A 57,671-nucleotide genomic window follows, 5' to 3' on the forward strand; every position below is an offset into this window, starting at 1 on the left:
ACTATGCAAATAGCACAAAAACTTTATGAGGGTGTTGATATAGGTAAGGAAACTATAGGGCTTATTACTTATATGAGAACCGACGGCGTTACATTATCAAATGATGCAATAGCAGATATACGTAGGTTAATCGATAAAAGTTACGGCGATAAATATTTACCGACTAGCCCTAGAATTTATAAATCCAAAGTAAAAAATGCTCAAGAAGCTCATGAAGCAATAAGACCCACAAATATTACTTATACTCCTGATAGCTTAAAAGAAAAGCTAGACAAGGATTATTATAAGCTTTATGAGTTGATTTGGAAAAGAACTATAGCCTGCCAAATGGAAAATGTTATAATGGATTTGGTAGTTGCAAATTTAGCTTCGGAAAATAAAGAATATTTGGCAAAAGCAAACGGATCGACTATAGCCTTTGACGGATTTTATAAGGTTTATCGTGAAAGTATGGACGATGAAGCTGAAGAAGAAAATAAAATGCTGCCGCCTTTAAAAGAACAAGAGCTGCTGAAAACTAAAGAAGTTATTCCAAATCAACATTTTACCGAACCGCCTCCAAGATATTCAGAAGCAAGTTTAGTGAAAAAACTTGAAGAGCTTGGGATCGGTCGTCCTTCGACCTATGCTAGTATTTTATCGGTTTTACAAGATCGAAAATATGTTGCTCTTGAGAAAAAACGATTTATACCTGAAGAGCTTGGACGTTTGGTAACGGTATTTTTAGTCGGTTTCTTCAAAAAATACGTTGAATATGATTTTACTGCAGGACTTGAAAACGAATTAGACGCAATAGCAGCCGGCAAACTTGAATGGAAAGCTGCCTTAAATAATTTTTGGAGCGGTTTTAACCATAATATTGAATCAGTAAACGAGCAGAAAATAACCGAGATTATTAGCTATGTACAAAAAGCCCTTGATTATCACCTGTTCGGTGAGAATAAAGAATCTAAAATTTGTCCTTCATGTAACACGGGCGAGCTTAGCTTAAAGCTTGGTAAGTTCGGAGCGTTTTTAGCATGTAGTAATTACCCTGAATGTACTTTTAGAAAATCTATTGTTAGCGGTAACGATAACAACGAGAATGAAGGCGAGCCTGCCGCTATGCCTAATGAGAATAAAGTTTTAGGTACGGATAAAGACGGAGTAGAAATATATCTGAAAAAAGGACCTTACGGACCTTATATTCAACTTGGCAAACAAGAAGGCAAAGTAAAGCCGAAACGTAGCCCCGTGCCTGCTAGTTTGAACCAAAATGATATTACACTTGATATAGCATTAAAGCTTCTAAGCTTACCGCTAAAAATAGGTATTCATAAAGATAGCGACGAGGAAATTATGATAGGATACGGTAAATTCGGTCCTTACATAAAATATATGGATCAATTTATTTCGGTGCAAAAAAAATATGATTTTCTAAATTTAAGCTTAGATGATGCGATGAAGCTAATTGAAGAGAATAAAGCGAAATTAGAGAAGAAACAGGCGTAAATGGTTTAGTGTCACCCCGTGACTTGATCACGGGGTCTCAGGACACAGGCTGTGATACAAGATCCCGTGGTCAAGCCACGGGATGACAATTAATAAAATTACTTATTTATGACAAAAGTTATAACACGATTTGCTCCGTCACCGACCGGTATGTTACATGTCGGGAATATCAGGGCAGCATTGCTTAACTGGCTATATGCAAAGAAGCATAACGGACAGTTTATTTTAAGATTTGACGATACGGATTTAGAGCGTAGTAAACAGGAATATAAAGACGCTATCGAGGAAGATCTAAAATTTTTAAATATTAATTGGGATCAGACATTTAATCAATTAAGTCGTTTAAGTAGATATGATGCAATCAAAAATCTATTACTAGAAAAAAAAAGATTATATGCCTGCTATGAGACTCCTGAAGAGCTAGAATTAAAGCGTAAATTTCAATTATCTAAAGGTTTACCACCGATTTATGATCGAGCTAGCTTAAATCTAACTGAAGAGCAAGCAAAGAAATATATAGAACAAGGAAGAAAACCGCATTATAGATTTTTGGTAAATCATGAACCGATTAGCTGGCATGATATGATCAAAGGCGAAGTTAAATATGACGGCAAGGCTTTAAGCGACCCAATAGTGATAAGAGCAGACGGTAGTATGACCTATATGTTATGCTCAGCTATTGATGATATTGATTATGATATTACTCATATTATTAGGGGTGAAGATCACGTTAGCAATACCGCCATTCAAATGCAAATGTTTGAGGCTTTAAATACTACTCCTCCGACTTTTGGGCATTTAAGTTTAATAATCAATAAAGATGAGAAAATTTCTAAAAGAGTTGGAGGGTTTGAGATCGCAACTCTTAGAAAAGAAATCGGAATCGAAGCTATGGCAATCGCTAGCTTTTTTAGTTTACTTGGTTCATCAGCACAAATCTTGCCTTATAAATCAATGGAGAAGCTAGCAAATCAATTTGAGATAAGTAGTTTCTCTAAAAGTCCAACGATCTATCAGCCGGAAGATTTAGAAAGATTAAATCATAAATTACTTATAAGTTTAGATTTTGATACAGTAAAAGAACGCCTTAAAGAAATAGATGCCGAGTATATTGATGAAAATTTTTGGTTATCGGTAAGCCCTAACTTGCAAAAATTACGTGATGTAAAAGATTGGTGGGAAATTTGCCATCAAACTCCGAATGTAGAAAATCTAAATTTAGATAAGGAATATTTAAAGCAAGCAGCAGAATTATTACCGAAAGGTGAAATCACTAAAGATAGCTGGAGCATTTGGACTAAAGAAATAACAAATAGAACAGGCAGGAAAGGTAAGGAGTTATTTTTACCTCTTCGCCTTGCTTTAACCGCCAGAGAATCAGGACCGGAAATCGCAAGCGTTTTACCTTTGATTGATAGAGAAGAGATAATAAAGCGTTTAACTAGTGCGTGACTCTCTATGTCATTCCCGCGAAAGCGGGGATCCAGTAAAAATAATCTTATTGGTACAAAAATTGTATATTTGGTAAAATAAACATATAAAAACAAGTTTTTATATGTTTTACTAGATTCCTGCTTTCGCGGGAATGACATAGAAACCATGCAACTCCTCGCAATGACAATTGAGTATGACAATATTTTAATTATAGTACTCTATCATGTGAGTATTAATAGCACCGGCAAGCTTTGCGGTATCACCGTAAATATTATCGGCAATAAGAGAAACTATACCTGCTGTTCCTGCTACTAAACCTTCCCACAGTTTCATAAGCTACATATCCTGCAGTTAGTCCTGCTTTTACTGTATTTTTTAATCGGACGGCGAAATTAAAATTGCTCCTAATGTAAAAGCACCGATAAAAACTGGAGGATTGTAATAAGCAAAAGTTGCAAGGCTTGCTACAGTTGCTTGAGCAAATGTAGATACAACAGAATAATTAGAGTTGTTCACATCAGAAACATAACCCTGAACGGAACATACAGTTTTTGCACCGTTTTCTATCACATTAATATCATGTTCCGTTGCTAAGGTAGCACATACGTTGTGAAATCTGTCGCAACTTTGGTAGCATTTTGAAAATGAATTGTAGCACTATCAAAGTAACTAGATGTTTTTTGTGCAGTTTTTACAATCATTATTATTGTAATTGACGTTTCCGCTATTTATTTGTGGCCCCGTATAGTTTTTTGTCATGATTTTTCCCCTTAAAATTAAATCGTGACGCAATTATAACTTAAATGTTGTTGTGTCAATGGATATTATTAATAAAAAATTAATAATACTTTAAGACAAAAAGAAGTTTTAGCTGTTAAAAAACTTTTTGATTTTTAGCTTATCTTCTTTAGACAAAGTAGGCTTGAACCCGTATATATCTTTTTTATTAGCACTTTCAGGTCTAAATTGAAACTCGCCTTTAATTGTGTTGCTTGTAACTATCTGATCAGGAGAACCCCATTTAGGAAAATCATATTTTATAACTATGTCCCTGTTTCTAAGTCCAGATTTATAAGCGTTACTATTTTCGTCAATATCTTTTATTGTATAATTATTTATTAAAGCATCTCTATCAAAACCACGATCATATGCCCACATTGTTATTTTCTCGATCGGCAGCACTTTAGCAACATTAGCTAAATCTATAGTTTTACCTTGTTCTATATATTCGTTTATCTCTTTATCTATGCCCTTTGGAACATAATTTTTAACTATTGTTTTAAAATAATCGCTTGAAAATTCTTGGTTCTTTTGAGGTTTTAAATAAATCAAGCATAACATTATCCAGCGATTTACTCTTATTATTCTCTCTAATGAAATTGTCCAAATAAAGTGCTAAAACAAATCCACGATAATATGGCAATCTTTGTACTGCATAATCTTGCCAATAATCTGTTTCGATTAAATTATTAGGTTCATTTATAACAGGTGATAAATAATAATTCTCAAAGAATTTATTAAATTCTTCTACAAATTCCTCAAGCGTTATAACACTAGAACGTAAGGCTAAAACCCTGCTATAATAATCGGTAAATCCCTCACTCCACCAATAATTTAATCGTTCTAAGTTATTACGTATTTTCTTCCCTGTCCAATTATGTAGATGTTCATGAGCAAGTAACGTTATATAATCCTGTTTGTCCAAACCTTGAGGAATAAATGCAGTAAAACTATGAGTTAAGCCCGTTCTGCCTATATGTCTAGGTTGATTCCCCTCGATTAAGCTTAGTAGATAATAAGGAAAATCATTATCATAGAAAAATGTTCTTTGTCCCTTGATAATTTTATTTATATAAGCAGCTATTTCTTAATCTTTAAAATCAAATTGACCATGTAACGAAAGATATACAGGATTTTTTTGATCGACAATTTTGTAAACACGTAAATCACCCGCTGCATAAACTGCACTATATAATTCAATCGGCATAGCTTTAAATTTCACGCTTTTACCAAGACCATAATCTGATATTGTTTCCCAACTATCAGGAATATTATTCCATTCAATGTTAAACGCTACTATATCATTTCCATTTAGATCACCGGGAGTAGCAAAAAGCCCATAACCCGGTGAATGAATTAAATTTTGTCTAATTATTGCTTCGTGGATATCACAAGGATTACCGGTTTTTTGATATATTGCGTAGCTTAAACGAATAATATTGATTTTTCCCGTATTTAAAATAGCTTTATTCGAGTCTTGATTTCTAAACTGTAATTTTCCAATAGGATATTCTAGCTTAACATTTTTGATTTGCTTGTAATATGTAGGCATTTGCCCATGCATAGGGTAAATCTAAAACAACCTCACCACTCATATTGCCGATTATTTCCGTCTCAACTTTGATAGCTGAAACAGACGTATTAGACAAAGGTATTATTTTGTAATGTATCTGCCTATAAGTATTTGCGGATACTAGATTTGAAATTAGAATTCTGATTTACAGAATTTTTATTATTTTTTATGGATTGCCACACCGCCTATATGGCTGCTCGCAATGACGATATCTATGTATGCATGTATTCTATTTAATTATTACTTCCTGACCATTAGCCCATAAGCTTCTATGTCTTCAAAGCCATTTAGCGTTTTCTATTAAATATGATTCTTAAAATTCGGCAAGTGTAGGATCAGGTTCGCCTGTTAAATTTTTAAGCCCGTCAAATAAAATGTCTAAAAAACCTATTTTATTCTTTTTACAATAATCTCCTACATCTTCACTATGCTTCGCACGATCATCAACAAATACAATAAACTAGCATTTAGCTCTTCAGAAAATTTTGATAAAGTACCACTTTTTGAGTGATTACCGGTTATAAATATACCTTTATAAAAAATAGCATCATCCTTTTGTCCTGAATTATAAATTGCTAATTTTTCATTATCTGAAAATTCGATACCCAGCTCTTTTAGTTCTTTATATCGCCAATCTTGCATAGAAGGAATATTGCCGAATGCTCCCGTATTCATTTGTGTAAGACCATAAACCGAAAACTTTTCCTTGAGCTTGTTTATAACTTCTACCCACTCTTCATCAATTAATATTACTTTTCACTGCAAACGCCAATGACTGATAATTTCCTCATAATTGTCATAACTACTTTTATTTTCCTTAATTCTATCAATTATTTGATTATAAGGCGGCTGCTTAAAAGTTTTTGATTTAGGAGTTATAAGCGTATCGTCAACATCAATGAATATAGATGCACGAGTAGGAGCATTTTTTATTATTAAATCATAAACTTTTTCGGCACTATCGGCAGTTTCAAAATCTTTCATATATACTCCGAAGTAAAATGAAGAGTAGTGATACGAAGTTTAACTTGGAAAAGAGTAACCGGTCTTACAAAGACATTGTTGCTAATTTTTCAAGTGGGGCGAGTATCAAATTTAATATTAAGTTCTTCAGTTAAAATAGCCATTAATTCAAGCCCTGCGCTATTTGTCCATTCGCCTTGTTCATAAAAAAAATGATAAGGACCGCTAACCGGCGACGACAACCAAATTTCTTTGGCGGCACTTTGTTTATTTATTACATATACCCCTTTATCAGTATCAAGGTTTAATATATCGCCTTGTAAATCTACATCTATACTTGCTTCTTTATCCTGCTCTTCTATCTTTTCTGCTATATATGCAATTGTTGTCTCGGCTATTTTACTAAATTCACTATTATTCATGATAACATCCCTTAAGTAGATAAAAATATACGCAAATCAACTTCAAAAAGAGTAAGGAGTCTATAAGGCAAGGAGCGGAGCGTATACTTAATACATAAGCACCACAGCTCTTATAAGACGACGCAGCCAATTTTGAAGTTCATCGAGTAGATGGTTTTTCAGGATCAATTGCCAGCTCAGGTACTTTAATCAAACTTTTTCGATAAGTTTCAACAAATCTATTATGATCATTAAGATTGTTAGAAAAATTATGCCCGCCTTTACCGTCAACTACAAAAAATAATGCATCCGTTTTAGCAGATTTTACCACTGCTTCTAAAGATTTTAACGACGGACAAGAAATCGGACCGGGTGGTAAACCTTTTATATAATAAGTATTATAGGGTAGTTCTTGCAATAAATCTTTTTTTGTTAAAGCTCTTGCTAATTTAAATTTTCCTTCAGTCAAAGCATATATAGTAGTCGAATCGGCTTGTAGCTTCATATTTTTCTTTAAACGATTAATGAATACTGCTGCTATAATAGGCTTTTCTGCATTTGAGCCGGCTTCTTTTTCAATTATCGAAGCTAGCGTTAATACCTCAAGTCTAGTTTTTAATGGAGAATCCGGTGCAAGATTTTGCATTACTTTATCTAAATTAGCAGACATTAAATTTCTCATGTGATCAATTATCTGCTCTTTTTGATCACCGTAAGAAAAAAAATACGTGGAAGGCATTAAAAAACCTTCAGGTATTATCCCTTTTATTTCTCCAAGTAATCGACTTTCTTTATTAATTTTCTTTATAACCTCACTAACTACCGTACCTTCCGGGACAATTATCTTGTGTATTATAGATTTACCGCTTGCTAATATTCTTAAAGTTTGCAGAGGCGATATATTACGAGTAAACACATATTCACCACTTTTAAGAGGTCTTTTTATAGCATAAATTTTAGCAATTACCTTAAAAATTCTTGGATATTTGATTACTTCATTAGAATAAAGTTTTGTAACTATTTGATTTACGGATAATTTAGGTTCAATAATTATCGTTTTATTTTGAGTAAGATCACCCGGCACAAAAATATAAAATATACTAAAATTTAGCAAAGTAATAAATATAGTTAGAGATACTATAACTAAAAAAAGTTTAGTTTTTAATAGGTTGTTTAACATAATAACTATTATTTTTATAAGGCTTAGAAATATTGATAAAAATAATTACCATGAAATGTGGTTTTTTTCTTGACATTTGAAATAACATATAGTAAAACTAACTTTTTGCTAAATTTAAATTATATAGTTTGTGCTAAATCAATCAATAGTTTTAATATTTGGTAATTAAAATGAGATAACTAATAAGCAACACATTAATAACGCAAACCAATTTACTATAACAAGAGTATAATCCTGTAAAATGAAAAGTTAGAATTTTTATTACAAACAAAAAATATACATCTTTATTCATAGTGCATATTACTATACCGGCGTTAATACTGATCTTATAATGGGCATTATATATTATGATACAAGATCACAATACCGATCTAAAACACGAAGAACAGACTGAAAGGTTAAAAGCTTTACAAAATAAGTTAGGAAACTTATCCGGTTTCTTGACAACAATGCGTTCTGATAACAATGAAGAATACAAAAAAATTTCCAATGATTTAAAAATTTTAATGAAACAAATTAATACTATAAGAAAAAACATGGAAATATATTTTGTTATTATATTAATATTAATGTTTATTATAATTCAGAAAATGTTGTGGACCACCGGTTTCAAGTACTAATCTTTCTCTTTTAACAACTTTATTTTAGGTTCTAAGAACTCCTGTTTAATAATTGCTGCAGCTATATAAGAAGGTACAGCGTCATCTCGATCACTTGATACAAGCGAATTTTCCAAGCTAAACCTGTGTTCACGTACTTTTGTACACCTAGCTAGCTTGCCTTTAAATTCATCGTGTCTAAAACTTTCTGAATTTAGCTGTAATCGGTTTGATTTAAATCCTAATTGCTGCAAAATTTTTTGGCTTTCTATTACCTGATCATAAGCTTTCTTAGAATTAAATAATAACTCTTGAAGCTTATTACTAATAAGATTAGCTCGGCAATTAAATTGGATAAATTCCGGAATTATTTCTTTATCGGCTATAATATTTATCAACGTAACATATTTTATTTTTATCAATAGCCTGATAATAAAAAAGCTTATAAGATTAACTTTATAAGCCACAATCATAGGAGTACCGGAAGCTGCTATCTCTAAAGTATTAGTACCGGATTTTGCTAAAGCTACATCCGCAACAGCATAAGTTTTAAGTCTCTCACTTGAAAATAAATAATTAAACTTAACATCTTCTAGAAACGGTTTTATTATTGCCTCATGAGCAGGATTTGCAAGAGTAAATATAACTTTAAGATTATTACAACTCTTGAATATTTCTTCAATAGAAGAAACAAAAACCGATAAATGCCTTAGAATCTCACCCTTCCTACTACCAAGAGTAACACACAAAACTCTCTCATTCTCATCTATTTTAAACTCTTCACGTAAAGCTATTTTATCACTATAAAACTCTTGCTCCATAATCGGATGACCTATATATCTACAATCAAGACCGACTTTAGTAAAATATGGAGGTTCAAACGGTAATAAAGCAAATAAACAATCATAAATTTTAGCGTATTTTACTGCCCTACCCTCTTTATATGCCCAAACTGATGGTGCAACGATATGAATCATTTTCAGCTTTGGTAAAAGTTTCCTTACTCGCTTTGCCACACGATAAGTAAACCCTGGTGAATCTATGGTAATTAATAAATCAGCTTTACTATTTATTATATCCTCCACAGTTTTATCAATTAATTTTTTAAGCTTAAAAATATGAGGCAAAATTTCTACAAAACCCATTAAATTTATTGAAGTAATAGGAAATAAGCTTTTAAAGCTACCGGCTTCCTCCATATATTTGCCGCCAACACCAACAAACTGTACAGCGTCATTCACAAAACTTGATACAGGTGAATTGAGTTGTACTCCTGTATTGTTTTTTAAATGCTGCATTATACGACCACCTACAAAGTCTCCTGACACCTCACCAGCTATAAAGTAAATTTTTGTCATTAAAGATAGTTATTTTTTAAGGTTCTCAATTTCTGTTTGTAATCGCTCTATTTCTTTTATAGATACTTCAGTAATCTCATGTATTTTTTCTATCGAGTTTTTTTTCATTAACATTTTTGTTGCTATTTTTATACTTTTTGTAACTTCACCTTCTTGTTTACCTTTTTTCCTCCCCTCCTCTATTCCTTTTGCCATACCTTGTTCTCTACCTTTTTCTTCAGCAGAAACTATATAATCACGCTCTTTATAGCTTTTATTCATATAGGCATGATAAATTATTTGCTCTTTATGAGTTATCTTCAGTATATCAAGACGTTTTGCTACTTTCTTCATATATGGTGATTTAAAATCTTTCTTAACTTCAGAATGTTTTACTACATATAGCCATTCATCCAATTCATCTCTTATAACATCATTAAATAATGGTACTGATATTACAACATATTCTGGCAATACATTATATAAATCAAATATTTTACCTCTCATATATCCCAAAGAAAATTGCATAGGGTGTTTTTTATCAACTTCTCTAAAAATAGTCTTACCGTGATATAAAGGTGCTTTCATATTATCAAAAGGAAAATACAATAAATTAATATGAAATATTTTTTTATAGTAGAATAATCCTTGCTCTTAGAAATACTATCAACTATTAATCTACTAGAATTAAAACAAGCTTTATGCATAAAAAGATTTGTATAGGATTTATCTATTTCTACTATATATTTATGTCCTGCTGCATCTTCCACAATGACATCTGCTACGCTAGATTTTAAGCTATCATTTTCTTTATTACTGGCACTTTCTAGTAAGGGGCTTTTATTTTAACAGCACTATAACCAACATCTTTAAGAATAGCCGAAATAAATCCCTCAACTATTTCATAATCCCCTTTATCTTTTAATAAATATTTTATAGCGTAATCAAAACTTATTATAGTACTCATATCTTTTATCCTTAAATCATCTTAAATATATTGCAAAAAATGAAGACAGTATACGAAGATCAACTTCAAAAATGCTACGTCGTCCTACAAAAGCTTCGGTACTCACGTATTAAGTTATACGCTGCGTTCCTCGCCTTGTGGACTCCTTGCTCTTTTTGAAGTTGATCTTCGTATACATATTATCAAATTCCATTTTACGGTAACTCAAAGCTTCTGCAATATGCACTTTCAAGACATTATCAACATTCTTAAGATCAGCAATCGTGCGTGCTACTCTAAGTATTCGGTTATAAGCACGCATTGATAAACAAAATTTATTTGCCGCTTCATTCAGTAAATCTTTACCTTCATCCGCAGGCATAGCATAATCTATTAACAACTGCCCATCTAATCTGTTATTTGTTTTAATATTATAGCCCTCATATCTCTTTTCTTGAATTAAACGTACTTTCTCAACTCTTGCAGCTATATATTCAGATTCTTCCTCAGAGTTATCTACAATCAAGTCATAATTATAAACATTAATACTAGATACTTCTATATGCAAATCAAATCTATCCATAATAGGTCCCGATACTTTCATTTGATAGTCGCTAGCACATTTTGGAGCTTTCATACATTCTTTATAAGAATCACCTCAATAACCGCATTTACAAGGATTCATAGCTGCTATTAACTGGAAATTTGCCAGATATTTTATATGAGCATTTGATCGTGAGATTAGTATTTCACCGTTTTCAATAGGCTGTTTTCATGCATCAATAACCTGCTGTGGAAATTCAGGTAGTTCATCTCAAAATAATACTCCGTTATGAGCTAGCGTAATTTCCCCAGACTTTACTTTTTTTCCGACACCGCCACCGACCATAGCGGCCAATGAGCATGAATAATGTGGAGTTCTACACGGCCTTGCTTTGGTAAGTTTACCGTCTAATGATAGCTCTCCTATTATCCAATATTCCGCAATTTCAAGTTCAGATAAAATATTCATTGCGGTAAGTATCGCACAAGCAATCGCAAGATCGAAGTGGCTTCCTTCTTTTACTAAATCTGCCAGAACTAAATTTATTAAAATCTTTTTAGTATGTAGTGCAAGCCCTATAGAAGATAACACTGCTTTAACACGTTAGACTTGCTATATGCCTTATCATGAAATTTTTCTTAAAATACTATTTTGCTAGGTTGTAGATGTTATTGCATGGATACTACTAAATCGTCATTGTGAGCAGACATAGGCTGCGTGGCAATCTCATGAAATAATAACACACTCCTGAGATTGCTTCGTCAATTACTGACGTAATTGCCTCGTAATGATGAACAATAACAATCTTACCTTAGCCATTGATTGAAAAACGTACTATAGCACAAACTTAGCTAAGTCGAGATTAGTTATTATTTTTGATAATTGATTTTCTACGAATTTATCATCGATAGTTATTTTTTTGCCTTTCATTTCGCTAGCTTCAAAGCTTATATCCTCAAGCAAATTCTCAAGTATAGTATGCAGCCTTCTAGCCCCTATATCTTCGACTTCTAAATTAACGGTGATCGCATAATCCGCTATCTTCTCAATAGCAGAAGCAGCAAATTCAAGACGTACGTCTTCAGTACCTATTAACGCCGAATATTGTTTTATTAAACTAGTTTCAGGCTCAAGCAATATTTTAATCATATCATCTTTGGTAAGCGAATTTAATTCTACTCTAATCGGTAACCTTCCTTGTAACTCCGGTAATAAATCAGAAGGTTTAGCAATATGAAAAGCACCGGAAGCAATAAATAATATATGATCGGTTTTAACCGGTCCATATTTAGTATTAACCGTCGTGCCCTCTATCAAAGGTAGTAAATCTCTTTGCACTCCCTCTCTACTTATTTCGGCATTTTTTGCTCCGGAACTACCAGTTGAAGCTATTTTATCAATTTCGTCAATAAAAACTATACCGTCATTTTCAGCTAAATTTATAGCTTGCTGAATAATTTTTTCTTGGTCTATTAATTTTTCTGATTCTTCAGGTATAATAATAGCCATAGCATCTTTAACTAGCATTTTTTTTGTTTTAGTCTTACTACTGCCAAGGGCTCGTCCAATCATATCGCCAAGATTAAGAACGCCCATAGATGCTCCCGGCATACCCGGTATTTCAAAACTTCCACCGCCGACAGGTGTAGTATCAGCTACGCTAATTTCAATTTCCTTATCATCAAGTTCGCCGTTTAAAATTTTTTCTTTGAACTTTTCTCTAGTCTCACTACTAGAAGTTTTACCTACTAAACTATCTAATATTCTCTCGATCGCTTTTTCACGGGCATGAATATCTACTTTCGTTTTTGCTAAAGTTTTTTCAGTATTAACGGCTATTTCGACTAAATCACGAATTATTGATTCTACATCACGCCCTACATATCCGACTTCGGTAAATTTAGTTGCTTCAATTTTATAGAAAGGAGAATTAGTCAGCTTTGCAAGGCGTCTTGCTATTTCCGTTTTCCCGACACCGGTTGAACCAATCATTAAAATATTTTTCGGTACTATTTCATTACGTAAATTACCTTCTACTCTTTTACGACGACAACGATTTCTAAGTGCAATAGCAACAGCTTTTTTGGCCTTTTCTTGACCTACGATAAATCTATTAAGTTCATTCACTATTTGAGAAGGGGTAAGCCCCATAGGGTCTTTTTTATAAGTAGTTTTAGTAGCTTTCATACAACTTTTTCCATTATAATATTATGATTAGAAAATACACACAAATCTGCAGCTATATTCATAGATTTTAAAGCAATTTCTTCAGCAGTTAAATTATTCTCGTAAGACATTAGAGCGCGAGCGGCAGATAGCGCAAATAAACCGCCTGAACCTATTGCTGCAACATTATTTTCAGGCTCTACAACATCACCGTTACCGGTTAAAATTAATATATGACTACGATCAGCAACAATCATCATTGCTTCCAAACGTCTCAAATATTTATCGCTACGCCAATCTTTTGCAAGCTCAACTGCACTTCTAAGTAAATTATGCTTATGTTGCTCTATCTTTACTGCAAGCTTTTCAAATAACGCAAGACCGTCAGCCGTAGAACCCGCAAAACCGGCAATAATTTTATTATTTGCTATAGTCCGAAGTTTTCGTGCTGTAGATTTTAGTACGGTATTACCATGCGAGACTTGTCCATCTGCTGCTATAATTATTTCTTCGTTCTTTTTTAAACAAAGTATTGTTGTACCGTGTAAGGATAAATTATCTGACATAATATAAAATTTATTGATATTAAGTTGTTAATTAAGTACTATTAGAATTACTGTTAAGTAGACGAATAGACGAAGTTTAATTTGGAAAAGAGCAAGGAGTCTGTAAGCCGAGGAGCGGAGCGTATATTAATACGTGAGCATCCGAGGACTTACCAAAACGACGTAGCCAATTTTCCAAATTAAACGAGTATACTTGACTAATCCAGAGTATACTTGAGTATACTTGACTAATCCAATTTAATTAATTATTGTCCCTTGAATTTTCAAGGCTTAAACTTAAATAATGAATATATACGCAATATATATTAACTCCACACAAAAAAATAATAATTTTATTGTTATTGCAGAAGGCTTTTCATGGATAGCGGCTCTTTTAAGTATATTTTGGGCATTATACCATAAAATGTGGTTAATTGTTGCTATTGCCGTAATAGCGAATATAATCGTTACGGCGATTAATATCGAAGAGTTAAAGTTTATATTTAAGATAGTCTTAATATTAGGCTTCGGCTTTTTTGCTTCAGATATTAGAGAAAATTATTTAAAAAGAAATAATTACCGACTAGAAGATATAATAATTGCCAACTCTAGAATTGAAGCTGAATTAAAATTTCTAAAACGTAGTATGCTTGTTTAACAGCAACGTGGTTTCATAAATATTAAATCGTCATTGCGAGCAGTCGTAGACTGCACGGCAATCCAGAAAAAAATTAAAGAAATGCTAAAATTAGCATTTCTTACTGGATTGCTTCGTCAAAACTTACATTTTTTACTCGCAATGACGGAAAATTAAGCCATACAATAAAGCTTTTAACAGGAATAAAATGATGTATAACAAAGAAAATGTTTTTGCAAAAATCATAGGTAAAAATCTTCCGGCAGAAATAATTTATGAAGACGAACAAATTTTAGCATTCAAAGATATAGCACCCGTAGCACCTGTACATATTATCGTTATACCTAAAAACGAATATATAGATTATGCCGATTTCATCTCTAAAGCTTCTATAGACGAAATAAAACATTTTTTTGCTAAACTTTCTGATATAGCAAATGAAGCGGGTTTAGATAAAGACGGTTATCGTTTAATAACTAATAAAGGCGAGAAATCAGGACAAACTATTTTTCATTTCCATTTCCATATTATCGGAGGTGAAAAACTCATCGGATTAATAAATAATGACTAAAAAATACAATATTGCAGTAATCGGAGCTACAGGAAATGTAGGGCGTGAAACTCTAAATATTCTAGCTGAGCGTAATTTCCCCATTAATAAAGTTTATGCTATAGCTTCAGATAGCTCTCTAGGGCGGGAAGTAAGCTTTGGAGAAAAAATACTACAAATTAATAGTTTAAAAAGTTTACATTTTGACGATATCGATATTGCTTTTTTTTGTGCAGGTTCAGAAGTGTCAAAAGAATTTATACCAAAAGCTACTGCTAGTAATTGTGTAGTTATCGACAAATCCTCACTTTTTAGAGTTGATAATCAAGTGCCGTTAATTGTACCTGAGGTTAATTTATCAACACTTAAAGAGTTTAATACTAAAAATATCATAGCTAACCCTAACTGTATCGTCATTCCGCTTGCAGTAGCATTAAAACCGCTAGATAATGAAATAAAGATTAAAAGAGTAGTGATATCTACTTATCAATCAGTATCAGGAGCAGGTAAAGCAGGAATGGACGAACTCTACGACCAAACAAAATCTAAATATGTTTTTGGAGAGAATGATCCTAAGAAATTTCCAAAACAGATTGCATTTAATCTTTTTCCTCATATAGGTGATTTAAATAAAGATGGCTATACAAGTGAAGAAGCAAAAATTGCTTCTGAACTAAACAAAATTATAGGTAATCACTTTAAAGCTAGCGTTACTTCTGTTAGAGTACCAGTATTTATCGGTCATTCTATATCGGTTAACATAGAATTTAACGACAAAATTGATGCCAAAGAAGTCGAAGAAATATTACAAGATGCCGATGGAATTGTTACAATTTCTAATAATAATTACCTTGCGTATATCTCACCCGTTGAAGTGGTAGGCGAAGATGCCGTATATGTCTCCCGAATTAGAAATGACGTAAGTAGAGATAATACGATAAATCTATGGATCACATGTGATAACTTACGTAAAGGAGCAGCTTTAAACAGTGTTCAAATTGCTGAAGAATTAATTAATAATTATTTATAATATAACTAATATGGATAATAAAAATAATAATCTAAATAAAAAAAACCCACTAGTAATAGCATTAGGCGAATGTAGAACAGCTTTTTGGATAGTCTTTTGGTTTGCTTTTGTAATCAACTTACTAATGTTAATTACTCCTCTTTACTCACTACAAGTTCTTGATAGAGTCCTTGGAAGCGGTAATCTACAAACATTATTATTTTTATCAATAATAATCGCATATATTTATTTTGTTTACGGATTATTACAAATTGCTCGTTCTTTTACACTTATAAAGGTAGGAGAATGGCTTGATAGAACAGTAGCTCCCGTAATTTTTGCTTCTTCAATTTCTGCAGCTGCAACACGAGCAAATATGGGTTCTAGCCAATTATTACGTGATTTTCAAGCCGTCAAAACATTCCTAACAAGTACCGGAATTAATACTTTATTCGATGCCCCTTGGAGCCTTATCTATATTGCGGTTATTTTTTCAATTCATCCATATATCGGTCTTATTACCGTTTTTGGTGCAATTATAATAGTTTCAACCGCTTTCTTTAACGCTGCAGCTACTAATAAAACACTTGGTGAAGCTACCGAATTTTCGATAAAAGGTATGACACAAGCCGATATTGCAAACAGAAATGCAGAAGCAATTGAAGCAATGGGAATGATGAAGAATGTTACAAAAAATTGGCATAAATTTAACATATTAGCACTTGATAAGCAATCGGTTGCTAGCTATCGTAACGGTGTTATTTCTAACTTTTCAAGGTTTATCCGTAATATAATGCAAATGGCTGTTACCGGAGTCGGTGCTTACATTGTTGTAAAATCTCACAGTGCAGATATGACTCCCGGTAATATGATTATGAGTTCTATCATAGTCGGTAGAGCTCTTGCTCCTTTCGATAATGCTATTGATTTATGGAAAAGTATGAGCGGTGCTATTAAATCATACAAAAACATTAATAATTTATTTAACACTTATTCTTCTAGAGACGAAACGATGCCAATTCCAAACGTTGATGGTCATCTTACTGTTGAAAATATTTATTATGCTCACCCTATACCGCAATATTTACCGCAACCTCCCGTACCGAAATATATCTTAAAAGGCGTTAGTTTTGCAGTACAACCGGGCGAAGTTTTAGCAATTATCGGTCCTTCGGCTACAGGAAAATCAACTTTAGCTAAAATCATAGTCGGGGTATGGAAAGAATCATCAGGTTCCGTACGTTTAGATAGTGCTGAAATTTATCGTTGGAATAGAGAAGATTTCGGTAGACATGTCGGCTATCTTCCTCAAGGAATAGAACTTTTTAACGGTAGTATTAAACAAAATATAGCTAGAATGGAAGAAGATGCCGATCCGCAAAAAGTTATTGAAGCAGCTAAAATAGCCGGAGCTCATGAAATGATATTAAGATTCCCTGACGGTTATGATTCTGATATCGGTCCTGCAGGCTCTAATCTATCAGGTGGTCAAAGACAGCGTATCGGGCTTGCTAGAGCTTTTTACGGTAATCCAAAACTCATCATTTTAGATGAGCCTAATGCTAATTTAGATGAGGCAGGTGAAGTTGCCCTTGCAAGTGCCTTAAAACAAGCAAAACTTAAAGGAATAGCAGTTCTTGTAATTTCACATAGACCATCCGTATTATCTGTTGTTGATAAAATTCTAATATTACAGGATGGAGCCGTTGCAGTTTACGGAACGGAAGAAGAGATTCAAAAACACTTTAAAACTTTAAAAAGCGGTACAATTCATATTAATAACTAAAGTGTCATATCGTGACTTGGTTGGCATTGTTGCATGGCTTCCAAATCATCATTGTGAGGGAACTTTAGTGAGCGTGGCAATCTCATGAATTCTATCGAGATTGCTTCGTCAATTACTACATCATGTCCTCGCAATGACGCAAAATACAAACAATACTGACTAAATATAATAATGATTAAATATTATGCAGGACTTAAAACACAATAAACCTCAAATTACTCCGGAACAATTAAAACAATTATTGTCCTTAAGAGAAGATGCGTTAAATCTTAAAGGTCAAAGTTCTAAACGTAAAGCTTTAATAAATACTACATTAAAGAAAACCTCTCATGCTATAGAATTCTTATTAGTAAAACTTGATAGGTTTGTTAATTTTATTACCAAGAAAACCGATAAAGATCGTAATAACGTAGCCCAAGCTGCAAGATCACCTATACTTTTCGGTATTTATGTTATGATCTTTTTAGTATTAATAGGTGGATTATGGTCGGCTCTTGCTCCACTTGATAGTGGTGCTGTAGCTGTCGGTATCGTAATGCCAAGCACAAATAAAAAAACGATTCAACATCATGAAGGCGGAATAATCAATGCTATTTATGTGAAGCAAGGTGATAAAGTCAAAGAAGGCGATAAATTAATAGAGCTTGAAGAAACTAGAATAAAAAGCGAACATGACAATATTCTTGGTCAGTACCGTAATTTTTTAGCAACTGAAAATCGTTTAATTGCCGAACGTGATAATTTAGAACAAATCGAATTCTCTGATTTTCTAATGCAGGATATCAATTTACCGGAAGTAGCTAAAATAATTCATACGCAGGAAAATTTATTTAGATCTAGAAAAGAAGTATATAACTCAGAGAAAGATGCATTACATCAAAATATTGCTCAACTTGAGAAAAAAATTGAAGGTTTAGAAGCAAAAAAAGTTGCCGCCTCCAAAACTGCGGAAGTTTATCAAGACCGTTTAAAAGCTTTAAGAACGTTAAAAGAAAAAGGCTTTGTACAAAAAGCAGCCTTATTAGACCAAGAGGCAAAAGTTGCAGCTTCAAAAAGCGATGTTGCAACAACTGAAGCCGAAATAGCAGGAATACGCCATGCTATTACCGAAACTCAAATTAAAATTATAAATCAACAAAATAAATACACTGAACGGACTTTAACAGAGCTTCGTGAAGCTCAAGTACAAACCGCATCTCTTAAAGAAAAATATAATGCCCTAACGGATTCGCTTAATCGTGTGATAATCAGATCACCTGTTGACGGTATAGTTAATAGTTTAAAATATCATACAATAGGCGGTGTTATAAGTCACGGACAACCTATTATGGAAATTTCGCCAACTAATGACCCATTAATAATAGAAGCAAAGGTATCTCAAAAAAACATTGACTCAGTACATGAGGGATTAGTTGCAAAAATACGTTTCAGTGCATTTAAATCAAGAACAACTCCAACATTTACCGGTAAAGTAGTAAGCATATCTCCCGATATCGTACAAGATGAAAGACAGTATCCGGGACAACAACAAGATAATTATTATGTTGCAAGAGTTGAAATCGATATGGATGAATTTAACAAAGTTGCTAAAGTTAAAAATCTTGAATTACACCCCGGTATGCAAGCTGAGGTACAAATCGTAACAGGTACTAGAACACTACTTAGATATTTACTTGATCCCGTTACTGATACTGCATTTAAAGCTTTCAGAGAAAAATAGATAATTTGAAAATTTTAAGTTAGATAACTTTACGAAACCTAAATATTGTAAATATTTATTAAAAATTCTTAATCCTTTATTGACTTTGAATCAAAAGCAGTATAGCTTATTTTGTAATCTAATTAATATACAAAGGTTATGTTAGGCTACGAAAAAGAACAAAGAAGTTTAAATACAGAACAAAAACAAGCAGTCGGATTACTTTCTATAGGTACATTTCTAGAGTATTTTGACCTTATGCTTTATGTACATATGGCGGTGCTTTTAAATAATTTATTTTTTCCGGAATATGATCCTTTCACTTTTTCGTTGCTTACTGCCTTTTCTTTCTGTTCTACCTATTTGCTAAGACCTATAGGAGCATTAATATTTGGGTATATAGGCGATCATTTTGGACGTAAGATTGTAGTTGTTTTAACTACCCTATTAATGGCTATTACTTGTGTGATTATAGGCAGCATGCCAACATATGCACAGATAGGTATAACAGCCTCTTGGGTTCTTACTATATGTCGTATAATTCAAGGTATGTCAGCAACTGCAGAAGCACGAGGTGCAGAGCTGTACTTAACCGAAAATTCATCTCCTCCTATACAATATCCATTAGTAACAATTATAACCGTATTTTCTGCCGTAGGCACTACGGTAGCACTAGGTATTGCATCAATTTTTACTAATCAAAATATTTATCACCATGAGTCAAGTTGGCGTATAGCCTTTTTCGTTGGTGCAACTATCGCTTTTGTAGGTACTATTGCAAGGACTAGTTTAAAAGAAGCAGAGGCATTTTCAAATAAAAGAAACCAATTAAAACTAAGACTTCAAGAAAATAATATTATGCTTGAAGAAATTGACAAAGATATTCTAGATCAAAAAGTTCCAAACACCACTTCTATTTGGTATTTCTTTATCCAGTGTGCTAGACCACCGTGTTTTTATTTCGTATATATATATTGCGGTGATATATTAAAAAGAGAATGTGGATTTACTCCAAATCAAATTATAAATCAAAATTTTTGGGTATCTATAATAGATTTACTCGGTATTATCGGTCTTGCATTTATTAGCTATAAAATCCATCCTTTAAAAATCCTAAAGGTAAAATTATATCTATTTTTTACCTCTCTCATTTTTTTTCCTATAATGTTAAATTATAACCCTACTCCTTTATATATTTTTATTTTTCAATGTTTAGCTGCATTATTCGTATTTGATCACATACCAGCAGCTCCTATATTTTATAAATATTTTCCGGTTTTTAAGAGATTTACATATACTAGTATGCTAAGTGCAATAGCAAAATTATTTACTTATATTATAACGTCATTTGGTTTAGTTTATATTACCAATTATCTAGGATATTGGGGATTATTTTTAATTTTCATTCCGGTAGGTATAACTTTTTTTATGGGAGTAACTTATTTTGAGAAAATGGAAACGAATCGAAATTTATAATTTTATTAAAAGTAGAATTTATATTAAATTTTAAATTATTTTTATAACATTCAGCATATATAAGCTCTGAAACTGAAGGTATTTCAAGTATTTCACTTAACACTAAAAAGCTTTTTAATGTCTCTTTAATTATTTTATGAGCTTTTTCAGGCGATTTTGCTTCCAAAGTTTGTAAATTATGTATTCTATCAAAAAGTTTTATAAGAGCAGTATCATATCTTTTTTGTTTAATTAATAAAATAAGACTTTTCTCGCTACTTATTTTGCCCCAAGGTTTAATTCTAGTTAGACCTGCTACATGCCTTGCTACTTCTTCATCAAAAATATTGCTAATTATTTCTTCAGTAAGTTCAGTATCTTCAATAGTGTCATGAAGTAATGCAGCTTGTAGCATTCTAAAAGTAAAGAGTTTAGGCACTTCTTTTGCTACAAATTCCGCTACCATAATCGTTACTGCGATTGGATGAGAATAATAAGGGTCACCTGATTGACGCATTTGCTCACCATGATATTTACGAGCATAATAAATACCTTTTTGAACTTCTCTAATATCGATAGGTTGTTTGACTTGGGTATTTAAAAATAAAAGCCTTTCGATTAATTGATCTGAATATTTACAGCTTTCAAAATTTTTTTCCCAATATTCTATATCTTTCATACAATCGTCCCATATATATAATATATATATTATTTTATTGTTTTTTTTGATGATTATCTTTTATATTTTCTTTTTAAAATCCAATTATTATTTATTAAAAATCTCTATATTTAATAAATTTTCTATTTTTAATGCTAAAAAATAACTATATATTAAAAATAGTTTTTTACAAAGGTTTATATGTCATTCTTAACTATCACCTACATTTTTCTCATTACAACAATATTTCTTTTTCGTCTGTATGGCTTAGGAAGTATTCTTTCGAGGGTTTTTTAAAAAGAACATTACAAAATCTTTTACCAGAACAGCAGATTTTAGCTGTTATTATAGCATCTTTAATATTTGGGATTACATATTTTCAAGGCAGAATATATAGCTTTAAGCACTATATACGGTTTTTTCTATGGTTATGCATATTATAAAACAGGCAAAATATTTATGCTCTGTGATAGTTCATTTCGGTCTAAATTTATGCCATGTATTATTATTTACTTATCCTGCTCTTAAAACTTTGTGAAATAAATGTAATTTTAATAGACAAAGTTATAGAGTTTTTTTATTTACAAATAGTAAACATAATAACTAAGTTTTATGAACAAAGACATCCCTACAGATTTATTACCTTCAGAATATGAGTTAGCAAGCTCTAGTAATGCTGCTTTGACCCTACTTTTAATGGAAGCAACCTTATTATTCTTGTTTGGTTATTGCTGCTACTGTTGTTTCAATAATGAGCCAAAAGATATGGGGCTTGAATTAATCGGTGATCACCACGAACATGATGAATAATATTTTTTAATTATTGCATGGTTCTTAATGTCATTCCTGCGAAAGGCTTGCCTACGTGGCTCGAAAATAGTCATTGCGAGGAAATTATGAAATAATTGATGAAGCAATCTCAGGAGTTTGTTATTATTTCATAAGATTGCCATGCAGTCTACGACTGCTCGTAATGACGGGGTGGTATCCACGCAGGCAATGCCCAACCTACAATTTACTTGGATCAAAGCTAAAATTAATCTCTTTCCAATGGTTAAAGCGTGCAGAGTCAAGGTTTTCGATAGGGCTTGCTTGCCATACCGCTCTAATTGCATTATCTGCCAAAGCTTCACAAACACTAGCCGGAATATTAGGACAGATTTTTTTGTTAACCTTTGCCTGCTCAACATTACCTGCTTTATCTAGCGTAATACTAATAATGACTTTTACCTTATTATTACCTCTAACTCCTGCCGGTACATTACTCCAATGTCTTTCAATCTGTCTTTTTATCAAAGATGTTTCACTATCGGAAAGAGACAGCCCATCCGTATAAACCCCTTTAGCTTCTTGTGCATTATCAGCTTTTTTTGACCTTTGATGCTTATTGGATTTTACATTATCCCCTTCTGAAGATTGCTCTAAATGCTTCAGCAAAGAATCAAGCTCATCGGTTTTAGGCTCTTTTTTCTTCACATCTTTAGGTTTCTCAGCCGGTTTCGTTTCCTCTTTCTTTTCTTCGGGCTTCTTCTTTTCTTCTGCTTGTTTTTTTTCTTCTTCTTTAGGTTTTTCTTCCTTTACTTCTTCTTTCTTCTCAGGTAACGCTTCTTTTGCTTCTTCAGACTTTGGTTCTTCTATAGGTTTTTTCTCTTCTATTTTAGGCTTTGCTTCCATTGTTTTAGCCTCAGGCTCTTTTGCTTTTTCTTCTTTTGGCTTACTCTGCTCAGATTTTTTAGCGTCTTCGTTTTCTATAGGGGCTTCTTTTTGCTTTGTCTGAGTGATAATATTTGATTTATCGCTAACAGGTAACATTTCAAAAGTTATAGTTTGCTCTTCCGGTAATTTTTCAAAAAGTGACGGCATACCGAATAGAAAAAAATATAAAAGAAGTAAGTGCAGAACAATAGAGAAGCTAAGGAAAACCGTAAAATTATCCTTATTTTGATTACTTTTCATTATTTTTAATATTTGAAATAAGAGCTACACGAGAAAAGCCGGCAGCATGAATTTCGGCAACTATCTCTACTACCTGCCCATAAGAAACATTTCTATCGCCTCTTACAAAAATTCTAGCATCCTTTTTTTCTTTAGTGATATTTGCAAGCTTGTCGGTTAAATGCATTCTTTCTATTGGAATTTCAAGTAAGAAAATTTTGCCTTTATTATTGATCGTAACAACCAAAGGCTCATCCTGACCTGAAATCGGGCTTGAATTTGTCTCAGGCAAATCCACGTTTACCCCTGACACAAGCATTGGAGAAGTAATCATAAAAATAATTAATAGCACAAGCATCACGTCAACAAGCGGCGTAACGTTAATTTCGCTAACTACCGCTCTTTTACTTTTTCTATTACTTCCGGCAAGCTTTATAGCCATTACATTTTCTCCTGATCAATTGCCTTAGAAAGTATAGAGTTTAACTCACTAATAAAATCTTCAATCTTATTATTGATAAGAGTAATACGGGAAATCAGATAATTATAAAAAATTACTGCCGGAATAGCTGCAAATAAGCCTATCGCAGTTGCAAGTAACGCCTCAGCAATTCCGGGAGCTACTACGGCAAGAGAAGTATTTTTTGAAGTAGCAATCGATTGGAAGCTATGCATAATCCCCCAAACGGTACCGAATAAACCTACGAAAGGAGCACTTGATCCAACAGTTGCCAAGAAGCTTAAATTTTTCTCGAGCTTTTCGACTTCCCTATTTTGAGCTAAGTACATTGCACCCGTTATACGCTCTTTATGGTTGTTTTTTAAGCCTTCAGAAAGCCCTTTAGTGCTTAAGCTTTTACACTCATCCATAGCTGAGACAAAAATTAAAGCTAGCGGATTATTAACCGACCTCTTTATGCTTTCATATAATTGTTCTAATACTCCACCGGACCAAAACACATTTTCAAATGCCCGCATGCTTTTCTGCACTTGCACTAGCTTAAATATTTTATCCAAAATAATAGCCCATGACCAAATAGAGGCAATAAGCAACATCAGCATAACTGACTTACCGATAATGTCGGAGGAGCTTATTAAAGAAAAAATCGATAAATGATCTTGCGTAATGACTTCTAAACCATCACTAATATTAGTATCTGCACTCATTGAATATATATTATTTAAATTATTCTAAAATTAAATAATATATTCATATTTTATTTTTGTCATTAGGTTATGTGAAAAATTTTAGTCATCAATTTAGTATGGCTTTTGCAAAACACTTCAGTGTCATACCGTGGCTTGACCACAGTATCCAGAAAATAACTAAAAATACTAATAATATTAGTATTTTTAACTGGATTCTGTGAATAAATCACGAGGTGACACATATTTTTAAACCATTAATTTAATATCTCTTGACTCATGTCAATTTTTCATATAAAATGCCGCTCTTAAATTTAATCTAAAGTTGCACATAAAATTAATTCAATATTAAAAAAAACTTGAATCTATAGCTGTTGTTCCATGGCTTAATAAATACAAAATACAAACAATTATTTACCTCAGATGAATTAGAAACTGAGCTGTGTGATGATATAATCATTCAAACTCACGAAAATAAAAAACATTTTAATAAAGAGTTATTTATATTATCTAATAACGTTGTTGAGAGAGCAAAGAGAAGAGATAAAGCAATCAGAAGTTGCTGTTATTTTTTCTTCGGACTATAGAGCAAATTTATATTCTATATTTACTTGGTTAACTAACTTTCAGTTAGAATAATATGCTAGATTTATATTAAATCTTCCAAAGAATTATAAGGACTATGAAGATTATTTTTTACAAGAAAAACAACAAGACAGATATTCAAAAATCAAAGCTTTTAATAATGTTCAAGATAAGAAATTCTTGGCGAGAAAATATTTCAATTTATCAAAGCACGAACAATCAAATAATTACCCATTGTTTCAAAAAAATACTTTAAAATTGCAAAAATATTTAGAATATCCTTATGAATATAATACTGCAATTGATAAATCTGAATTTCTAGGTTCTGTAGATAGCTATTATAATTATTCTTGTGATAATATAAATTATATATTAATAAAACAATCATTTATTAATAAAATTAATATGCTGAAATCAGAAAATATACAAAAATCCGATAAAGCTCCTAAAGTTATAAGTGAAGACACTTTTTTTAGACCTTATGGCCTTCCATCTTATTCTATTTACTATATGGATGACGGCACAACTATATATCGTGAATCTGAATCACCTTATTATTATGATAAAGTTAAAATTGATAATCAGGAAGTAACAAAAGGTACGGATAAATTTCTTGGCAAATATAGAGGATTTGATTGTTACGGTACAATGTCTAAAAAAATCTATAACACCTTTGATAAAAGTAAAGTTACCTCTTTTGTTTCTGCTTTAAAAAAAGGAATAATATATCACAAACACGGAGTAACCGGAGTTAAACTTATTAAAGAAAATGCTTTTAAAGCTAAGTGGGACTGTGATGACTGATTATTTACGAATATATTATATTTTAATGAACAAGGGTTATTATTAAATGTTGATGAGTATGGTAACCATGCTGAAATAAAAAAGTTTATTAGCGGTCATCATTTGGAGTTTTATAATGTGGAGTGATTAACTTTAAGATTCTGCTTTGTTGTATGACTCGATTTTTATTGTCATTGCGAGGAAATTGCATAGCAATTGACAAAGCAATCTCAGGATATTTGACGAGATTGCTACGCAGCCTATGGCTGCTCGCAATGACGACTCGGTATCCACGCAACAACGCCTCCTCGCAATGACGATATCTATATTGCATGAACAATACCTAAAACTTACGTTGCCGTATTTCTCAATATAATCATCATAAAGATTGTTGATTTTAATTTACCTTTAAAATCAACAATCTTTTTCCTATGGGAAAGAGCAATAATTCCGATCGTACGTTACTAATATTACCGTACCATCAAAATCAATTAGCGATTTTTTAAGAGCTTCTCTTGACTCTATATCAAGATGGTTTGTCGGTTCGTCGAGTAGTAAAATATCGGGATTATTAAATAGACTTTGTACGAGTAATACACGAAAGTTTATAACCTTCTGACAACGCAGAAAGCGGCTCATAATGGTATTTTTCGGCTATTCCAAGACCTACAAGCAAGCTAGCTGCAAAAATTTCAGCAGTATAACCGTCATTAAAGAAACTGATCTTGTTTTAAACAACCTATTTTGGAGTTTTTTGGTATGTTAATCTCACCGAAAGCTGGCTCTTCTTCCTTAGTTAAGACTTTGAAAAAAGTTGTTTGACCTGCTCCGTTGGCACCTACTACACCATATCGTTTATTGTTTTTAATATGCAAATTTACATCGGTAAATAGTATTTCTTGTACCATAACTCATGGCTAAATCGTTTATAATAATCATATTTTTAGATGTCGTGGTTAAATGGTGTTATTGTATAGACACCTAATCGCCATTGTGAACAACTGCAGATCTTGTTGCATGGCTCGTTTTATGTCATTCCAGCGAAGGCGTTGTTGCATAGATACCGCCCTGTCATTGCGAGCAGTCGTAGACTGCGTGACAGTCCAAAACAATAATAAAAAAATTCTGTAAATCAGAATTTTTACTGGATTGCTTCGTCAAAACTTACAGTTTTTCCTTGCAATGACGACCTTCAGTATCCACACAACAAGACCTATGCAGGCATAACATAAGAGCCATGCGGGCAATGCCGAGCTTGTGGCAAGAGTCATAAATGCTTATTACTTAAAGTTAGTTTTGATGGATACCATGGAAGGTTCACGGTATAACAATAAAAAATCTTATTTCTTCAATAGCTCAAGAGCTTTTGCAAAATCTACTATATATTCTTCTGCTTTTTTTAAGTCTTTAATTTTTAAGTTATTATTTGCCTGCTCTTCGTCACCTATAAAAATAATAAATTGAGCATTTTCATTAAAAATGCGTTGCATTCTTTTAGCTATTTTACCTAGAGATTCTATGATAATAGCAATATTTTCTGTTCGCAATTTATCTACAATTTCTAAAGCATAGCAAATATTATTTTTGCCTATAGGTAATACAAATACCGGCTTAACTTCAGATATATTATATTCCCGCATTAAAGCAATTCGCTCAATACCGGCAGCAAAACCGATAGCCGGCACATCATCGTTATTACCCATGATTTTAGCCAGCCCGTCATAACGTCCACCAGCTAGAATAGTAGATTGGCTCCCTAACTTTTTTGTAGTGAATTCAAAAGCAGTATGGCAATAATAATCAAGCCCTCTAACCAAGCGTGGATTTATGCTATATTTCACACCTAAAATATCTAGATACTGTATTAACTCCTCAAAATATTCTTTGGATTCATCAGTGTAATATTCAGATAAAACCGGTGCGTTTGCTATTATTTTCTGATCAGTCTCACTTTTAGAATCAAGTATCCGCATTGGATTTTTGGATAACCTTATTTTGCTTTCTTCTGATAATTGATCTTTAAAATCATTTAGATATTCTACTAATTTTTGCTGATAAACGCTTCTTGATTCATTACATCCAAGAGAGTTAAGCTCTAAGGTAGTATCCTGCTCTATTTCGAGTGCTTTTAATATATCAACGGCTAACTTCAAAGTATCAGCATCAGTAATTGCTCCTTTAGCACCGATATACTCATAATTTAGTTGGTGAAATTGTCTTTGACGCCCTGCTTGCGGTCTATCATAACGAAAAACAGGACCGGTAGAGAAAAACTTTAATGGTAATTTATGTTGTAATCTGTTTGAGATGAGGCTTCTTATAATACATGCTGTAAATTCAGGTCGTAATGCTACGAAATCATTGCTTTTATCTAAAAAACTATAGATTTCTTTACTGATTACGTCAGAGCTTTCACCCATCGAACGGTTAAAGACTTTAGTATACTCCACAATAGGAGTACTCATTTGTTTATAGCCGTACAATACTCCAACATCTCTTGCTTTGTTAATTATATAGTCGTGAACTTTATAATCATCCGGCAAGAGATCTTTCATTCCTCGGAGTGGTTGCAGCTTTTCAGTCATTTGGTTAATTTTGTTTTGTTGCGTGGATACTACTAACTCGTCATTGCGAGGAGAGGCAAAGCCTTGACTTGGCAATCTCAGGAACTTTGTACTACTTCATGAGATTGCCATGCTCTCTACGTTCGCTCGCAATGACGGATATCCCCCTCTTAATTCTGCTCTTTTTGCATAAAAAACGATCTTATAATATATAAAACAAATATTGTAATAAACCAATATATTAATGCACGACCTGCGGTTAATAGATTAAATTCACCGTCATATATTTGAATAAATAGTAAATATGCACAAGCAATTAAAATAAACGGTACGATAATAAATACTAAAGGACATCTAAAAGGTCTTTGAGCATCAGGTAGCGTGACCCTAAATAATACCACTATTATTGTAACGGTTATATAATCAATAAGAGCTCCCATTGAAGTTAATTGCGTTAATAATTCCGTAGAACAAAATCCTCCAAGGATAGCGGCTAAAGAAGCAAATATTATAATCGTAATATACGGACTATCATATTTGGGGTGCAGCTTTGCAAAACTTTTCGGTAGTAAACCGTCACGTGCAATAGCATAAAAAATACGAGAAGTACCGTAAATATTCATCATCAACACCGTCATCATACCGCAAACTGCTCCGGTTGCAACAATAGCAGAGCCGATCTTGCTATTATTGATAGTTAAAGCATAAGCAAGCGGTTGATCGTTATTTAACTGATCAAAAGGTGCAATACCGGTAACAAGCCCTGCCATTGTTACATAAACTATAGTAGTTAGAACAAGTGAGCCAATAATACCGATCATTATATCGCGTTTTGGGTTTTTACACTCCTCAGCTGCGGTTGCAATCGTTCCAAAACCCGTAAAAGCTAAGAATAAAATAGACGCACCTACTAAAACATTACTAAAACCGAAAGGCATAAAATTACTCCAGTTAGTAGCATCAAAATGAGGGGCAGCAGCGAGTATAAATACAAATATTGCAGTCATTTTTATGAAAACTAAAATTGCATTTAGTCTCTTACTATCTTTAGTACCTAAATATAAAATAAATCCAATAAATCCCGAGATTAAAAATGCCGGTAAATTTATTATACCGCCGTTTGTCGGTACAGTAGTTAATTCTTTCGGTAAATTGATTCCACCTGCTGCTAGTATTCCTTGTACGTAGCCCGACCAGCCTGCAGCTACTATTCCTGCAGCAACACCAAGTTCTAATATTATAACACTACCGATCATCCAAGCAAATACTTCGCCAAATGCTACATAGGAATAAGTGTAAATACTTCCTGATGTCGGAAGCATTGCAGCAAGTTCAGTATAAACAAGCGCTACAAAGATACAGGTAATACCTGCAATCGCATAAGATAACATTACTGCAGGTCCTGAATATTTAGCAGCAATTATACCGGTAACGACGAATACGCCTGTGCCGATCATCGCACCAAGACCCAGTAATATTAAATCGAATGCTCCAAGTGTCTTGCTAAGACCGCTTGAACTGCCTATCTCTTTTACTGATTCAAAACTTTTCTTCCTTAAAAAACTCATTAGTTTCTCCTATTTTAGTGAGCTTATTTTTTTGTGAATTGTGTCTCATTGCGAGCGACTAAAAGGAGCGTGGCAATCTCAGGAGGTCTAACTAGATTGCCAAGTCGCTTCGCTCCTCGCAATGACACAATTACCTTATCTCTCTAGTAATCCATCCGCCGCCAAGTACTCTTTCACCGGCATAAATAACGCATGCTTGCCCAGGGGCAACGGCTTTTTCTTCGCATAAAAATTTTACTTTCATTTTATCATCACCGAGTTTACTTATTTCGGCTAGACGCGGCGGTCTTGTCGAGCGAATTTTAACTGCTACTTCTAACTTTTCGTTATCTTTAATCTCATCTGCAAGCCAATTCACATCTCTAATGATAAATTCCTGCACGTTTAATGCGGACTCCGGTCCTACATATACTATATTGTCCTTAGGATCAATCTTTACTACATATAAAGGCTCATTATAAGCTATACCAAGACCACGACGTTGCCCTATGGTGTAGTTAATTATACCGCTATGCTCTCCTAGCTCAAACCCGTTTACATGAATAATTTTACCGCTTTCACTGCTATTTGGACGTATTTTATTTATTACGCTCTTATAATTTCCGTCAGGTATGAAACAAATATCTTGGCTGTCGGGCTTATCCGCTACCTCAAGCCCAAATTTACTAGCAAGCTTTCGTGTTTCATCCTTAGTAAACCCTCCGAGAGGGAAACGTAAATATTCTAATTGCTCTTTAGTTGTCGTAAATAAAAAATAACTTTGATCTTTTGCTGGATCAAGCCCTGTATGTAATTCCGCTCCGTTATCACCGTTTATTTTTCGTACGTAATGACCGGTAGCAAGCTTATCTGCTCCAAGCTCTCTAGCCGTTTTAATTAGATCCCTGAACTTTACCGATTTATTACATTGCACACATGGAAGCGGTGTTTCACCTTGTAAATAGCTATCGACGAAATTATCTATTACCGACTCTTTAAATTTGCTCTCATAATCAAGTACGTAATGGGGAATACCTAGCTTATTTGCTACCATTTTAGCATCGTAAATATCCTGACCGGCACAACAGGCATTTTTCTTCCCTACTGCCATACCGTGATCATATAGCTGCAAGGTAATACCTATAACATTATGTCCTTGTTCATGCAGCATTGCGGCAACCGCCGAACTATCAACCCCGCCTGACATTGCGACAACTATAGTAGACTGCTTATCCCCTAAATTAATCATACCAACCTTAAACAAACAGCAAATTATACTAAATTTATAATTAAATTACAACACTATCTTTTAATATATTAAAATGCTATAATTGGCGTTGTCTAATAATTATCGATTTCGTCATTGCAAGCAGCCCTAGGCTGCGTGGCAATCTCATGAAATAATAACAAACTCCTGAGATTGCTTCGTCAATACTTCGTATTTCCTCGCAATGACGCTTTACTAATCCACCTGGGAATGACAAAATGCTTCAAATAATGCAAAAATTATATGTTATTTAAAATATTATACAAAACAGTTATTATATTAGTTCTAATTTATTTCATACTGATTATTTTAGAATATGCACGTCAAGGTTTTCTTAATGACTTATCGTTACAAAAAGTAGATTTATCTATTCAGAATTCCATAAAAGAACCAATTTATTTAGTTTCTTATGCCGACGGTCTGGAGTATGTTTATCGTAATCAAAATGCAACCACTCATTATGCAATTAATAAAGGTATAGACTTCATATTTAACTATAAGAAAAAGCACATAAATCAAGCGTTTATAGAAAAAAACCAAGAAATTTTTAATGAACCTGCAGGAGCGGGGTTATGGCTATGGAAGCCTTATATTATACTTGAAACAATGAAAAATGCACCAAAAGGAGCTATTATAGTATATTTAGATTCAGCATTTGTTATTAAAAAGCATATCAGTAATTTAACAAATCTTTTAGGCGATAATGATATATTACTGGTACATGATCGCAATCGTAAAAACGGTAGTTTTGTTAAAGGCGAAACTTTTGCTTTAATGGATTGCCTTACAGACGAATGCAGAAATGACGATCACATTTGGAGTGCCGTTATTATTGTGCGTAATACCAAGCTTTCTCGTTCTTTCATTGAAAAATGGCTAAAAAGTTGTGAAGATATTAGAATTCTTTCAGGTAAAAATTATAATATCCATCCTAATTACGATGAATATAAATGGCATCATTCCGATCAATCGGTACTGAGCCTTATATATCATAAAAATCCACAATCGGTTAAAGTAATAGAATATGAAAAAACAACACCTTCTTTATCTTGGTTCCACCGTAAATATTCAAATAGCTCACCGTTAAAACCTTGGTATAGCATATACGGTATAGATCCTATAATTAATTTTAATACTAACGGCAAAGTTTTACCTGCTACCTCTCTTATAAATACTCCGACGATTGTTAGACTTCGTAAATGGGTTATCGAGTATATTCAATGAGCCGGTGTTGTTGCATAATTCCAAAGCCGTTATTACGAGCGAACGTAGAGAGCGTGGCAATCTCATGAAATAATAACAAACTCCTGAGATTGCTTCGTCAATTACTTACGTAATTTCCTCGCAATGACGACATCTCTCGTACTTTAAAAAAACTATAAGATAAAGTAAGTACTTTAATGTCTTGCATTTCAGGATCAAGCTCAAAATCCTTATCTATATAAAATGTAACCGGCATTAAAACTCTCTCGCCGGCTTTTAATAATTGTTCTTCAAAACAAAAACAATGAATTTTTACGAAATATTTTCCTGCTTTATTTGGAGTAACATTATATACGGAAGTACCTATTATATCGTTATCGCTTAGATTCTCCGTTTCATAGAACACTAGAGTATTCTGCCCCGGAACAATTTGCACTCTTTGCTGCCTTGGAATAAACCGCCAAGGTAAATCTTTATCAACATTAGCATCAAACTCGATAATTATAGGTTTAGTACCTTTTACCTTAGAATATACACTCACCGTTTCTTTTGCAGTAGTGCCGCCATATCCTGTAACTTTACAAAATAAATTATAGATAGGTACGGAAGCAAAACTGAGTAACACCATACTAATTATTAATCCCAGCAAGGAAAAAGCTAAATTTTTATTGGATTTTTTAGACATTATTTGATTTTATTTAAAAATACTCTAGAAAAAGTTTATTTTAGATCATATATGTGTTAGTATAAAAAAAATAGTTTTTAAGGTTAGTATGACTAATAATATTAATGCATTAGCAATTTCTAGCGAATCAGGATTTTATAGCTACTTACAGAAAATCAATAAAATTCCTTCACTTACGCAAGAAGAAGAATTGTTATTAGCAAAATCCTATTTAGAAGGGAATGATTTACAAGCTGCACATAAATTAGTAACAAGCCATCTTAAACTTGTTGCAAAAATTGCAAGCGGCTATAGGACTTACGGTCTTCCTATGACCGAATTGGTTTCAGAAGGTAATATAGGTTTAATGCAGGCAGTAAAAAAATTCAACCCCGCACTTGGTTTTCGCCTATCAACATATGCGATGTGGTGGATTAAAGCAGCCATACAAGAATATATATTAAAATCTTGGTCATTAGTAAAGATGGGAACAACGGCCGCACAAAAAAAATTATTTTTTAGTCTTAATAAAGTTAAGCATAAAATTACTAATTTATACTCAAGGGCTATTACTACCGATGATTTTGTACAAATAGCAGATGAGCTAGGTGTTTCGGTTAATGAAGTTTCTGAAATGAATACTAGAATTTCAGGTCCTGATTTATCGTTAAATAACTCTATAAATAGTGACGATGCAGAATCCGGAGAATTAATAGAACTATTACCGGAAACACGCCCTACTCCTGAAACTATGGCTATTAATAAGCAAAATTCTACCAGCAAAAGGCAGTTACTATCAAATGCTATGAAGATTTTAAACGACAGGGAACTGCGTATTTTAACAGAGCGTAAATTAACGGATACTCCTAAAACTCTAGATATTCTAAGCAATGAGTATAATATTTCTAAGGAACGTATTAGACAAATAGAAAATACGGCTTTTGAAAAAATAAAGAAGTTTATTTTAAACCATAGTAGAAAAGCAGCTTAAGCCTTATTGGACTGTCATCCCGTGGCTTGACCACAGGATCCAAAAACAACTAATAGTATTTTTACTGGATACCGCGATTAAGTCACGGTATGACAATGGAAAAACGATCCACCCAACAATACTTTCGTAGAAATGACATTAGTTCAGTACACCTGACCATTCTGGATCAGAAGCATCTGCCGGTGTCATAATTTCTCTTTCATTATGACCTGTTAGATCAATTGCAAAAATTTTGTTTTTTCCCGGAGCTTTAGCGCTCGACGGCCAACCTTTAGCAAACATAATAACTCGTCCGTTAGGCGACCAACAAGGACTTTCAACTAAATATCCGCTTGTTATTATCCTTTCACTATTCTCATCATCTTGAGGACATGCTTTCATAATTCCGATATTAAAAGTTTTTCCTCCGTCTCCTTTAGTAATCTTAGTAAATGCTATATAGTCTCCTCTAGGCGACCAGCTAGGAGTTGCGTAAGAACCACTGCCAAAACTAATACGCTGAACGTCACTTCCGTCTGAATTCATGATATATAATTGAGGCACACCGTTTCTATCGGAATTATATACAATTTTTTTACCGTCCGGTGAATAGCTAGGAGAGGTATTAATACCGAATCCGTCAGTTAATTTATGAAGCCGTTTAGTAGCAAGGTCGATTTCATAAATATGCGTCGAGCCGTTTTTAGCTATCGACATTACAGCTTTTCTACCGTCTGGTGAGAATCTAGGAGCAAAAGATATACCGGGAAAATCACCTACTACACTTTCTTTGCCTGTTTTTAAATCTTTTTCATAAACAAGTACTCTTCTTTTAGTAGCATATGAAACATAAAAAATCTTATCCGCCGAACGAGCAAATCTTGGGGTTAAGACTAGTGACTTTCCATTGGTAAGGTATTTATTATTAGCCCCGTCATAATCCATCAAAGCAATTCTTTTTATTTTCGGTAAAGAGCTGCTTTCTGATACATACACTATTTTAGTGTCAAAATAACCGGCATCACCGGTAATTTTTTCATAAATTTTATCGGCAATTTTATGTGCTGCTCTTCTCCATAGATTTTTCGGTACTTCAAGCATTTCACCGGCGAGCTGTTTTTCAAGCAACGTATCCCATAATATAAAGCTAACTTTAAATTTACCGCTTTCTAGTTTTTTAACTTCACCGTTTACTAAAAGACTAGCATTAATTTGACGCCATGCAGCAAAAAGCGGTTTATATTCTATTCCTGTCTTCTCTTCTATAAAAGAGGCAGCAGAAATAGGACGGAATAACCCCGAAAGCTTTAAATCATTAGAGATAACTTTAACCATATCGTGACCTAATACATCAGCGGCAGAATTATCGGCATCAAATTTATTGACCGCTATAGGTGTTGGGTCAGCTCGCCCATGCTCAATGTTTATTGTTTCAAGTGCATAGCTGGTAACGCTAAATAATAGTGATAATATAAAATATATAATATTTCTCACTTAAAATACTCCTTTTTATCAAATTCCGTTATGGTTGTTGTATGTCATTCCTGCTTTCGCAGGAATGACATATATTACCCAAAAATCTTCATCAGTTCTTCCCATTCTCTCTTAGTCATATCACTAGTTTCATGGGTAACTTTTTCACCGTTTATCATTCTTTTAATTACATCCAAACCTTTACGTGAAATGTTTGCTCCCTGCAAACGATATTCTTCAAACGCTTCGTAAACAAAAGGAACCCAAGCTTTGACTATCTCAAGCATCTTTTCAGCATAAACTCTAATTTCATATTGAGCGTGAGGGTCGGCTCGTAATCTTAAAAAATGAAGTAAATTATGTAAATTAATCTTCCAATACCATTCCGTATAATAATTTAAAGTTAAATTCATACGAGCAAGCTCTCTTGCTATCCCTGTGGCGTTCTCATCTATAATATTACCCTCTTCATCGGCATTCATCAGTTCCTTATAATGCCCGTAGCACTGTCTAGCATCTTCCTCTAAAATTGCAAGGACCTTTTCAGCCACTTCTTTCGGTAAGCTATCCCCTTCCCTACATTGTTTATTTACAGCAGATTGGGAAGCAATATTTGCCGGTTCAGGTAGATAAAATTCATTACCTAAAATAGAATACCTTGCCGAATATTCGTTAACGCTAGCTGTTCTATGCCTAATCCATTGCCTTGCAATAAATATCGGTAGTTTAATATGGAACTTGATATCACACATCTCAAAAGGAGTGGTATGATAATGACGAAGCAAGTAGTTTATCAGCCCTTTATCTTGGTTTAATTGCTTCGTACCCTTACCGTAAGAAACACGAGCTGCTTGTACTATAGCACTATCATCCCCCATATAGTCGATCACTCTAATAAAGCCGTAATCTAACACTTTTATAGGCTCATATAAGATTTCTTCAAGTGCCGGAACTGTTACTCTTTTTGTGGTGTTATGCATTCTATTTATCCTTTATGTTTTTCTTTAAATTAACCTTTCCGATGTCATTACTGCGTTGTTGCATGGCTCGTTTTATGTCATTCCCGCTTTTGTGGGAATGACATAAAGTTATGGAAAATAACTATATAAATTCTTACCGTTTCTTTTTAGCCATAATTTTGCTGGTTGGTATTCGGGATATATATCCTCAACTAGCTCCCAAAAATTTTTACTATGGTTCATTGCTTTTAAATGTGCCATTTCATGAGCTACTAAATATTTCAGTACTTCAAAGGGGGCAAAAACTACCCGCCAATTAAAAACAAGATTCCCTTTGCTACAACAACTCCCCCAACGGCTAACATTTTCCATTATTCTAATATTGGAATAAGTCAAATTATGTTTTTTAGATATATTCTCTACTATTATTTTTATTTCTGCTAATAATTTCTTTTTAAGGAATACTTCTATACTAAGTTTTTTTAGTACCTGACTACAACAATACACTTCTAACGTAGAATCATTTAATTTTATCTGATTTTTAGACGAATCAATATGTATTATTTCATAAGATTTACCCAAAATAGAAATCTTATCTTCATCTTTTGGTATCGCAGTTACATTACGACGTAATTTTTGCCTAACCCAATATTCTTGACTTAACAAAAAATTATGACCTTTTTCGGCTTTTACCTTAAGAGGTAATACAAGCTCTGCACCTTTAGACGTAATGCGGATGGCTATATTTTTAGCTTTGCTACTCCTTCTTACTATAACATTTTGAGGTTCACCATATTTGGTAAGAGTAATAACATCTTCCATTTAAAATTCTATATACTTATTAGGATCAACTGCTATTTTATTTTTACGCATAGCAAAATATAATTTATGTTCTACATGTCCGATAACACTATTTCTAGCAATTTTATCACCTTTTTTCAGTAATAAATCATCTAAACTCGCATATGCTACTTCTAGATCGTCTTTATCTAATTTAACTATTACTAAATTACCGAATTGCTTATTATAACCTGAATATATTACCGTTCCTGCAGCTATCGATTTAACTTCACTATATTCTTTAGCTACAATATCTATCCCTTTACTTTTACCGGCTTTAAACTCGGTAATAATTACCCCATTTAACGGTTTTACAAAGTTTAATTGTTCTATCGATTCTTCATCTTCGTCTTCATTCCGAGACATAGGAATCTCAATATCATCATTATCATCTTCTATAATTTTTGCCTTTGGCTCTTCGAGTCTACCGCTAACTTTTTCCAACGCGAGATTGTCTTCCATAGTTCTTTGAACTATCATACCCTCATCGTAATCTAGTGCGGTAGAATTATTATTTGCAGTAACATCTCCTACTTTATACTCAATTGGAGCCGGTGGCTGATCAACACAAGCAACTAAACAAAAACATATAACGATACTAAGTACAACAGGATATTTCATATATTTAACAAAACTATTATTTACATTAGAAAACAAATCTTACATAGTATATAATTTTTATCATTATTTTCCATCAAAAAATTAACTATGAAAACTTATAATATTGTCATAGCTAGTGATCATTCAGGTTATGAGCTTAAGTCTGAAATTATCAATTATTTAGAGCAGAAATCTCTAAAGATTTATGACTGCGGAACAAATAATACACAAACCGTTGATTATCCTGATTATGCTAAGAAAGTAGTAGATATTATTATTGAAAAATCAGCACCTATCGGTATTTTAATTAGTGATACGGGGATTGGTATGTCTATAGCTGCGAATCGTAACTCGGAAATAAGAGCCGCTTTGTGCAACAATATATTAACTGCCGAAAATGCTAAAGCTCATAATGACGCTAATATCTTGATACTCGGAGCAAAAACCATAGACCCAAAAATAGTATGTGATATTATAGATAAGTTTTTAACTACCCAATTTGAAGGCGGCAGACATAGCACCCGCCTATCAAAGATAAAATAGTTGTATAAATTGTTAAACATTGTTATTATCCATCATTGCGAGGAGAGGCAAAGCCTCGACGTGGCAATCTCAGGCATATTTTGCACTATTTCATAAGATTGCTACGCTCCTTGCAGTCGCTCGCAATGACGATTCGGTATCCATGCAATAAAGCCAAACTATAATATAAATTATGCTGCTTAATATGAATCTTCAAGAGTTGAAACAAAAATATAATTACGATGTTGCAACGAAAATGATGCAGCAATATCTAGACATTAAATTTGCTCATTTAGATTGTTTACTACTATTTAGAATGGGTGATTTTTATGAAATGTTCTATGAAGATGCAATTCTAGCAAGCAATGTACTTGGCATTGCTTTAACAAAGCGGGGCAAAAACGGCGAAGAAGAAATTGCGATGTGCGGGGTACCTTATCATGCCCTTGAGAATTATTTAACTAAGTTAATTGAAGCAAATTATAAGGTTGCTATTTGTGATCAACTAGAAACACCTGAAGAAGCAAAGAATAGAGGCGGTTATAAAGCGGTCGTTACTAGGGATGTTACACGTATTATAACTCCGGGAACTATAATTGAAGAAAATTTAATTGCTTCAGCCGAACCTAATTATTTAGCAAGTCTCGTAATACCGAAAAATAAAGAAACAGCTAGCCTTTGTTATGTTGATCTTTCTACTTCCGAAATTGTTGTAGTTAATGTACCGGAAACGGAAATTCTTAATGAGCTGGCTCGTTTAAAACCTCGTGAAATTCTGCTTAGCGAAAATCTGAGATCTTCTAATCTTGCGGATAGTATTTTCAAACAATTAAATTTTCGTATTACCTATCAAGTTGATAGTTTTTTTGCGATTAATAAATGCGAAAAAATCATTTTAGATTTTTATAAAATGAAAGATATTAAAGGAATCGGCGAGATATCTAGTAGTCAAATTTGTGCCATAGGTAGCGTTTTAGAATATTTATCGTTAACGCAAAAACAAAATATTCCTCATTTGCCAATCCCTAGAATTATCAAATTTCATAGCTATATGACTATTGATTTCTCTACTAGACGCAACCTTGAAATTGTCACACACTCACAAGGCGGCTCGCAAGGAAGTTTATTAAGCACCCTTAATCATACGGTTACTAAACAAGGTGGACGTTTACTATATAATTTTCTTTCAAGTCCTTTAACCAACATTGCTAAAATAAATCATCGTTTAAATATTACCGAGTTCTTTTATTCCAACTTAGAAATAGTAAAAAAAATTAGAGAACTTCTAAAAAAAACTAGTGATATAGAACGCTGCTTAACACGTATTACGATGAACAGAAGTTCAGGTCGTGATTTACTTAGCATTAAATATACTTTAGAAACGGCAACGATTATTAAAGGAGTATTCTTTGACGCTTACGGTTTTAATTTACCTGATTTTATCGAAAAAATTATTAAACCTCTATCAGGTGATGCAGAATTATATAATTTAATAGACAAAACAATACGAGAAGATGCACCGAATAATTTAAATGACGGAGGTATAATAAAACATAAATATCATCCGAAAGTAGCCCAATTACATGATTTAATTAATAACGGAAAATTATATATTGAAAAGCTAAAAGATCAATATCGCAAAGAAACAGGAATAGACAGTTTAAAAATATCTCATAATAATGTTATAGGGCTTTTTATCGATATCACCGCTAAAAATGTTAATAAAATCCTTGATCCCAAATTTATTCACCGTCAAACAACGGTTAATCATGTTCGTTATACTACTGCTGAACTACAAAAGCTTGAAAGTGAGTTAGTCAATGCTAAAACCTTAGTAATAAGCTTAGAAAAAGAATTATATGCGGATATTTGTAGCCAAGTAATCGAAAAAGCTTCCTATTTACGAATGCTTGCAAGCTCCTTAAGCGGGCTTGACGTATTTTGTAATTTTGCTTACATCGCTGATGAATATGATTATGTTAAGCCTGAGTTTACCGATGATTTAAGCTTTGATATCGTTAAAGGACGGCATCCTGTAGTAGAGAGAGCACTACAGCAAGAAAGCAAAAGCTTTGTATATAATGATTGTCATTTATCAGAGCTTGAGCGTATTTGGTTAATTACCGGTCCTAATATGGCAGGTAAAAGTACTTTTTTACGTCAAAACGCCATTATTGCAATCATTGCTCAAATAGGTTCGTTTGTGCCGGCAAAAAGTGCTAAAATAGGGGTAGTCGACAAAATATTTAGCCGAATAGGTGCTGCCGATGACTTAATTAAGGGACAATCGACCTTTATGGCAGAGATGCTTGAAACCTCGGCAATTCTTGCTCAATCTACAAAAAACTCACTAATCATACTTGATGAGGTAGGTAGAGGCACATCCACTTATGACGGGGTATCTATAGCATGGTCAGTGCTTGAATATATTCATGATAAGCTGAAATGTCGCTGTTTATTTGCAACGCACTATCATGAGCTGACCGTTATGAGTAATTTCCTGCCGGCTTTGCAAAATTATACTATTGCTATTGAGGAGTCAGGTAAAGATATTCTATTTTTACATAATATTATATCAGGTGCTGCCGATAGGTCCTACGGTCTTCATGTTGCGGCTCTTGCCGGTCTTCCTGCGAGTGTTATAAACAGAGCTGAGCAGATTCTGCTTAAATTTGAAAAAACTTCTACAGGTAAAGGAAAAAATATTTTATCAACGGAATCAAATAATTTGAGTTTGTTTTATCTTGAACCTAATAAAACTACTATAAACAGCAAATTAGATAACAAATTCAGCACTATCGATCCTGATAAACTATCCCCTAAAGAAGCACTTGAGTTAATTTATGAGTTAAAAAAGTTGGTTTGATGCGAGTTTGGCAGTGCCTGCGTGGATCAGTTTTTTCATCATTGCGAGGAAAAACTGCAAGTTTTGACAAAGCAATCTCAGGAGTTTGTTATTATTTCATGAGATTGCCACGCAGCTTACTGCTGCTTGCAATGACGATCTAGCATCTATGCAACCTTGCCTCCCTTTCCAACCAATATTTACTACAGGCGAAAAAATTAGGATTAGCAAAACTTTCTTTACCGTAAGTAATTTCTTGTCCATGCGTATCTAAAATATTACCACCGCCGGCTTTAATTAAAGCATGACCTGCCGCTATGTCCCATTCCATAGTTTGACCGAATTTTGGATATATATCAGCTGCTCCTTCAGCAATTAAGCATAGTTTCATTGAACTGCCTATTGCATTTATTTGACCGAATGAATACTTACTTAAAAATTCTTTAGTAGCTTTATTTGAATTATAAAAACCTATTACCGCATTAAGCTCTTCATGTTTCGGTTCATGATTAACAAATATTTCTTTAGAATTCTGTTCGATTTTTAACCGACCGTTTACATCAGTATAATATAGCTTTGCTGTTTCAGGGTGATATATCAAGCCGATGGTTGGAAAACCGTTTTCAATAAGCCCTATATTGACCGTATATGTACTTTTACCGTTTACATAGCTCCATGTCCCATCAATAGGATCGATTAACCAAAAAGTATCACTGCTGAATATAGGTAGCGGCTGCTCTTCACATACTATAGCTATTTGAGAGGTTAAGGTTTGTAGAGTTTGATAAATTATTTTACTAATTTCTTTATCGGCATTAGTGACTACTGACCCATCTGATTTAATATCAGTCAACATTCCTGCCTTTTTTATATCTAGTGCAATCTTGCCGGTATTAATAATTAAATCTTTTAAAGCATTAATTAAATTGTCATTCATAATTATTTATTTAACATCTTTGCAGCTGTATCATCTTCTAACCACTGACCGGTATTTAAAAACGTAGATTGCTGCAACTCAGCGATTTGATGATCAGGTGACCCCGGTAACATTTGCCACCCCAAATATTCAATTCCATAATATCCTATATCAACCATACTTAAATAAGAGTCCATATTTTCTAAATCTTTTTTATTATTTGCAAAAATTACTATTTTTTTAGGTTGTTTCGGTATAATTTTTAAGAACTCTATAAGAGCTTTTACTCTATTTATATTACCGGTAAATATTATACCTAAATAAAAAATAGGGGCTTCAGCATCGCTTGGATTAAATCTAAATACATCTTTATCATTAACTTTATTAGTAAAATTAATATTGAGTCCGTAAAGTAAGGTATATAACCATCCTTCATAATTTTCAATTAAATTACATGGGGCCGTTATTTCCTGAAGACCTAAAACTGTTGCACCTTGCTGTTTCATCTTATTAATTAAATCTACCCATTTAGATTCAACAAGCATCATCTGACGCTGCACTATCAATTTTGCAATAGTTTTATTAACTGATGCGTTATCCGCTGCAAGACTATATAAATATTTAGTAAAATTTATATAAGAATTATCCTGATATCGAAATAATTTGGATTTCGGTGTTATGATAGTATTATCTATATTTATAAGTACCAGCGTATCTGCATCTATCTTCGGTAATAAGTTTTTCATTGTTACTGAATCTACGGAGTAAGTAGGAATAATTTGACCGTAGCCCGCATACGAAATAACTACGCAAAGTAAACTCAATAAAACTTTATTTATTCGTGTCATAAGGATTTTTACCTTTTGCATTATTATTCTTTAAAGGTGGATTATTTCTTTTTAGCTTATTTATTTGAGATATTAAATCATTAATCAGTTTAGTATAATATGCAACATCTTTATTTTCCGGAGTATTTTTATTATTATAATGATAACCAATAAATAATATATTAGAACTATAACTACTAAGTTGCAATTCCATTGAGCTTAGCAATTCTATGCTACTACTAATCATTATAAAGCATTTCGGTATAAAATTCATTTGAATAAGGAAATTGAGCATCATTTCCGCTTCCGATATATTATTACTCGTCAATATACCCTTATAAAATACCGGATAAGTATTAGCAAAACTGTCTAAATTATTAAAAATAATATAATTATTGTTTGGAAAACTATTTGAAAAATCAATATCGAAATTTTTCTTTAAATAATCGGCAAACCATATCTCAAATTTAGGAATATTATTAAAATTACCGGTAAACCCATCATTTACTGCTATTATGGGGATTTTACTATTACTCATTTCATTTACAAAATTTGGAAAATCAGATTCTTGTAATTCTTTCTTATAACTATCATTAGTTAAAATCAATTGCTTTATATAAATAGTTTTTGAATTTTTATTAATATTACGTAAAAGAGGAGTTAGTGTAGTAAGATAAATGTCTTTATCAAGCTGTGCAACGATAGGCACTAAAGACTTAAACAAAAATTCATCTAGAACCGTTACTACTAATAAATCCTGAGGTACATAATTTTTATTATAATTTTCTTTAAAATCTTGTTTTATTTTATTTAAACTATCCACTTCTATAATTTCTGCACGAGCTATAGAAGCAATAAATAATATTAGAATAAATATATATTTTTTAAACATTTATGATTTCCATTTTTTTAAAGGCAGCATATCACCCTGTGATTTTCTATGTCATTCCTACGAAAGCGGGAATCCAGAAAAAATAACCTTAATAATTGGTACATGTTTGACAAAATAAACATATAAAAGCTTGTTTTTTTATATGTTTTCCTAGATTCCCGTTTTCGCAAGAATGACATATATTAGTGTTATCACATCATACTGCTAATATCAATCCATATTAAATTATAATATGGTAAATATGTTTGGAAGTTTTTTTAGTTCGCTTGGCTGTACTGTTGGAAATGCATTTGGCGGCGGCATATTTTCAAGCGTGGGAAGATTTGTCGGCAAAATGCTTGGTGAGTATTTAGATTAACTAAATCACGAACCGATAGAATATGACAATATTAAAAATTTCAAAGAAAGTTTTAAATATGTAACAGCTAATTACGGCGAACCTATAACTCTAATTTTCGGTACTGCAAGAATTAACGGACAAATAATTTCAAATCAAAATAAACAACTAAATTGTTATGTTCTATAACCAGTTCCGTAACAAGAGCCGGTAGTAAGTAAATCTCTTTAGGGTACGAGTCTAGAGCTGATAAAATATAACTATTACCGAATAATAATTTGCTTGCAATTAGCTCACTAACAAAATCCGCTCCGGCTTTTTTGGGATTCGGTTTTTTTAGTAAATAATGCACCGGATAGTCTAAATATTACTTCTCCGGTTTTACTTTTAAGCACTTTCCACGGAACATGTCCCGCCGATTGTGCAATTAAATTAATACATCTATATACTATAACATTTTCTCGATAAGCTTCTATGTCGACTCTGATTAAATTACCATATGCAATGTCGTTTAGTTTAATAAAATTTTGTGATTTGGTAGTACTATTCTTCCAAAACTTTTTCCGATAATTTTTTATCATATATCCTAATATATTTATTGTTTTCAGGATTATATAATGATTTGGGAGGTAGACTAAGAGAGCTTAATAAGATGTTAATGTTCGTTAATGTAATTAAAATTATTTCTTTACAAATAGAAAGATATACTATTTAAAACATATTACCATGAAATATAGCAACTTGATAGGATATAAAACATTTCTTTACCATCTGAATATTATTCACAATGACCCACAACAACTTTGAATAAGCTAATAAAAAATTTTATAAAAACTAAAAAATATGACGAAATAAAATCAATTTTAGCATCTAAGAACAGCTATAATTTGTTAGGGTTACATCATACCATTACATCATTTGATCTAGAAGCATATACACTTATTATTTCTTATGCTAACCCTAGCCACTTTACTTCTGCTGAATACGATAGATATATACATAACATCGATGATACATCTATGCTTGATGTAGCAGCATTTATAAATTTTGATACTATACAATATAGAGATACAAAAAGCAGCATGTTGCAAGAGTTGATTAAGTTTAAGAAGAGAACGATTGAGGAGCACAATAACAATGCAATTAGTGAATTTAAAATAGAAGGATTTGAATTAAAAAATTAGCTAGTTATTTAAGTTTTCAAGAGTTTAAAAGCTTTATTGAAGATAATAAAATTGAGATAAATATTGAAGAACTTAATATTGCAAAATTTAAAATAGAAAAATTATCACCGATTGCATATAGCGAAAACTCTGATATTACTATTTTAATGACAAGGACTTACAATGTAAGCGATTTAAATGACAATATAATTCTTCATAACTATACAAAGCTTTTGCAATAGGGGCCTACAAATAAGTTATTAGCCTATATAGCAGCGGTTAATATTAAAGTGCAAGATAGCCTAAAAATAATATTTGATAATAAATCATTTTTTCATTACGATTGAGACAATAACCTAATATGTATAGGCGCAGAAAAATTAAATTTAGAATCAATAATAGCACATGAATTTGGACATTATGCAATAGAGAAAATTTTATACAATGCAAGTATCCCACTAAATAATAGTTTTCAAATTTTGAAAACAGATTTCGTAAAAAATGTACCATATCAAAATGATGATAAAATATTTTTGCCTAAAAATTTTGAAAGCTTAAAGCGCTTAATTAATAGTTCATATGAATATAGTAGAGCGGCAAAACCAATACTTGATTTAACGGCAAATTTAATATTAACACCAGAGGAAAAAAATGAAATTAGTAGTAAATATAACGATAGTAAAGAATTGATTAAATATTTAAAAAACGAGACTATATTACCTATATTTTACTTTAATCATTATAGACCGGAACAGATACAAGAGAATTAGAGGAAGTTATAAAAACTAATTCTCATGCCCATATTATGTGACCAATTTAATTATTAATTTACTAAAATTACCTTGTGTAAACGAACAGGATTATTATGAATTATTTGCAACTGATCAAAAAGTTCAATTGCAATGTATATTAACCAAGATTCTACCGCAAATAATAAAAGATAAAGATCTTACTAGCGAGCAAGTTTACTACTTAGAAAGAATTGGAAATCTTATACACAGAGAATCAGATGATAGCGCTGCAGAGTTCATAGTTAGGTATCTAGAAACTAATATAGATAATTTATTGCATCCTATCGAAGATTCACTTATTATTAATGCAATGCAACCGCTGGCAGATTTTTGGGAGGAACACATAGTTCCTAAAATGGAATCTACTATTATAGGATGTACAAAGGAATATAATTGTGACACATTTGATGGAGCGTAATTAATTTAGCTATTGTTGTGTGGCGCTTTTTATGTCATACCTACGCAAGCAGGAATCCAGTACTTTAAAGCTTTTTAAAGATTTTACTTTAAAAGTGAAACAATCTAATAAAAAAATCTTTGCAATCAAGATTTTTTTAGCCTGTATCCCTGCTTTCGCAGGTATAACATCACTGGTTTTTCGAAAACTATCCGGCACTATAACAAAAAAACTCTAATCACTAAAATTATACCTAATATTTTTTCTAGCAGAACTTATATCTTTTAAACGTTCACAAACCTTTTCAAAGACTTGTTTAGGCAAGATATTTGAAGCATTAATTTGTAAAAATTTATCGTCTTTTAATTTAATCGAAAAAGAAGGCTCTTGAAATTCTGGCCCATCAATTTCTCTAGCAATTTTTATATAATAACCGATTATATGACTGTTATAATAATCACTTTTACTAATCATTTTCTTAGCTATTTTATTAATCTGCATGTCAGTTTTAGCAGTATAAGTAACCGTAAGGGCAATACCTAGCATAAGACGCTGTCTATGACTAAAAGGAATGTCTGAAGATAATATAAATTCCGAAACAAAATTTGCTCTAAGCGTTTTATCAATATTTTTATTATATTGTGCTAGCATTATAGCGAGTTCAATAACAATAAGAGTCATGGCATCGGCATTAATTAAAAGATATTGTACTGCTTCAATATATTTTTCAATTTTACATATATTTCTATCAAATTTTACTAATCTCTTCACCCTCTCATAAATAATATCTTTTTCTGTTTCATGAGACGGCAACGAGTCAAATCTTACTCCTTCTTTTAAACCGTAATTTGAGATAATAATTTTTTCCGGTGAAAATACCTTAATCATTGCTTTTATTACTAAAACTGCATTATAATTTATGACTTTCTGCTCATAATAACTCAGCTTTAATTTATCGATTTGCGATAATTTCTCTAAATATAACTCAAACTCTACACGATTTATTTCAAAATTATGTAAATTTTTAAGGGGATAATTTATAGACTCCATGTATATACGGCTCATTAGACGTAATGCACCACCAATTAAATATAAATTAGGATAATGTGCAGCTCCAAATTCTTCCTCTAGCATTTTAGTAATCAGCCCAACATCACCAAAATTGCTACTAACAATAATTTTTGTACCAAGCGGCAATGATTTTAATTTACCGACTTTTTTATTTCCAATCTGTGCAAGCTCAAGACTTCCACCTCCAAGATCAGCTACAATACCGAAAGCATCACTAATACCGGAAATTAATCCGGCAGCAGTTAAATAAGCTTCACGTTCACCTGAGATAATTTCAATATCAATATTGAATCTCTTTTTAATTATAGCTTTGAATTCATCTGCTTTAGGATGCCCCCTAAGTATAGCTGTTGCAACACATCTAATATTAGTAACAGACAGTTTGGTAAAAATATGAATAAGATATTGTAGAGATAAATATGTTTGATGTTTTACGTCTAAATTATCTAAATTAAGTAAATTTGTAAGATAATTTCTAAATTTATAATTAAAAATTTCCGGCGCTCCAAGCTCATCACTTTCATAAACTACAGCTCTTAAAGCATTTGAACCGATATCAATAATAGCTGAACGCATTTTACTCATTATTTTCCGGAACAGTTATTGTTTCGGTCTCTTCCGCAGCCCCATTATTATTTGCCCTAGGGTCAAAAGGTACTTGAGTAGGTACAAAAGTCGGCGGTAATAATCTACTAGTAAAAAACTTATCTTCATAATACTTAATTTTACGCGATTTTATAGGCGGAAAGGATTCTATTAAAACAATTTGCTCATCTCTCGGTAACTGTATTACTTCTTGAGGTAAAAGTAAAGCTCTTTGAACCTGAGAAACGTTTTGGGTTCTAGTAGCAATATTAAGATCAAAAAATAAAGGTTTACTAAATGATCTTTGTTCTACCGTCTTATTACCGACAAGCTGCGATATTAAATTTGCCGTTTCATAGTTATTAGCGGCAAAAGTAATACGATATGTTGCATTAGATAAGAAAGAATTCATCCCTGCATCTTCATATGTGCCTTTTAACTGCTGTGTATCTTGGATAATTAAAAATAAACGAACTCTATAACCTCTAAAATAAGCTATACCGGCTTTAAAAGTATCCATCTTCCCGAGCGTCGGGAACTCGTCAAGTAAGAACATTACTCCATACGGCTCTTCCTTTAAATCCGGCATTTTGCGGCTTAAAAATTCTGTCGCCTGCTGATAAAACACCTGCATTAATTTTTGTAAACGCTGTATATTATCGGGTGTTAACCCTACATATACGGTTGTTTTGACTTTTTTAAATTCTTGTATATTGAAATCAGAAGATGCTGTAGCTGAATCAATAAGTGGATTTGCCCATAATTCAAGCGATGAGTTCATTGTAGATATTACGCCGGAACGCTCTTTATCGGCTTTTTGCAAAAATGCAGCAATATTCATATATGCAACAGGATGTATTACACCACCAAGCGTATCGAGTACGACCGCTAGATTATAAACTACGTCATCACTCCTCATAGTACGCACTACTTCACCGAAAGATTTAGTTTTAGTAGGATCGGCTATTAAATATAGAGTTACGCCTAAAAATAAGCTTCGTGCCTCATTATTCCAAAAATCCTTTTCCGGCATTATAAGATTTGAAATTTTTTGAACGTCATCAACCATTTGCCCAGGCTTAGTACTAACCCAATCAATCGGATTATAACAATGAGTAACACCATCAGGATTAGAAGGCTCCCATACAAAAACTTTCTGCCCTTGCTTCTCACGCCAACCACTTGTCAACCCGTGATTTTCAAGCTTTATGTCATGCACTACTACCGAATCACTCCAAAATAACAAATTAGGTATCACAAACCCTACACCTTTACCTGAACCGGTAGGAGCAAATAATAAAGCATGCTGGAACCCGTCTGCAACAAAATATCCACCGGCATCAACACCGATCAGCATACCTTTCTTAGATCTAAGACCTGCAGCCTCTATATCTGACGGATTAGCCCAGCTTGCATCTCCATATACTTTTTCATCTTGTTTGAAAAATTGTAATGATTTTATTCTTTCAAAATTTTTAATGTAAAATATTATAACAATAATAGCCGGACTGAGAAGAGAGGCAAGTAGCTTCAATTTTAAATAATTATAGTCGGCAATTTTTAACTGCCCCCAAACGTTAATAAGCCAATAAGCCCACTTATAAGCAATATTTATAGCATTTATATTTACACCTAAAGCTCCAACCTCATTAGTAAAAATTGCAACAAATGCACCGCTTATCCAAATGGTACAAAAAATAACAACCGGATGAATTATAGCATGACCGAATATATTTCTAGTAACTTTAAGTATCTTATGCCATTCCATGAATTGATATTCCTAGTTTATGCTTATATATTAGTTTTTGCGTGGAGTAATTTTTACGTCATTGCGCGCAACTAAAAGGAGCGTGGCAATCTCAGGATTGTGGCCTGAGATTGTGCTTAGTCAATTACTTCGTAATTTCCTCACAATGACGTTTTTAAACCATCCCCTCAGCGTTCTTGTTCTTCTTATAATATACTTCCGAAACATATCTTCTCCCGCCGCTACCGCGTTTTAACTGCACAACGATATCTACAACGGTTAAAATATACTTCTTTACTTCTTCAGGCGGCATACCAAGATCTGCTTGCATAACCATAAGCTTTAACTGCTCAATAGCCATAGCGGGACTATCAGCATGCAGTGTTGATATTGAACCGGGATGACCTGTATTAATAGCACGCAAAAAACTAAAAGCTTCCTTACCTCGAAGCTCACCTACTATAATCCTATCTGGTCTTAAACGCAAACAGGCCTCTATTAAATCTTGAGTAGTAACATTTGCACGCCCCTGTCCTCCTTTGGAAGCCAGTAAATGCACTCTGTTAGGATGGCGTGATAGCACAACCTCACGAGCATCTTCTACAGTAATTAATCTTTCTATTGCAGGTATTTCAGTAAGTGCCGCATTAGTAAAAGTAGTTTTACCGGTTGAAGTACCGCCGCTAATTATGATATTTTTCTTTGAAACAACTGCATGTCTAATAAATTCTTTAATCTTTTTTTCAGCTAAGAAATTATTTAAAATTACTGCATCTTCATCTACTAAACTCTCTGTTGCAGTATCATCAAATGCCCCCATTTTAGCATATTCATCTAAAGTTAGATTCATACCGCTAGGCTTTCTTATAGCATAAATGATTTGTCCTATCTCACAAGCAGGAGGAAATACTATTTGAATACGGTAGCCATTCGGCAAAGTTGCCGAAAGAAGCGGTTTTTCTTCTGAAATCATCTGTTCGGTAGATTGAGCGACTAAACTCCCTAATGCAAGTAGATGTTCGCTATCCAGTTCCGGTATTTGCTTAGAATATATATCGCCTTTTTTTTCAACCCATACTTCTCCGGGCTTATTAACCATAATTTCGTTAATACCGTCTTCAGCAAATAAATTTTTAAAAGGAAGTAAAAACGTCTCTAAGGCTGCAAATTCTTCACTCATTTCATTACCTTCGATTTTAATAAAACGGCTTTTGGGAATTTATAATCCTTATTAACGTATATTCTAACCGGCGTACCTTGATTAACCGTTGTCGTCGGCTTAAACTGCTGCTGAGTTATCATATTTTTTACAACATTCGTTACATCCGTAAAAGCTTGAGTAGAAGCTTGTTGTGCTTGAGTCGGAGTTGATGCTATAGAGGTAGTAGTAAGCAAACTTGAAGCTGCCGTATTAACTGCCTGTACTAAGGTTTGAAGTCTCTGCTCAGCAGTATTCGCTGAAGAAGCAGTTTGTGCGGTTGTACATGCTTGAGTCATAGTAGTATAAGCAGTCGAAGTTTTATCGGTAATAGCAGCAAGTATATTAGTACAAATTGTAACTATCCTAGTATTTGCATCCATAGCGGTATTAGACGCAATAGTTTGAGCAGTATTTAACAATTGTTTTGCCGTAGCACTATTGGTAGCCGCTGCCTGAGAAGCTATAGGAGGCGGCACTAACTTATCAAGGACTTTAGCAAGCCCTATATTAAAGCCGGATTGTAATACGGCATTTGCAAATTGTTCTTTATATTTATTATCAACTCTTCCTTGTAATCCCGGTCTACCTAAATTATCAACTGCAGGTGAGTCGAATTCTATAGTATAACCGCTCGTTAAATCGATTCTATCCCATATTATAGAAACTCTACCATAACTATCGGACGAAGTTGAGGTTGCATATTTACCGAATATTTTTGACCCTTTTGGTATCAATATCACTTTATCTTTCTCAGAAAATACGTCTCTACTAATAATGGCTCTTATTTCACCGCCGAGATCACTATTTATTGCCGTTTCAAGGACTGCATCAATTAATTTACCGCGTCCGAGAACCAAAGACATATCACCGCGATCTTTAAAGGTCGTTTCTGCCGTAATCTGTTCCGGTGTTTTTTTAGGCTCTACACCACCAATTAACACTATAGCTGATTTTCTTTTTGCTTCACGACGTTGCTTCTCTGCATCGCTCTCAACTAACGTTCCTGAAGTCGAAGGCAACGAAACCGGCGGCAATGGAAGCGTTTTGTTTTTATTCTCTTCTACAGGAGTAGTAGGAGGTAAGACCGGTGGAACTTTTACTACCGGAGGGGGAGGCGGCAGTGGAGGAGCGGTGGGCGTCTCAAGCTTAGGCGGATCAGGTAACTTTGGAATCTCCGGAATATTATCATCAACCTCCGTAACAGGTTTTACAATATTACTCGGTATCTGAGTCTCCGGTATTTCTTCTTTTTCAGTACCGAAAAAAAGAGTATAAAAAATATATATAAAAATACCACAAATTACGACTACTATCGCAATACTCTTATTAAAGCTAACCGAAACTTTTGATAATTCTCTTTGTACTTCAGGAAAATCTGCTCCTGATAAAGAACCGGTATTATGATTGTTATTTTGCTCTTCAGCCATATCTAAATTATATCAGTTAAAGTGTTTTTATTGTCATTGTTACGTGGATCGATTTTTCCGTCATTGCGAGGAAACCTCAGAGCAATTGTATGTCCGCAATCTCAGGAGTTTGTATTATTTCATAAGATTGCCACGCAGCCTACGGCTGCTCGCAATGACATATCTACGCAGAAATGACATCGATTAAAATCTTGCCATGTAATTACTATTTTTCTTAGGGTAGTAAAATTTAATTACATATACTAAATCCCTTTCGTTACCCATCATAAGTTCCGTAGAAGCGATATCAAATTCATATATTCTTTTATTAGTTATAATAGTCATATTTGTACGAATATCTTTTTCAAGAGGCTTAATAAATAATCTATTTGCCAAAGGAGTTATTTTCCAAGCATAAGCATCCCCAAGAATTATATTTTGGACTTCTTCGTTTTTAGCAAATTCTATATGCGATTGAAAGCCAAAATGCAAAACTAATAAATAAACTTCATTTGGATTATATATATAAGTTTTTATCCTATTATCTTTAGTTATAGATAAATCATCTACATAATTATTACTACTATTACATGGATCATCTACAAGTGGACATTCTCGTTGTACTGTAAAACCACTTAATAATATAAAAACTAAAAAATAAAATCTAACTATTGTCATCGTCTACCCTATATCCGTTCACTTGAAACCCTACCGGATTTACATCAAGTTCTGAATCTGTTAATTGCATAGGCACATAAGCATAACTTACTACCGCTATTTTATTATAAACTAATTGGTTTCCTGATGTTTCATTTACGGAAAATCTAACTATATATTTATCTGCTGCGATTTTTGACCATGATTTTATGACTAAAAATGTAGTATTCTCTTCTTTATATTTTAAAGTAGGATCAAAATCTTTATTTCTTATATAGCCAAGATAGTTGTAATAAACACTGCTTGTTGAAAATAATCTTATTGTCGTACGAGCTATCGTCGCAAAATCAACCGGATTATATGTTTCCCGTGCCGTTATGTATTTCTTTATAAAATACCTTGTAAGAGACTCATCCGCCGTTAACACTGGTGATGAAATAGGTTCTACCACTGAGGCACGTCCGGTATTACTATTAAGCTGAATAACAAAAGGCTCAAACTGTTTAGATTTCACTACAAAGGCTATTACTAAAGTTGCTATAACCATAAAAATGGTTAGTAGTATTATTAATATGATAAGTAAGTTACGTTGAACAAGTAACTTATCAGATTGCTCTTCATACCAATTCTGAGTAATTTTTAAAGGATTAGCCGATTTAATACTTCCTTGCGTTTGTGTATCTCCTGCACCGCTTTGCGAGTTATTACTTGATTTAAAGAAGCCAAATATATTATTCATATCAAAGGTATTTTTATTATTACATTGTTATTGTGTAAAACTATTACTTTTATACTATATTTACTGAATTAACAGGTCTTCTTATACAAGGATTTACGCTTACACTCGAACCATCATCTATATCAGTAGAAACGCACGGGCTTTTAATTTCATAAGGAGCTGAAGGGGTACATGACAACAATTGAGCAAGCATAATTAATACTAATAAAAGCTTTAATGATTTTAACATTCTAATTATACATTATTAAATTATCTTGTTACTATTTTAAAATTACCTTACTATACAATAGTTCACAAGCATTTTTTAAAAAAATCTATTTATAAATATAAAAAAATATTAAAAAGATTGTAAACTATTATACTCTGAAGTAAATAAAGAGTAGTTATACGAAGTTCAGCTTAGGAGAAGAGCGTATACTTCATACGTGGCTACCTGCGGACTTATAAAGACATTGTCGCCAATTTTTCAAGTGGGATGAGTATAACATAATAACTACCATCAATAATTGTTATTGTATAATTTTAATTTATAATTTATTTATTTTAATTTTAAAGTTAAACAATATTTGGTATTGTAGCAACAATATAAACTTATTTTATAGCTTAAAATAACATTAAATTAAATCATAATCATATTATAATAATTATGATAGAGTGTTAAAACAGAATAAAATTAGATATTAATCTAGTAATTATGGACCCATTAACCAACGCAATACAAGAATATATAAAATCCGGCGAATATTTTATTGATGCAAGAAAATGGTATAATTTTAAGTATATCTTACTGTTAAGTCATAGAAGTCTTCTGCTTTTAATATGCACGATTTTTACCTTATTATTAACCTTAATTTGTATAAGTATCAACATATTGCTACCTATAAACCAAAAAGTAAATTATTTAATAAACGATGATGCCGAAAAACAAGCTGCCGTTATTAATACTAAACATTCAACATTAGTAAAGCCTTATATCTCTATTGCAAATATTATGCTTCAGAATTATGTAAACCAACGAGAAGAATACAATTACGATATATTAAAAGAACAATTTACCTTTATCAAAAATGCTTCTACGAGTATTGTTTATATGCAATTTGCTAATTTTATGAATATTGATAACCCATTATCACCGGTCATAAGATATCAAAAACTATATAGACGCTCAATTAATATATTATCAATTAACAATATAAACGATAACGAGGCAATTGTTACTTTTGAATCATTGGCAAAAAATAGTACGGATGCAATTTTAGAAAATATGGTATGGGAAGCAAGAATCGGATTTATAATGGATTCTATCAGTACAAATACATCACCTAATATGCCGTTCAATTTTACCGTTACTAGTTACAAGCTAAAGTTATTAAGGAATAAAAATCAGAAATAATATGAAGCAACTAATAATATTTTGTACTTTTATAATACTTACATTAGATGTATTTGCTCTTACTATATCACGACCTCTAGGTCGAGACCCACGTCTAAGAGTTATGACTTATAACCCTGACGATGTTTTCAAATTCACAGGATATTACGGCTATCAAGCAAGTATAGAACTAGCAAGAGACGAGGAAATAGTAAGTATTTCTATGGGAGATACTACTTCATGGCAAATAGTACCTGCCGGTCATAGGATTTTTATTAAACCGATGGAACCGGATGCTACTACTAATATGACTTTAATTACTAATAAACGGACATACTTCTTTGAACTATATGCCGCCGAAACTCTTGATATGCGTGATCCTGAAATGGTCTTTAACGTAAAGTTTCTTTATCCGGATGACGAAAATGACAATATGAGCGGTCATATGCAAACTTTTTCTGCTGCCCTAGCAAATCCCGACCTGACTCATCCTGAAAAATATAACTTTAATTACTATATTAGCGGCAGCGAAGAAATAGCTCCTATTAAAATTTTTGATGACGGCGAGTTTACTTATCTGCAATTTAGAGATAAAAACGCTGAAATTTCCGGTATTTTTGCTGTAGATGATTCACTTCGAGAATCTTTAGTAAATTATCGCCTTGCTCAAGATAATCCTAATATGGTGATCCTTGAACAGGTTTTTCCTAAGCTCGCTATACGTAAGGGCAAAAAAGTCACATGCGTATTTAATCAGTCTTTCAAAGCGTATTAATGTCTACCAACGTCATGGCGGCAATGACGATGAAACTGATTCACGTCACAATACTTTTCTTACAATAACAATATAATTATGCATAATTTAATATATTTCTTTGCCTTGATCTTACTAACTAGCGGCTTATTTATAATGCTTACAAGTCGTAATTATATTCATAAAATTATCGGGCTTGGAATCTTTCAAAGTTCGGTGTTAGTGTTTTATTTAAGTATCGGAAAAATGAAAACAGGCGGTGTACCTATTTTCCAAGAGGGCATCACTACTTACACTAGCCCTTTGCCTCATGTATTAATGCTAACTGCTATAGTAGTTGGGTTTGCTACTCTTAGCGTAGCTTTAAGTTTAATATATCAAATTTATAAACATTTTGGTACAATATCAGAAAATGAAATTAATTTTGATAAATGATGCTAGCTAACCATGTCCCTATCATACAAATATTATTCCCTTTATTTGGGGCTTTACTCTCAATAATATCTTTTCGCTTTATTACCTTTGCACGAATAATTACTACGATTTGTATTTTATCTAGCCTTTTGGTCAGTGTTTATGGATATAGCATTATACAAAATACGGAGCTATCTTACACCATGGGAGGATGGACTTCAAAAATAGGAATAGAATATCGGCTAAATGCACTAAACCAAGCTATTATTATTTATCTTAACTTGGTTTTATTATTCTTTTTAGTTTTTTGTCATAAGATTACTAATCAAACTATCTTAAAATATATAAACAATAATAGAAAATCTTTATTTTACGGTATATTATTATTCGCTCATACGGGCTATTTAGGGATGATGGCTACTCACGATTTTTTTAATCTATATATATTTATAGAGATTTCGGCACTTAGTAGCTATGTCCTGATAGCCTCAGGTAATAATCCAAAATCTTTAATCGGAGCTTTTGATTATTTGATAATAGGTAGTATCGGTGCAACTCTTATTCTTATATCTATAGGATTTCTGCTAAGCATTACGGGTAGTTTGAATATGGCAGAAATTGCAGCGTATTTACAAGAACATACTAATTCCCGTATAATCACTATAGCTATCGGTTTTTTCTTAATAGGTGCTATTTTAAAAACAGCTTTTTTCCCTATGCATTTTTGGATGATGAGAGCTTATAAT

At 32.7% G+C, this 57,671-nt stretch carries 65 protein-coding genes and 2 pseudogenes (2 of these 67 only partly in view); 25 read left to right on the forward strand and 42 right to left on the reverse strand.

The genetic code is table 11. The features are described from left to right. Together topA and gltX are read left to right on the forward strand one after the other, a co-directional pair. Nucleotides 1–1,491 carry the 3' portion of a type I DNA topoisomerase gene (gene topA, locus RSIB_RS04505; RefSeq protein WP_004996071.1) on the forward strand. It extends 840 nt beyond the left edge of the window, so only the last 1,491 of its 2,331 coding nucleotides appear in the window; the start codon falls outside the window, past its left edge; it ends in the stop codon at nucleotides 1,489–1,491. Nucleotides 1,492–1,599: 108 nt separating this feature from the next. Further along, the gene (gltX, locus tag RSIB_RS04500; RefSeq protein ID WP_004996074.1) at nucleotides 1,600–2,943 is read left to right on the forward strand and encodes a glutamate--tRNA ligase; all 1,344 of its coding nucleotides are present in this window, start codon (nucleotides 1,600–1,602) and stop codon (nucleotides 2,941–2,943) included. Between the two features lie 186 nt (nucleotides 2,944–3,129). Here the strand turns inward: gltX and RSIB_RS10155 are convergent, their stop codons facing one another. The 9 genes from RSIB_RS10155 to mltG form a co-directional block, all read right to left on the reverse strand. After that, the gene (locus RSIB_RS10155; protein ID WP_014410569.1) at nucleotides 3,130–3,258 is read right to left on the reverse strand and encodes a hypothetical protein; all 129 of its coding nucleotides are present in this window, start codon (nucleotides 3,256–3,258) and stop codon (nucleotides 3,130–3,132) included. Nucleotides 3,259–3,300: 42 nt separating this feature from the next. After that, nucleotides 3,301–3,495: a hypothetical protein gene (locus tag RSIB_RS04495; protein ID WP_004996075.1), complete on the reverse strand. Its 195-nt coding sequence runs from the start codon at nucleotides 3,493–3,495 to the stop codon at nucleotides 3,301–3,303. A gap of 297 nt (nucleotides 3,496–3,792) precedes the next feature. Next, nucleotides 3,793–4,266 (reverse strand): hypothetical protein, encoded by a 474-nt coding sequence (locus tag RSIB_RS09615; RefSeq protein ID WP_004996077.1) that lies wholly within the window; start codon nucleotides 4,264–4,266, stop codon nucleotides 3,793–3,795. Further along, nucleotides 4,205–4,630, reverse strand: a complete 426-nt coding sequence (locus tag RSIB_RS09620; protein ID WP_004996080.1) for a M61 family metallopeptidase — start codon at nucleotides 4,628–4,630, stop codon at nucleotides 4,205–4,207. The genes RSIB_RS09615 and RSIB_RS09620 overlap by 62 nt, the downstream gene beginning before the upstream one ends. Nucleotides 4,631–4,792: 162 nt before the next feature. Further along, on the reverse strand, nucleotides 4,793–5,269 hold the full coding sequence (locus tag RSIB_RS05765) for a hypothetical protein (protein ID WP_026053079.1): 477 nt from the start codon (nucleotides 5,267–5,269) through the stop codon (nucleotides 4,793–4,795). 423 nt (nucleotides 5,270–5,692) lie between these two features. After that, nucleotides 5,693–5,953 (reverse strand): hypothetical protein, encoded by a 261-nt coding sequence (locus tag RSIB_RS09625; protein WP_004996082.1) that lies wholly within the window; start codon nucleotides 5,951–5,953, stop codon nucleotides 5,693–5,695. Between the two features lie 81 nt (nucleotides 5,954–6,034). Further along, complete coding sequence (locus RSIB_RS09630) at nucleotides 6,035–6,262, reverse strand: hypothetical protein (protein ID WP_032850858.1); 228 nt, start codon at nucleotides 6,260–6,262, stop codon at nucleotides 6,035–6,037. Nucleotides 6,263–6,351: 89 nt separating this feature from the next. After that, the gene (cyaY, locus tag RSIB_RS04485) at nucleotides 6,352–6,663 is read right to left on the reverse strand and encodes an iron donor protein CyaY (protein ID WP_004996083.1); all 312 of its coding nucleotides are present in this window, start codon (nucleotides 6,661–6,663) and stop codon (nucleotides 6,352–6,354) included. A gap of 139 nt (nucleotides 6,664–6,802) precedes the next feature. Beyond that, entirely contained in the window at nucleotides 6,803–7,822 is a 1,020-nt protein-coding gene (mltG, locus tag RSIB_RS04480) for an endolytic transglycosylase MltG (RefSeq protein WP_004996087.1), read from the reverse strand. A gap of 347 nt (nucleotides 7,823–8,169) precedes the next feature. Here mltG and RSIB_RS04475 point away from each other — a divergent pair, with 347 nt between their 5' ends. Further along, nucleotides 8,170–8,442: a hypothetical protein gene (locus RSIB_RS04475; protein ID WP_004996088.1), complete on the forward strand. Its 273-nt coding sequence runs from the start codon at nucleotides 8,170–8,172 to the stop codon at nucleotides 8,440–8,442. Here RSIB_RS04475 and lpxB read toward each other — a convergent pair. From lpxB to hslV, 8 genes and pseudogenes are all read right to left on the reverse strand, one after another. Then, entirely contained in the window at nucleotides 8,439–9,779 is a 1,341-nt protein-coding gene (lpxB, locus tag RSIB_RS04470; RefSeq protein WP_004996090.1) for a lipid-A-disaccharide synthase, read from the reverse strand. The genes RSIB_RS04475 and lpxB overlap by 4 nt on opposite strands. 9 nt (nucleotides 9,780–9,788) lie before the next feature. Further along, nucleotides 9,789–10,367, reverse strand: a complete 579-nt coding sequence (locus tag RSIB_RS04465; RefSeq protein WP_004996093.1) for an RpnC/YadD family protein — start codon at nucleotides 10,365–10,367, stop codon at nucleotides 9,789–9,791. Further along, the gene (locus RSIB_RS04460) at nucleotides 10,343–10,528 is read right to left on the reverse strand and encodes a hypothetical protein (RefSeq protein ID WP_004996096.1); all 186 of its coding nucleotides are present in this window, start codon (nucleotides 10,526–10,528) and stop codon (nucleotides 10,343–10,345) included. The genes RSIB_RS04465 and RSIB_RS04460 overlap by 25 nt, the downstream gene beginning before the upstream one ends. A 56-nt stretch (nucleotides 10,529–10,584) precedes the next feature. Continuing rightward, nucleotides 10,585–10,725, reverse strand: a complete 141-nt coding sequence (locus RSIB_RS09065) for a hypothetical protein (RefSeq protein ID WP_016728103.1) — start codon at nucleotides 10,723–10,725, stop codon at nucleotides 10,585–10,587. Between the two features lie 109 nt (nucleotides 10,726–10,834). Further along, complete coding sequence (locus RSIB_RS10640; RefSeq protein ID WP_458693799.1) at nucleotides 10,835–11,308, reverse strand: magnesium chelatase subunit ChlI family protein; 474 nt, start codon at nucleotides 11,306–11,308, stop codon at nucleotides 10,835–10,837. Beyond that, nucleotides 11,306–11,839: pseudogene (locus RSIB_RS10645) on the reverse strand (ATP-binding protein); the annotation flags it as partial. The gene RSIB_RS10640 and the pseudogene RSIB_RS10645, both read right to left, overlap by 3 nt. 243 nt (nucleotides 11,840–12,082) lie before the next feature. Next, entirely contained in the window at nucleotides 12,083–13,435 is a 1,353-nt protein-coding gene (gene hslU, locus RSIB_RS04445; protein WP_004996100.1) for an ATP-dependent protease ATPase subunit HslU, read from the reverse strand. Continuing rightward, complete coding sequence (gene hslV / locus RSIB_RS04440) at nucleotides 13,432–13,980, reverse strand: ATP-dependent protease subunit HslV (RefSeq protein WP_004996101.1); 549 nt, start codon at nucleotides 13,978–13,980, stop codon at nucleotides 13,432–13,434. Before hslV ends, hslU begins: the two co-directional genes overlap by 4 nt. A gap of 81 nt (nucleotides 13,981–14,061) precedes the next feature. Between hslV and RSIB_RS07495 the strand changes: the two genes are divergently transcribed. The 7 genes from RSIB_RS07495 (at nucleotide 14,062) to RSIB_RS04410 (ending at nucleotide 21,116) form a co-directional block, all read left to right on the forward strand. Then, nucleotides 14,062–14,163 carry a palindromic element RPE5 domain-containing protein gene (locus RSIB_RS07495; protein ID WP_014410558.1) on the forward strand — a complete coding sequence of 34 codons (102 nt, stop codon included), beginning with the start codon at nucleotides 14,062–14,064 and terminating at the stop codon, nucleotides 14,161–14,163. Between the two features lie 100 nt (nucleotides 14,164–14,263). After that, nucleotides 14,264–14,617: a DUF2628 domain-containing protein gene (locus RSIB_RS04435; RefSeq protein ID WP_004996102.1), complete on the forward strand. Its 354-nt coding sequence runs from the start codon at nucleotides 14,264–14,266 to the stop codon at nucleotides 14,615–14,617. 190 nt (nucleotides 14,618–14,807) lie between these two features. Beyond that, nucleotides 14,808–15,167 (forward strand): HIT domain-containing protein, encoded by a 360-nt coding sequence (locus RSIB_RS04430; protein ID WP_012150637.1) that lies wholly within the window; start codon nucleotides 14,808–14,810, stop codon nucleotides 15,165–15,167. Further along, nucleotides 15,160–16,176 (forward strand): aspartate-semialdehyde dehydrogenase, encoded by a 1,017-nt coding sequence (gene asd / locus RSIB_RS04425; protein ID WP_004996121.1) that lies wholly within the window; start codon nucleotides 15,160–15,162, stop codon nucleotides 16,174–16,176. Before RSIB_RS04430 ends, asd begins: the two co-directional genes overlap by 8 nt. Before the next feature lie 10 nt (nucleotides 16,177–16,186). After that, the gene (locus tag RSIB_RS04420; protein ID WP_004996124.1) at nucleotides 16,187–17,941 is read left to right on the forward strand and encodes a type I secretion system permease/ATPase; all 1,755 of its coding nucleotides are present in this window, start codon (nucleotides 16,187–16,189) and stop codon (nucleotides 17,939–17,941) included. Between the two features lie 184 nt (nucleotides 17,942–18,125). Continuing rightward, nucleotides 18,126–19,661: an HlyD family type I secretion periplasmic adaptor subunit gene (locus RSIB_RS04415; protein WP_004996126.1), complete on the forward strand. Its 1,536-nt coding sequence runs from the start codon at nucleotides 18,126–18,128 to the stop codon at nucleotides 19,659–19,661. Nucleotides 19,662–19,799: 138 nt separating this feature from the next. Further along, complete coding sequence (locus tag RSIB_RS04410; protein ID WP_004996127.1) at nucleotides 19,800–21,116, forward strand: MFS transporter; 1,317 nt, start codon at nucleotides 19,800–19,802, stop codon at nucleotides 21,114–21,116. On the opposite strand, the gene RSIB_RS04405 is transcribed toward RSIB_RS04410, so the two are convergent. After that, on the reverse strand, nucleotides 21,067–21,774 hold the full coding sequence (locus RSIB_RS04405) for an HD domain-containing protein (RefSeq protein WP_004996129.1): 708 nt from the start codon (nucleotides 21,772–21,774) through the stop codon (nucleotides 21,067–21,069). The genes RSIB_RS04410 and RSIB_RS04405 overlap by 50 nt on opposite strands. Before the next feature lie 591 nt (nucleotides 21,775–22,365). Here RSIB_RS04405 and RSIB_RS05775 point away from each other — a divergent pair. Continuing rightward, entirely contained in the window at nucleotides 22,366–22,563 is a 198-nt protein-coding gene (locus RSIB_RS05775) for a hypothetical protein (protein WP_016728104.1), read from the forward strand. A gap of 198 nt (nucleotides 22,564–22,761) precedes the next feature. Here RSIB_RS05775 and RSIB_RS05780 read toward each other — a convergent pair whose 3' ends face one another. Genes RSIB_RS05780 through tolQ form a run of 3 tightly spaced genes read right to left on the reverse strand, consistent with a single transcriptional unit; the run spans nucleotide 22,762 to nucleotide 24,855 of the window. After that, entirely contained in the window at nucleotides 22,762–23,709 is a 948-nt protein-coding gene (locus tag RSIB_RS05780) for an energy transducer TonB (protein ID WP_032850860.1), read from the reverse strand. Next, nucleotides 23,699–24,130 (reverse strand): protein TolR, encoded by a 432-nt coding sequence (gene tolR / locus RSIB_RS04400; protein ID WP_004996134.1) that lies wholly within the window; start codon nucleotides 24,128–24,130, stop codon nucleotides 23,699–23,701. The genes RSIB_RS05780 and tolR overlap by 11 nt, the downstream gene beginning before the upstream one ends. Beyond that, nucleotides 24,130–24,855, reverse strand: coding sequence for a protein TolQ (gene tolQ, locus RSIB_RS04395; protein WP_004996137.1), 726 nt, complete (start codon nucleotides 24,853–24,855; stop codon nucleotides 24,130–24,132). Before tolQ ends, tolR begins: the two co-directional genes overlap by 1 nt. 969 nt (nucleotides 24,856–25,824) lie before the next feature. On the opposite strand from tolQ, the gene RSIB_RS04390 reads away from it, so the two are divergent. Then, the gene (locus tag RSIB_RS04390; RefSeq protein WP_050396458.1) at nucleotides 25,825–26,223 is read left to right on the forward strand and encodes a hypothetical protein; all 399 of its coding nucleotides are present in this window, start codon (nucleotides 25,825–25,827) and stop codon (nucleotides 26,221–26,223) included. A gap of 156 nt (nucleotides 26,224–26,379) precedes the next feature. Here the strand turns inward: RSIB_RS04390 and RSIB_RS09070 are convergent. The 5 genes and pseudogenes from RSIB_RS09070 to mnmA all read right to left on the reverse strand — a co-directional run. Beyond that, nucleotides 26,380–26,525: pseudogene (locus tag RSIB_RS09070) on the reverse strand (polysaccharide polymerase); the annotation flags it as partial. A gap of 387 nt (nucleotides 26,526–26,912) precedes the next feature. Further along, entirely contained in the window at nucleotides 26,913–27,110 is a 198-nt protein-coding gene (locus RSIB_RS04385) for an ATP-binding cassette domain-containing protein (protein ID WP_004996141.1), read from the reverse strand. Between the two features lie 432 nt (nucleotides 27,111–27,542). After that, the gene (gene hisS / locus RSIB_RS04380) at nucleotides 27,543–28,787 is read right to left on the reverse strand and encodes a histidine--tRNA ligase (RefSeq protein WP_014410545.1); all 1,245 of its coding nucleotides are present in this window, start codon (nucleotides 28,785–28,787) and stop codon (nucleotides 27,543–27,545) included. Between the two features lie 149 nt (nucleotides 28,788–28,936). Continuing rightward, complete coding sequence (locus tag RSIB_RS04375; RefSeq protein WP_004996146.1) at nucleotides 28,937–30,334, reverse strand: amino acid permease; 1,398 nt, start codon at nucleotides 30,332–30,334, stop codon at nucleotides 28,937–28,939. A gap of 130 nt (nucleotides 30,335–30,464) precedes the next feature. Further along, nucleotides 30,465–31,562 carry a tRNA 2-thiouridine(34) synthase MnmA gene (gene mnmA / locus RSIB_RS04370; protein WP_004996147.1) on the reverse strand — a complete coding sequence of 366 codons (1,098 nt, stop codon included), beginning with the start codon at nucleotides 31,560–31,562 and terminating at the stop codon, nucleotides 30,465–30,467. 261 nt (nucleotides 31,563–31,823) lie between these two features. Between mnmA and RSIB_RS04365 the strand changes: the two genes are divergently transcribed. Next, nucleotides 31,824–32,804: a hypothetical protein gene (locus RSIB_RS04365; RefSeq protein WP_004996150.1), complete on the forward strand. Its 981-nt coding sequence runs from the start codon at nucleotides 31,824–31,826 to the stop codon at nucleotides 32,802–32,804. A 97-nt stretch (nucleotides 32,805–32,901) separates the two neighbouring features. On the opposite strand, the gene RSIB_RS04360 is transcribed toward RSIB_RS04365, so the two are convergent. Then, nucleotides 32,902–33,468, reverse strand: coding sequence for a cytochrome c oxidase assembly protein (locus RSIB_RS04360; RefSeq protein ID WP_004996151.1), 567 nt, complete (start codon nucleotides 33,466–33,468; stop codon nucleotides 32,902–32,904). An 88-nt stretch (nucleotides 33,469–33,556) separates the two neighbouring features. On the opposite strand from RSIB_RS04360, the gene rpoH reads away from it, so the two are divergent. Next, complete coding sequence (gene rpoH / locus RSIB_RS04355) at nucleotides 33,557–34,438, forward strand: RNA polymerase sigma factor RpoH (RefSeq protein WP_004996153.1); 882 nt, start codon at nucleotides 33,557–33,559, stop codon at nucleotides 34,436–34,438. Nucleotides 34,439–34,576: 138 nt separating this feature from the next. Here rpoH and tolB read toward each other — a convergent pair whose 3' ends face one another. The 4 genes from tolB to RSIB_RS04335 all read right to left on the reverse strand — a co-directional run bounded on the left by tolB (nucleotide 34,577) and on the right by RSIB_RS04335 (nucleotide 38,346). Then, nucleotides 34,577–35,911 (reverse strand): Tol-Pal system beta propeller repeat protein TolB, encoded by a 1,335-nt coding sequence (tolB, locus tag RSIB_RS04350; RefSeq protein ID WP_004996154.1) that lies wholly within the window; start codon nucleotides 35,909–35,911, stop codon nucleotides 34,577–34,579. 74 nt (nucleotides 35,912–35,985) lie between these two features. Then, a complete protein-coding gene (thyX, locus tag RSIB_RS04345; protein ID WP_004996155.1) occupies nucleotides 35,986–36,870 on the reverse strand; it encodes an FAD-dependent thymidylate synthase in 885 nt (294 codons plus the stop codon). A 108-nt stretch (nucleotides 36,871–36,978) separates the two neighbouring features. Then, the gene (locus RSIB_RS04340; RefSeq protein WP_004996157.1) at nucleotides 36,979–37,671 is read right to left on the reverse strand and encodes a M48 family metallopeptidase; all 693 of its coding nucleotides are present in this window, start codon (nucleotides 37,669–37,671) and stop codon (nucleotides 36,979–36,981) included. Beyond that, a complete protein-coding gene (locus tag RSIB_RS04335) occupies nucleotides 37,672–38,346 on the reverse strand; it encodes a murein hydrolase activator EnvC family protein (protein WP_016728108.1) in 675 nt (224 codons plus the stop codon). Nucleotides 38,347–38,397: 51 nt separating this feature from the next. Here RSIB_RS04335 and rpiB point away from each other — a divergent pair, with 51 nt between their 5' ends. Together rpiB and mutS are read left to right on the forward strand one after the other, a co-directional pair. Then, nucleotides 38,398–38,832: a ribose 5-phosphate isomerase B gene (rpiB, locus tag RSIB_RS04330; protein WP_004996163.1), complete on the forward strand. Its 435-nt coding sequence runs from the start codon at nucleotides 38,398–38,400 to the stop codon at nucleotides 38,830–38,832. Nucleotides 38,833–39,016: 184 nt separating this feature from the next. After that, nucleotides 39,017–41,677, forward strand: a complete 2,661-nt coding sequence (gene mutS / locus RSIB_RS04325; protein ID WP_004996165.1) for a DNA mismatch repair protein MutS — start codon at nucleotides 39,017–39,019, stop codon at nucleotides 41,675–41,677. A gap of 139 nt (nucleotides 41,678–41,816) precedes the next feature. On the opposite strand, the gene RSIB_RS04320 is transcribed toward mutS, so the two are convergent. From RSIB_RS04320 to RSIB_RS04310, 3 genes are read right to left on the reverse strand one after another with little or no spacing between them, the layout of a single operon-like run. After that, nucleotides 41,817–42,593 carry a 3'(2'),5'-bisphosphate nucleotidase CysQ family protein gene (locus RSIB_RS04320; RefSeq protein ID WP_004996167.1) on the reverse strand — a complete coding sequence of 259 codons (777 nt, stop codon included), beginning with the start codon at nucleotides 42,591–42,593 and terminating at the stop codon, nucleotides 41,817–41,819. Nucleotides 42,594–42,595: 2 nt separating this feature from the next. Further along, on the reverse strand, nucleotides 42,596–43,441 hold the full coding sequence (locus RSIB_RS04315; RefSeq protein ID WP_032850861.1) for a DUF2608 domain-containing protein: 846 nt from the start codon (nucleotides 43,439–43,441) through the stop codon (nucleotides 42,596–42,598). Continuing rightward, the gene (locus tag RSIB_RS04310) at nucleotides 43,404–44,291 is read right to left on the reverse strand and encodes a DUF2608 domain-containing protein (RefSeq protein ID WP_004996171.1); all 888 of its coding nucleotides are present in this window, start codon (nucleotides 44,289–44,291) and stop codon (nucleotides 43,404–43,406) included. The genes RSIB_RS04315 and RSIB_RS04310 overlap by 38 nt, the downstream gene beginning before the upstream one ends. 232 nt (nucleotides 44,292–44,523) lie before the next feature. On the opposite strand from RSIB_RS04310, the gene RSIB_RS05785 reads away from it, so the two are divergent. Continuing rightward, nucleotides 44,524–44,649: a hypothetical protein gene (locus RSIB_RS05785; protein ID WP_014410533.1), complete on the forward strand. Its 126-nt coding sequence runs from the start codon at nucleotides 44,524–44,526 to the stop codon at nucleotides 44,647–44,649. A 275-nt stretch (nucleotides 44,650–44,924) separates the two neighbouring features. On the opposite strand, the gene RSIB_RS04305 is transcribed toward RSIB_RS05785, so the two are convergent. Continuing rightward, the gene (locus RSIB_RS04305; RefSeq protein WP_004996175.1) at nucleotides 44,925–45,209 is read right to left on the reverse strand and encodes a hypothetical protein; all 285 of its coding nucleotides are present in this window, start codon (nucleotides 45,207–45,209) and stop codon (nucleotides 44,925–44,927) included. A gap of 222 nt (nucleotides 45,210–45,431) precedes the next feature. Between RSIB_RS04305 and RSIB_RS05790 the strand changes: the two genes are divergently transcribed. From RSIB_RS05790 to RSIB_RS10385, 4 genes are all read left to right on the forward strand, one after another. Continuing rightward, nucleotides 45,432–45,812 carry a hypothetical protein gene (locus tag RSIB_RS05790; protein ID WP_004996176.1) on the forward strand — a complete coding sequence of 127 codons (381 nt, stop codon included), beginning with the start codon at nucleotides 45,432–45,434 and terminating at the stop codon, nucleotides 45,810–45,812. Nucleotides 45,813–46,270: 458 nt separating this feature from the next. Beyond that, nucleotides 46,271–46,561: a hypothetical protein gene (locus tag RSIB_RS04300; RefSeq protein WP_004996179.1), complete on the forward strand. Its 291-nt coding sequence runs from the start codon at nucleotides 46,271–46,273 to the stop codon at nucleotides 46,559–46,561. Between the two features lie 37 nt (nucleotides 46,562–46,598). Beyond that, nucleotides 46,599–47,000: a hypothetical protein gene (locus tag RSIB_RS05795; protein ID WP_004996181.1), complete on the forward strand. Its 402-nt coding sequence runs from the start codon at nucleotides 46,599–46,601 to the stop codon at nucleotides 46,998–47,000. Between the two features lie 31 nt (nucleotides 47,001–47,031). Then, complete coding sequence (locus RSIB_RS10385; RefSeq protein ID WP_016728112.1) at nucleotides 47,032–47,217, forward strand: hypothetical protein; 186 nt, start codon at nucleotides 47,032–47,034, stop codon at nucleotides 47,215–47,217. Here RSIB_RS10385 and RSIB_RS04295 read toward each other — a convergent pair. The 7 genes from RSIB_RS04295 to RSIB_RS04265 all read right to left on the reverse strand — a co-directional run bounded on the left by RSIB_RS04295 (nucleotide 47,214) and on the right by RSIB_RS04265 (nucleotide 54,614). Next, complete coding sequence (locus tag RSIB_RS04295) at nucleotides 47,214–48,626, reverse strand: Ppx/GppA phosphatase family protein (protein ID WP_016728113.1); 1,413 nt, start codon at nucleotides 48,624–48,626, stop codon at nucleotides 47,214–47,216. The two genes, RSIB_RS10385 and RSIB_RS04295, sit on opposite strands and share 4 nt — an antisense overlap. A gap of 1 nt (nucleotide 48,627) precedes the next feature. After that, nucleotides 48,628–50,403: a type IV secretory system conjugative DNA transfer family protein gene (locus RSIB_RS04290; RefSeq protein ID WP_004996185.1), complete on the reverse strand. Its 1,776-nt coding sequence runs from the start codon at nucleotides 50,401–50,403 to the stop codon at nucleotides 48,628–48,630. Between the two features lie 154 nt (nucleotides 50,404–50,557). Continuing rightward, the gene (virB11, locus tag RSIB_RS04285; RefSeq protein WP_004996187.1) at nucleotides 50,558–51,562 is read right to left on the reverse strand and encodes a P-type DNA transfer ATPase VirB11; all 1,005 of its coding nucleotides are present in this window, start codon (nucleotides 51,560–51,562) and stop codon (nucleotides 50,558–50,560) included. Next, nucleotides 51,559–53,010 (reverse strand): TraB/TrbI/VirB10 family type IV secretion system protein, encoded by a 1,452-nt coding sequence (locus RSIB_RS04280; protein ID WP_004996188.1) that lies wholly within the window; start codon nucleotides 53,008–53,010, stop codon nucleotides 51,559–51,561. The genes virB11 and RSIB_RS04280 overlap by 4 nt, the downstream gene beginning before the upstream one ends. A 183-nt stretch (nucleotides 53,011–53,193) precedes the next feature. Further along, on the reverse strand, nucleotides 53,194–53,667 hold the full coding sequence (locus RSIB_RS04275; protein WP_004996190.1) for a TrbG/VirB9 family P-type conjugative transfer protein: 474 nt from the start codon (nucleotides 53,665–53,667) through the stop codon (nucleotides 53,194–53,196). After that, nucleotides 53,654–54,385 (reverse strand): VirB8 family type IV secretion system protein, encoded by a 732-nt coding sequence (locus RSIB_RS04270; RefSeq protein WP_004996191.1) that lies wholly within the window; start codon nucleotides 54,383–54,385, stop codon nucleotides 53,654–53,656. The genes RSIB_RS04275 and RSIB_RS04270 overlap by 14 nt, the downstream gene beginning before the upstream one ends. 49 nt (nucleotides 54,386–54,434) lie before the next feature. Then, nucleotides 54,435–54,614 (reverse strand): DUF2706 domain-containing protein, encoded by a 180-nt coding sequence (locus RSIB_RS04265; RefSeq protein WP_004996194.1) that lies wholly within the window; start codon nucleotides 54,612–54,614, stop codon nucleotides 54,435–54,437. A 465-nt stretch (nucleotides 54,615–55,079) separates the two neighbouring features. Here RSIB_RS04265 and RSIB_RS04260 point away from each other — a divergent pair, with 465 nt between their 5' ends. The 4 genes from RSIB_RS04260 to RSIB_RS04245 all read left to right on the forward strand — a co-directional run. Continuing rightward, nucleotides 55,080–55,778, forward strand: a complete 699-nt coding sequence (locus RSIB_RS04260; protein WP_004996196.1) for a VirB8 family type IV secretion system protein — start codon at nucleotides 55,080–55,082, stop codon at nucleotides 55,776–55,778. Between the two features lies 1 nt (nucleotide 55,779). Further along, nucleotides 55,780–56,532, forward strand: a complete 753-nt coding sequence (virB9, locus tag RSIB_RS04255; RefSeq protein WP_004996199.1) for a P-type conjugative transfer protein VirB9 — start codon at nucleotides 55,780–55,782, stop codon at nucleotides 56,530–56,532. A gap of 78 nt (nucleotides 56,533–56,610) precedes the next feature. After that, nucleotides 56,611–56,946, forward strand: a complete 336-nt coding sequence (locus tag RSIB_RS04250; protein ID WP_004996201.1) for a Na+/H+ antiporter subunit C — start codon at nucleotides 56,611–56,613, stop codon at nucleotides 56,944–56,946. After that, nucleotides 56,943–57,671: the 5' portion of a proton-conducting transporter transmembrane domain-containing protein gene (locus RSIB_RS04245; RefSeq protein ID WP_016728115.1), read on the forward strand. The gene runs 573 nt beyond the window's last position; 729 of the gene's 1,302 nt are visible here — the first part of the coding sequence; the start codon lies at nucleotides 56,943–56,945; its stop codon lies beyond the right edge, outside the window. The genes RSIB_RS04250 and RSIB_RS04245 overlap by 4 nt, the downstream gene beginning before the upstream one ends.

The sequence above is a fragment of the Rickettsia sibirica 246 genome, assembly GCF_000166935.1.
In the GTDB taxonomy this organism is placed as follows: Bacteria; Pseudomonadota; Alphaproteobacteria; order Rickettsiales; family Rickettsiaceae; genus Rickettsia; species Rickettsia rickettsii.

Coding starts and splice junctions, on each gene's coding strand:
- gltX (WP_004996074.1), top strand. CDS start 1,600: ATGACAAAAGTTATAACACGATTTGCTCCGTCACCGACCGGTATGTTA.
- RSIB_RS10155 (WP_014410569.1), bottom strand. CDS start 3,258: ATGAAACTGTGGGAAGGTTTAGTAGCAGGAACAGCAGGTATAGTTTCT.
- RSIB_RS09615 (WP_004996077.1), bottom strand. CDS start 4,266: ATGTTATGCTTGATTTATTTAAAACCTCAAAAGAACCAAGAATTTTCA.
- RSIB_RS05765 (WP_026053079.1), bottom strand. CDS start 5,269: ATGCATGGGCAAATGCCTACATATTACAAGCAAATCAAAAATGTTAAG.
- RSIB_RS09625 (WP_004996082.1), bottom strand. CDS start 5,953: ATGAATACGGGAGCATTCGGCAATATTCCTTCTATGCAAGATTGGCGA.
- RSIB_RS09630 (WP_032850858.1), bottom strand. CDS start 6,262: ATGAAAGATTTTGAAACTGCCGATAGTGCCGAAAAAGTTTATGATTTA.
- cyaY (WP_004996083.1), bottom strand. CDS start 6,663: ATGAATAATAGTGAATTTAGTAAAATAGCCGAGACAACAATTGCATAT.
- mltG (WP_004996087.1), bottom strand. CDS start 7,822: ATGTTAAACAACCTATTAAAAACTAAACTTTTTTTAGTTATAGTATCT.
- RSIB_RS04475 (WP_004996088.1), top strand. CDS start 8,170: ATGATACAAGATCACAATACCGATCTAAAACACGAAGAACAGACTGAA.
- lpxB (WP_004996090.1), bottom strand. CDS start 9,779: ATGACAAAAATTTACTTTATAGCTGGTGAGGTGTCAGGAGACTTTGTA.
- RSIB_RS09065 (WP_016728103.1), bottom strand. CDS start 10,725: ATGAGTACTATAATAAGTTTTGATTACGCTATAAAATATTTATTAAAA.
- RSIB_RS10640 (WP_458693799.1), bottom strand. CDS start 11,308: ATGAAAGTATCGGGACCTATTATGGATAGATTTGATTTGCATATAGAA.
- hslU (WP_004996100.1), bottom strand. CDS start 13,435: ATGAAAGCTACTAAAACTACTTATAAAAAAGACCCTATGGGGCTTACC.
- hslV (WP_004996101.1), bottom strand. CDS start 13,980: ATGTCAGATAATTTATCCTTACACGGTACAACAATACTTTGTTTAAAA.
- RSIB_RS04435 (WP_004996102.1), top strand. CDS start 14,264: ATGAATATATACGCAATATATATTAACTCCACACAAAAAAATAATAAT.
- RSIB_RS04430 (WP_012150637.1), top strand. CDS start 14,808: ATGTATAACAAAGAAAATGTTTTTGCAAAAATCATAGGTAAAAATCTT.
- asd (WP_004996121.1), top strand. CDS start 15,160: ATGACTAAAAAATACAATATTGCAGTAATCGGAGCTACAGGAAATGTA.
- RSIB_RS04420 (WP_004996124.1), top strand. CDS start 16,187: ATGGATAATAAAAATAATAATCTAAATAAAAAAAACCCACTAGTAATA.
- RSIB_RS04415 (WP_004996126.1), top strand. CDS start 18,126: ATGCAGGACTTAAAACACAATAAACCTCAAATTACTCCGGAACAATTA.
- RSIB_RS04410 (WP_004996127.1), top strand. CDS start 19,800: ATGTTAGGCTACGAAAAAGAACAAAGAAGTTTAAATACAGAACAAAAA.
- RSIB_RS04405 (WP_004996129.1), bottom strand. CDS start 21,774: ATGAAAGATATAGAATATTGGGAAAAAAATTTTGAAAGCTGTAAATAT.
- RSIB_RS05775 (WP_016728104.1), top strand. CDS start 22,366: ATGAACAAAGACATCCCTACAGATTTATTACCTTCAGAATATGAGTTA.
- RSIB_RS05780 (WP_032850860.1), bottom strand. CDS start 23,709: ATGAAAAGTAATCAAAATAAGGATAATTTTACGGTTTTCCTTAGCTTC.
- tolR (WP_004996134.1), bottom strand. CDS start 24,130: ATGGCTATAAAGCTTGCCGGAAGTAATAGAAAAAGTAAAAGAGCGGTA.
- tolQ (WP_004996137.1), bottom strand. CDS start 24,855: ATGAGTGCAGATACTAATATTAGTGATGGTTTAGAAGTCATTACGCAA.
- RSIB_RS04390 (WP_050396458.1), top strand. CDS start 25,825: ATGCTGAAATCAGAAAATATACAAAAATCCGATAAAGCTCCTAAAGTT.
- RSIB_RS04385 (WP_004996141.1), bottom strand. CDS start 27,110: ATGGTACAAGAAATACTATTTACCGATGTAAATTTGCATATTAAAAAC.
- hisS (WP_014410545.1), bottom strand. CDS start 28,787: ATGACTGAAAAGCTGCAACCACTCCGAGGAATGAAAGATCTCTTGCCG.
- RSIB_RS04375 (WP_004996146.1), bottom strand. CDS start 30,334: ATGAGTTTTTTAAGGAAGAAAAGTTTTGAATCAGTAAAAGAGATAGGC.
- mnmA (WP_004996147.1), bottom strand. CDS start 31,562: ATGATTAATTTAGGGGATAAGCAGTCTACTATAGTTGTCGCAATGTCA.
- RSIB_RS04365 (WP_004996150.1), top strand. CDS start 31,824: ATGTTATTTAAAATATTATACAAAACAGTTATTATATTAGTTCTAATT.
- RSIB_RS04360 (WP_004996151.1), bottom strand. CDS start 33,468: ATGTCTAAAAAATCCAATAAAAATTTAGCTTTTTCCTTGCTGGGATTA.
- rpoH (WP_004996153.1), top strand. CDS start 33,557: ATGACTAATAATATTAATGCATTAGCAATTTCTAGCGAATCAGGATTT.
- thyX (WP_004996155.1), bottom strand. CDS start 36,870: ATGCATAACACCACAAAAAGAGTAACAGTTCCGGCACTTGAAGAAATC.
- RSIB_RS04340 (WP_004996157.1), bottom strand. CDS start 37,671: ATGGAAGATGTTATTACTCTTACCAAATATGGTGAACCTCAAAATGTT.
- rpiB (WP_004996163.1), top strand. CDS start 38,398: ATGAAAACTTATAATATTGTCATAGCTAGTGATCATTCAGGTTATGAG.
- mutS (WP_004996165.1), top strand. CDS start 39,017: ATGAATCTTCAAGAGTTGAAACAAAAATATAATTACGATGTTGCAACG.
- RSIB_RS04320 (WP_004996167.1), bottom strand. CDS start 42,593: ATGAATGACAATTTAATTAATGCTTTAAAAGATTTAATTATTAATACC.
- RSIB_RS04315 (WP_032850861.1), bottom strand. CDS start 43,441: ATGCAAAAGGTAAAAATCCTTATGACACGAATAAATAAAGTTTTATTG.
- RSIB_RS04310 (WP_004996171.1), bottom strand. CDS start 44,291: ATGTTTAAAAAATATATATTTATTCTAATATTATTTATTGCTTCTATA.
- RSIB_RS05785 (WP_014410533.1), top strand. CDS start 44,524: ATGGTAAATATGTTTGGAAGTTTTTTTAGTTCGCTTGGCTGTACTGTT.
- RSIB_RS04305 (WP_004996175.1), bottom strand. CDS start 45,209: ATGATAAAAAATTATCGGAAAAAGTTTTGGAAGAATAGTACTACCAAA.
- RSIB_RS10385 (WP_016728112.1), top strand. CDS start 47,032: ATGTCATACCTACGCAAGCAGGAATCCAGTACTTTAAAGCTTTTTAAA.
- RSIB_RS04295 (WP_016728113.1), bottom strand. CDS start 48,626: ATGCGTTCAGCTATTATTGATATCGGTTCAAATGCTTTAAGAGCTGTA.
- RSIB_RS04290 (WP_004996185.1), bottom strand. CDS start 50,403: ATGGAATGGCATAAGATACTTAAAGTTACTAGAAATATATTCGGTCAT.
- virB11 (WP_004996187.1), bottom strand. CDS start 51,562: ATGAGTGAAGAATTTGCAGCCTTAGAGACGTTTTTACTTCCTTTTAAA.
- RSIB_RS04280 (WP_004996188.1), bottom strand. CDS start 53,010: ATGGCTGAAGAGCAAAATAACAATCATAATACCGGTTCTTTATCAGGA.
- RSIB_RS04275 (WP_004996190.1), bottom strand. CDS start 53,667: ATGACAATAGTTAGATTTTATTTTTTAGTTTTTATATTATTAAGTGGT.
- RSIB_RS04270 (WP_004996191.1), bottom strand. CDS start 54,385: ATGAATAATATATTTGGCTTCTTTAAATCAAGTAATAACTCGCAAAGC.
- RSIB_RS04265 (WP_004996194.1), bottom strand. CDS start 54,614: ATGTTAAAATCATTAAAGCTTTTATTAGTATTAATTATGCTTGCTCAA.
- RSIB_RS04260 (WP_004996196.1), top strand. CDS start 55,080: ATGGACCCATTAACCAACGCAATACAAGAATATATAAAATCCGGCGAA.
- virB9 (WP_004996199.1), top strand. CDS start 55,780: ATGAAGCAACTAATAATATTTTGTACTTTTATAATACTTACATTAGAT.
- RSIB_RS04250 (WP_004996201.1), top strand. CDS start 56,611: ATGCATAATTTAATATATTTCTTTGCCTTGATCTTACTAACTAGCGGC.